Genomic DNA, 53,766 nt, shown 5'->3' on the forward strand with positions numbered 1-53,766 from the left:
TGCCTGCGTCGGTGTTTGCCGCGCTGCCGGTGCCGGGGCCGGCGGGGCCTGCCGTGCCACCTTCACTTCCGCCCTTGGTGGCGGTTTCGATGGCGTCGGGGCGGATCCGCGGGTTCGCGGCGCTGTTCATCACGGTGGCGAGTGCTTCGTACTGGGCATCGGTGGTGTTAATGACGAACTGGTGCAACCCCCGGCGCCGGCCCCGGTAGAACATGCCCTGCCGGGCCCGCAGTTCCTCCTCGGTCGGCTCGGCACCGTCCTGGTCGACCGCGGTTTCCCACGTCCTGGCGACCATCACCAGGGTGTCGGCATCGGCCTCTACGGCCTGCCGGACCAGCGACGCTTCCATCGCCTGCAACGCCTCCGGGGTACCGGCGTGCCGGGCCCGGTCCAGGGAATCAACGACCACGGCCGCTGCGTGGCCGCTGACCTCCCCGCCGGCCATGGCCTCCGCCAGGACCGGCAGCGCCGGGACACCGGGTTCCCCGTCAAAGCGCGCCGGCGCGGTTATCGCCTTGCCGACCCGCAGCCTGCGCCGCGCCTCGACAATACCGATCCCCAACCGTGAGCGCAGATACTCCGCGTTGTTGGCGAACTCCGTCTTGCGGCGGCGCTGCGCCGGCTTTGACCCGCACAGGTCCGGGTTCGCGGCGTCCACGCCGGTGTTGATCGCCGCCGCCGGATCCGCCCACTCCCCCGCCCCTGCGCCGGCCCCGGCCTTGGTGCCTGTGCAAGGGCCGGGCGCCGTGGAGTGTTCGCCGTTGCCGGCGATGTCCGCCCGCTCCACGGCCTGGGCGCCGACTCCGGGTCCGGGCGCCGTGGAGTGTTCCCCGTTGGCGGCGATGTCCGCCCGCTCCACGGCCTGGGCGCCGGCGGCCTGCAGGAACTCCACCAGCTTCGAAACGTCCTCGACCGCCGCTACCGTATTGGCAAGATCCCGGGTGCACAAAGATGCAGACTCCGCGGGAAAGCGGTCAGCGATATCCTGCAGCAGGGCAAACGCCTGGGTCAGGGATGTTCCCATCTCCCCGGTGCGATCCAACGGTGCAAGAGCCATACCACAATTTTATTCGTACACACATTCGACGGCCACCAAAAGGGCCCATTGTGTAGGAGTAGTGCCACGCCACTAAACCAGCTGATGAACAGAGGTTGATTCCCGGCAAAGAAATAACGGCCGCCTGGGAACGGGGTGCAGGCGGCCGCTGCAAAGTGGGGGTACTCCGCGGGGCGGAACCCGGTAAGGGTCGTACGTGGTCTCAGGTGTGACGATGAAGAAATGGTCTGCAATCTCTGAACCATCCCTTAGGCGGTGCCCGCTAGATCGTAGGCTGATCCGATAAAAAAGAAGCTCGGATCCATCTCCGCTCAGCCGGAGTAGGGTCACGCTCATCCCACTCCCGTTCCAGCCGCGGCCGCACCCGGAGCCGCACGTTACTGCCTCGACCGGCGCTCCAGGAGGAGTGCCGTCACCCCCGCCGCAACCGCTGCGACGATCGTGGCGATTAGAAGAAGGGGCAGCAGATCCGACCGCCCGGTCAGTGCCAGGGCCGCCATCGTCAGGACGAAGGCGGCCGCTGCCAGAAGAACCACAAGCCGCAGCCTCCTAAGCCGTACCCCCTTCCGACCCATGCTGGGCTTGGGCTGCGGGCTCTGCCGCCGCAATGACCGTTCCAGAACTGATGCGGTAACTGTAGCCGCAACGCCTACGACGGGGATGACGATGGTCAGAGGCCGAGTTAGTTCCGGCTGCGCGAGTGCCAGAGCAAGCATCGTAAGCATCAGTACGAGGGCGGGAGTGATAACGGCAACTCCTTGGTTTCATCACGAGTCCTCATAAGTTGTGTAGATCCCAATGCCCACACATATCCAGCCCTCCGACGGCTCCCACTACAGGTGCGAGGGTTCCCAGACGGCCATGTTCAAACCCAGGGCCGGTTCGCATTCGGCGCCCAATTCAAGGTTCTCCACGATGCTTGCGTTCGCTGTCGAATAAGAACATAGCCAAAAACATGAGCCCAAGCATGGTTACGAGGATGAGTGTCCAATTTGACTCAGTAATCATGAAGTAGATGCCAGCAACCAGCATCAGGACTAGCGGTATGCCCATCATGAGAGTCAGGAATCGCCCTCTTTCACGGTAAGTCCAGACCTGCCCTCTTTTCGGGAACATTGGCACTCCAATCTAACGAAGGGCGTTACCTATCCGAGCCAAATCTCCGAGAAAAGCAAGATAGTTCAGACCATTTTTATGCTCGTTTCGCCTACTGCGTTGTCCGTGACTAAATCTGCAAAAATACCTGTAGCAACGCTCAGCGCGCAACTAACTCCGAGGGTAATAACAGTCCCCGAACCCCCGTTCAGAGTGCCCAACCCGAGGGCAATGGAAGCGGTGACCCCCGCTCCCGTGGCGCAGTCCGCGGCACCTTCAGCGAAACTGTAGAGCCGAAGGGGGGTCAGAGAGGTTAACGGGGTCGTTGGTGGCGAAGGCGTAGCGGTTGGCGCTTGCGGGGTCGAGGGGAGTGTCGAGGGTGTCCTGCTGGGTGAAACGTCCTGTGTCAGGGTTGTAGTAGCAGGCACCGAACTTGACCCAGCCGATGGCGCAGTTCTGGATGGCTTGCTTGAAGAGGTAGGGGTTTGGGCAACGGCGATGGATGCCTGGAGCGTCACCTTCGTCGAACATTCATCACATATCCCCAAACTGCAGTCGCGAGCAATACAACAGCGCACAGAAGGATAGCTGTTCTAGGAACGGCTTGACTCGAATCCAAAACGAGCGCGGCGTATAGCGCCGCCAACAGTGCAAAGATCGCCATGGACATATATACAGCGATGTGCTGCCTCTTACGCATACCTTGCCTCGACTCGATTGGGCTGACTGCACTTCAACAAGAGTCCGCAGCTCCTGTGGCCGAAATACACCGGTGCCCGCAGAGACCACGGCCACAACCACTAGCGGAGCCGCAGCAGCCCCCACTCCAGTCCGTCCACGGTGAGCACCGGCGAGAGGACGGGCGGGATGTCCAGCGGAGGCACGCCGAACTCCTGCTCGACGACGATCGGATCCCACCCGCCGCCATATTCGATGCGTGTCCTCGACATGAACCTGTACCCCCCCTTGGTACTGGGGCGAGTGTAATGCAGGTCACAAATAGGAGATAGACCCGGTCCGAACGTATGTCGGACCGGGGCTATTTTCCTATGTTCTGTTAGGAGACAGAGTAAAAGTTCAGAAATTTTAGCGCTTCAGGTTAGTCAGTTCCTGCAGCACTTCATCTGAGGTGGTGATGATGCGGGCGTTGGCCTGGAAGCCGCGCTGCGCGACGATCAGGTTGGTGAATTCCTGCGACAGGTCCACGTTGGACATTTCCAGCGAGCCACCGGCCAGCGTGCCAAGGCCGCCAGTGCCGGCGGTACCCAGCTCGACCTGGCCGGAGTTGGCGGTTGCACGGTACGACGACGAACCCGCCTTTTCGAGGCCCCCCGGGTTGGTGAAGTTGGCCAGTGCAACTCGGCCGACGACAGCCTGGTCCCCGTTGCTGAAGGATCCCATGAGTGTGCCATCGGGGCTCATGGTGAAGGATTCAAGGGTGCCGGCGGCCCGACCGTTTTGGCTGTCGAAGCCAACGGTAGTCATGCCCGCGTAACCGCTGAGACCCGTCAGATTAACGTTGACGCCGTCAACCGCCATGGGACCGCTTGGCGTCAGGACGCCGTTCCCGTTGAGCGCAAGCGATGCACCGACAGTCCCGCTGCCGGTCTTGGAGACATCCCAGCCGTCTGCTGTGCGAGTGAAAGTCAGGGAGAGGCTGGCCTTGGTGCCGTCCGCCGTAAAGACCTCAACATCGCGGACAAGGGCATCTGATTCCTTCGCGTCAGACGGAAGGTTCCCTGCGAGCACTGCCTCGGAAGTGGCACGGGCCTTGGAGATGGCGTCAGGGGAAAGATCGATTGCGCCAATGGGTCCGCCAACGGGCATGTTTCCGTCGGCATCTGCCATCCAGCCCTGCAGGATGGCCCCGTCCGGGGAGACGAGGCGGCCCATGGAATCGAGTTCGAAGGCGCCGGCGCGGGTGTACAGCTGCTCGCCGCCCTTGGTGGTGATGAAGAAGCCGTCGCCGGAGATCATCATGTCGGTGGCCTTGCCCGTGGCCTGCGAGGAGCCCTGGGTGAAGTTGGTGGAGATGCCGGCCACCTGCACGCCGAGTCCCACCTGTGCCGGGTTGGTGCCGCCGGCCTGGGCCTGCGGGCCGCCTGCGCCCTGGGTCATCTGGGACAGGGTGTCCTGGAACTGGACGGAGGAGGCCTTGAAGCCGGTGGTGTTGACGTTGGCGATGTTGTTGCCGGTGACATCAAGCATGGTCTGGTGGGAGCGGAGTCCGGAGATTCCGGAGTAGAGCGAGCGGAGCATAATCAGCGCCTTTCGGATCGTGGAACGGACGGGTAATTCAGTGATTGGGAAATTTGGGTGGCGGCATTAGCCGGCTTAGGGGGCAGCATCTCAGGCGGCGGCACCCCCGGTGGTACCGGCGGCGCTGGCCGCGGCGTTGGCGCCCGGCGCATCGGTGCCGCTGGCATCCGAGCCGGAGGCACCGACGTCGTTAGTGGCTTCACCCGGACCCGACTCCCCCGCCGCGCCGGCGGCGGTGATCCCGGCGACCAGATCCAGCGGGATCTCCCGGCCGTCGACGATCACCTGAGGGACCGGCCCGGCATAGGACACAGAGGTGGCGGTGCCTGTGACCAGGGATCCGTCCGCGCCGTAGTAGCTGACCTCGCGGCCCACCAGCGCCGCGGCTACGCCGCGCATCTGCAGGGAGAAGTTCTCCTCGCTGGTGGTGGTCATGGTGGCGATGCTTTCCATCATGGCCAGCTGGGTGGACTGGGAGATCATTTGGTTGGTGTCCATCGGCGAGCTGGGGTCCTGGTTCTGCAACTGGGTGACCAGCAGGTGCATGAACATCTCGCCGTCCATGGACTGCTTCGGTGCTCGGACCGGCGGGGCGGTGTACGTCGGGGCGACTGAGCCGACGGGTGGGACGGAGTCGGTGGGCATGGTTCTCCTTGTCTCAGGCCAGCACGTCGAGGCTGGTCGATATCCCGTAGGGACGTCTCAGGGCGGATGGGTCGGTGGTGTCCGGGGCCGCATCGGCGGCGGTTCCGGTGGCTGCGCCGGGGCGGCCTTCCTGTCCCTGCGGGCCGCCGGAGGGCCGGCCGTCGGGACCGAACTGCATGCCGGGGCGCGCATCGTTCGGGCGGTTCTGGTTGGACAGGTCCAGGTTGGCGTTCAGGCCGGTGGCGGCAAGATCGCGCTTCAGGTCGGCCATGACGGCGCGCAAGGCGTCGCGGCCGGCGTCGTTCGGCGCGAAGAGCTCCACGCGGACGCCCTCCCCCGTCACGTGGGCGCGGACGGTGACCGGGCCCAGGTTGTCCGGCGTCACGCTGATTGTCATCACATGCTCGCCGGGCCTGGCCTGCGCGAGCGTAAAGAGCGGGCGGGCCACCTGCGCGGTGAACGGCAGCTGCTGGTGCGGCGGGACGGGAGCGGGCGCCGTGGCGGGAGCGGCAGCCGCCGGCTGGGACACCGGGACCGGCTGTGCGGCGACCGGCACCTGAATGCCCTGCTGCAGCTGTTCGGTCTCGCCGCGGACCGCGCTGGCCGCGGCTGCGGCGGCCGGTGCCGCTGCGGCTCCGCCTTGGGCCGGAGCGCCCGGCGCTGGTTGGGCGGGAAGCACGACGCCGGTGGGCGGCTGCGTGGGAACGGTTGCCTGGGTTGCGGGCTGGGTGGGAACCGCTGGTGCGAGTGGGCCCGCCGCCTGGTTCTGCGCTGCGTCGCCTGTCGCGGCCGCCGGCGCGACGCCGGCTCCGGTCGCGGGGGTGGCCACGGCGGCTGCCCCTGGTCCGGCGGCCGGTCCGAGTGCACCCGCGGCGGTTGCGGCAGCGTTCGCCAGTGCAGGTGCCGGACTTCCTGCGCCCTGTTCGGCCACGTTCCCGCCGTGAACAGCGCTCGCGGCGGACTGGGCATCAGCCAAGGTTGCGGCTGCTTCAGCGCGGGGAGCGGCCAGGCCAACCGGGCTATGGGCCCCCGCGGATGCTCCGGCGCCGCCTGCGGGACCGGTGACCGAGGCGGGCCAGCCGCCGGTAATGCCGGTGCCAATTGCAGTGCCCGTTCCGGCGGCCTGCTGGCTTCCGGTCGCGGCGCCATCTGGCACCGGGGACCGGCCTGCCTCGCCACCTTCTTCGGCGATCGCAGTTCCGGCGCTGGTCGCATCGCCGACGGTGATGCCGTGGCCGGCAGCGAGCGGCCAGGGTGACGGAGCGCCGCCGAGACCAGCAACTGCCGCTGCCGGATCAGTCCCTGCAGCGTCGCGGGAAGGACCGGCGGCGGACTCGGCCGCGCCGGTGCCCGGCAGCGATGCTGCACCCCGGGCGGTGTCGTTCCGGAAGGCTCCGGCTGCCCCGGCGGCGCCCGCGTGAGTCGTCGTGCCCCCGGCGGAGGGAGCGCCGTCGTGCTTGGAGCGCTTGGCGGAAGCCACGGAACCTTGCTGCAGCGCATCCTGCATGGCGGCATCGAAACCGGGAGAAGAGGAGCGCGGGGCGGACGGCCCGCCCGAACGGGCGGAGGCCGCCGGGGCGATGGGCAGGGAATTCACGGGCAGGCTCATGCGGTGCGTCCCTTCGCCATGGCCGCCTGGGCGGTGGCCAACAGATCGGTCAACTGTCCGGCACCGTTGGTGCCCTGGCCGCCGGGGAGCATCGAGGCCAGTCCGGTGTTGCCGGTCTGGCCGGAGAGCATGGCGGTGATCGCGCCGGACGTGCCGTTCTGCCCGGTGAGCATCGAGGTCAACCCGGTGGACGTGGAGAGCTGCGCGGCGGCGATCAGGTCGGTCAGCGCGGTCTGCTGGTCGGCGCTCAACCCGGCGGGGCTGGCAGCCGAGCCGGCGCCGGCAGCCTGGACAGAGGACTCCTCGGGCAGGATGCGGCGGATGGTGGTGAGGTTGGAGTCGTTCTCCCAGGCGTCGCGGACCTTAATGGTGTCGCCGGGCTGCGGGGCGTCGATGGCCTTGCCGTTGCCCAGGTAGATGGAGACGTGGCCGCCGTCGAACGAGAAGAGCAGGTCGCCGGGCTTGGCGTCGGCCATGGAAGCCACCGCAGTGCCTTCCTTCATCTGGTCCCAGGTGACGCGCGGCAGGTCGATGCCGATGTCGCGGAAGGCGTGCTGCACGAAGGACGAGCAGTCGAGGCCGACGGACGCGTCGTTGCCGCCCCAGACGTAGGGCAGGCCCACGTACTTTTCCGTGGCCTTGATCAGCTCGGCGGCGGTTCCGGTCGCGGCGGTCCCGGACGCGGCGCCGGTTGCGGGGGTCTGGGCTGCTGCCGTCAGCGCGTCGGCAAACGCGCTTGCCGTGGTGCCGCCCGTGCTGCTGCCTGCGGTCGCGCGGGACGCGGCGTCCGCGGCGGCGGGAGGCTGGGCGAGCTGGGTCAGCGTGGACTGGATCTGCTGGATCCGCCCGAGGGTATCGGTCATGCTCATCGTCCGTCGCCGCCCCGGGCGCCGGTGGACAGCTCGTCCAGCACCAGCTGCTCGCGCCGCAGCTCTTCGAACGCCTCGGCCGCAAGGTGCCGGGTCTCGAGCTTCTCCAGGCCCACGGACTGCTTGCGCACGGCGAGGAACTCCTGCTGCGCCTGCTGCGCCTCGTTCTGCCGGGCCCGGTCCAGGTTTTCCAGATCGGCCAGCATGCTGCGCGAGGCGGAGCGGGCGGCGGCCACGGCGTGCAGCGTGGCGGCATCGGAAACTTCGCTCATGATCTCGCCCAGCTCGTCGCGGGCAGCCACCACCCGGGCGCCGGACTCGCGGGCACGGTGATTCGCGGCGGCGAGGTTTCCGGCGGCCTGGTCCTGCTGTAGCTGGCGCAGCCGCAGCAGCCCGGCCAGGGGGAAGGATCGTGCCATCTCTACATACCTCCAAGGGTGCGAGCCAGGCGGTTCAGTTGCTCCCACGACTGCGCGGCAGGCGTCTGGTCGTCCATCCGCTGCTGCAGGAACAGGTTGATGTCGTCTTCGTGCTGCACGGCCGCGTCCACCAGCGGGTTGGAACCGGGCTGGTAAGCGCCCACGTCCAGCAGGTCCTGCGCGGCCTTGCGGGCCGCCAGCACCTTGCGTACTGCGCCCGCAGCGCGGGAGTTCTCCGGGCTGTTGACCTTGGATGCCACGCGGGAGATCGAGCCGAGCGGGTCCACGGACGGGTAATGCCCGGAGACGGCCAGCTTGCGGTCCAGCACCACGTGCCCGTCCAGGATGGAGCGGGCGGAGTCGGCGATCGGTTCGTTGTGGTCGTCGCCGTCCACCAGCACCGTGTACATCCCGGTCACCGAACCGGTTTCGGCGGTGCCGGCGCGTTCCAGCAGCCGGGCCAGCAGGGAGAAGGTCGACGGCGGATAGCCGCGGGTGGCCGGTGGCTCGCCGACGGAGAGGCCGATCTCGCGCTGGGCCATCGCCACGCGGGTCAGCGAGTCCATCATCAGCATCACGTCCGCCCCGCGGTCGCGGAACGATTCGGCAATCCGGGTGGCCGTAAACGCGGCGCGCAGCCGCATCAACGCCGGTTCGTCGGAGGTGGAGACCACCACGATGGACCGGGCCAACCCGGCCTCGCCGAGGTCGTCTTCGAGGAACTCGCGGACTTCACGCCCGCGCTCCCCGACCAGCGCGATCACGGAGACCTCGGCGTCGGTGCCGCGGGCGATCATGGACAGCAGCGAGGACTTGCCCACGCCGGAGCCGGCAAACAGGCCCATGCGCTGGCCCTTGCCCACGGTGGTGAGCGTGTCCAGCACGCGCACGCCCAGCTGCAGGGGCGTGTCGATCCGCGCGCGGTGCATGGCGGACGGGGTGTCGTTGTCCAGCGGGACCAGCGAGTCGAAAACCAACGGCCCCTTGCCGTCGATCGGCCGGCCCATCCCGTCCAGCACCCGGCCAAACAGCCCGTTGCCGGTGGGCACCAGCACCGGGGCTCCCTTGGCCTTGGCCGGGGTGCCGGTATTGATCCCGGTGAGCCGGCCCAGCGGCATGCAGCGGATGCTGTCCCGGCCGGTGGCCACGACCTCTGCCTCCACGCCCTGGCCGTCGCCGATGAGCACCAGGTCGCCGATGGCGCAATCAAGCCCAATGATCTCGACGCCGAGGCCCACTACCGAGGACACCATCCCGTAGCGCTGGGGCCGGGCTGCTGCCAGCGCGTCGGTGAACCGGTCGGCGCGGGGGCGCCAGGCGACGGCGGTCACTGCCGGGCCTCCAGCAGCGCAGCCTTGGCCCGGGCCAGCGCGGTGCTGATCCGCGCGTCCAGGAAGCCGTCGGCAAACTCGGTGACGGCGTCCCCCGGCGCGAGTGACGAATCGGGGCTGAAGCCCACGCCGGCCTGCTCGCGCATTTCCGGCGCCAGCATGGTCAGGTCGGTCGGGTTCATCCGGACGGTGTGCACGCGGGAGGCATCCACCCCGGCCATTGCCCGGGTGAGGGCCGAACGGGCGGAGGCTGCGCCGTCGGACAATTCATGGCCCAGGATGGCTTCCGCCAGTTCCATGGCCGCGGCGGCCAGGGTGTCCTGCGCGGCGGCCAGCACGGGTGCCGCGCGTTCTTCCAGGGCACGGGTGGCCGCACCCAGCGCGGCCACTGCCTGCTGCACGCGGGCGCGGGCGTCCGCTATCGCGGCGGCGTGGTCCTGCTCCATCGCCAGCTGGCGTTCGCGCATCAGTTCGGCGCCTTCGCGCATGCCGGCGGTGTAGCCGGCGGCGTGGCCCCGGACCCTGGCTTGTTCGAGCGCCTTTTCCTGCGAGTCGTCGCTGCGCAGTTCGGTGTAGCGCAGCTTGGCGAAGGCCCCGGTACCGGTGCTCAGCTCGGGGAAACTCATCCTGGAGAACGCGGCGTCAGTAGACATATTCGTCCTCCTCCGCAGCGCGCTGCACCGTGATGATGCCGCTGGCCTCGAGCTCGCGGATCGAGCGCACGATGTCCGCCCGTGCCTCTTCGATCTGCGACATGCGCAGCGGCCCGGTGGCTTTGATCTCGTCGTCGAGGATGTCGCGGTTGCGTTCGGAAACGTTCTTGCGGATCAGTTCGGTGACCGGTTCGCTGGCGCCCTTCATGGCCACCGCGAGCACCGCGATCTCGATGCCGCGCAGCACCTGCTGCACGTCGCGCGGTTCCAGCTTGGTGATGTCTTCGAAGGTGAGCATCCGGGAGCGGACTTCCTCCGCCAGCTCCGGATCGCGTTCCTCCAGGGCCTCCAGCAGCGCGCGTTCGGTGGCGACGTCCGCACGGTTGATGATGTCCACCAGCGGCCCGACGCCGCCCACCACCTCCACCTGTTGGCGGGGTACGACGGCGCCGGCCCTCACCTTGAGCGTGTCCGCCACAATCGAGACGGCTTCGGGGGTGGCGGTTCCCATGGTGGCGATGCACTGCGCCACCTCGGGCCGCACCGAATCCTCCAGCCCGGCGATCACCGTGGATGCCTGCTCCGGGCGCACATGCGCCAGCACCAGCGCGATGGTCTGCGGGATTTCGCCGTTCAACAGCGTGATCAGCTGGGTGGGATCGGCGTCATCCAGGAACTCGAAGGGTTTCCCGGCCATGGACGTGGCCAGCCGGTCGAGCACGCCCGCGGCCTTTTCCGCGCCGAAGGATGCGGCCAGCAGTCCGGCGGCGAACTCCTTGCCGCCGCGCGGCCGGCGCCGGCCCTTGACCGTCATGTCGTGGAATTCCTTGAACGCTTCCTCGGCAGCCTCGGGGTCCACCCGGCCCATGCTCACGAGCTCGGCGGTGATCAGCTCGGCCTCGGCCTCGCTGAAGCGCTTCATGACCTCGGCGGCCCGGGCCTGTTCCATCTGCATCAGCACCACCGCCACCTTCTGGGTGCCGGTCAACGTGGTCAGTAACTCGCTCATGCGTTCTGCTTGTCATCCATCAGGGAGCGCAGGAAGTCGGCGGTCTTGTCCGGTTCCTGGGCGGCCAGGGCGTCGATTTCCGCCCGCTTGCGGTTCATTTCCTTCTGCTCGTCGGACAGCTCCGGCGGGCCGGCGAGCTCCAACGCGGTGGTGTTCGGGCCGGTGACCACGGGGATCGGTTCCGGCACGATGATGGGCTTCGCGGGAAGCTGCAGGTCCTGGGGGGCCTCGATCTCGGGCTGGAAATCCTGCAGCTCGCCCAGGTCCACCGGCTCGCGGTTCTGCCGGCGGGACCAGCGGGCGTAGACCAGCAGGGCGATGATCACCAGCAGGATGATGCCGGCGGTGATGATGGCGGTGCGGATCAACTCGGCCTGGCGCGCGGCTTCCTCGGCGGCCTGTGCGGCGGCCAGCGCCTCGGCGGCCTCCTGCGCACCGGCGGTGTTGAACGGCACGAGTTCGACCGTGACCTCGTCCCCGCGGTCGGCGTTGATGCCGGCGGCGGTGGTCACCAGGCCCTCGATGTTGGCGACGTTCAAGGCGCCGGCGGCGTCTGCGTCCAAGGCCACGGACACAGTCTGGCGGTTGATCGCCCCGGCCGGGATCGCGCGGGTCTCGGTCACCTTGTTCAGCGCGTTGTTCTTGGTCTCCGACTCGGAGGTGAAGGTTCCGTCGCCGCCGGTGTTGCCCGGTACGGCGATGTTGTCCGGGCCCAGCACGCCGGCCGCTCCCCCGCCGGTTCCCTCGTACTCTTCCGTCTGCGCGGACTCGTTCAGGGCCGGTGCGCCGTCCGGCGTCGTAAACGTTTCTTCCACGCGCTCGGCGGACTCGTAGTTCATGTCCGCGGCAACCACCACGGAGGAATTTCCGGGCCCGACCACGCGGTCCAGCATGCTCTGCACCGAGGCGCGGACACGCTCTTCGTAGTCGGAGGCCTGCTTGTCCGCGGAACCCGTGGCGCCCACGCCCACGGCGGAGAGCACGGTGCCGGCGGCGTCGATGACGGCGACGTTCTCCGGCTTCATGCCGTCGATCGAGGCGGACGTGAGGTGGACGATAGCCTGCACGTGGTCGGCGGACAGGGTGGTCTTTTCCGTGTCCACGAACACGGAGGCGGTGGCCTCGCCCTTCTCGGCGACGAAGACCGTCTCCTCCGGGATGGCCAGCCGTACGGAAGCGGTCTTGACGCCGTCGAGTGCCTCGATGGTGGACGCCAGTTCGCCTTCCAAGGCCCGCTTGTAGGTGACGGACTGCTGGAACTCCGAGGAGGTCACGCCCATGTCGTCCAGCAGCGAGTAGCCGCCGGTGGACGAGCTCGGCAGGCCGGCCGAGGCGGCCTTGAGCCGCTGGTCGTAGACGTTCTCCTCCGGCACCAGGATGGTTCCGCCGCCGTTGGTCAATTCGTACGGCACGCCGTCGGTGCGCAGCTGCTCCACGATGGTGTTGGCGTCGGCCGCGGCCAGCCCGGAGAACAGCGGGGTGTAGGAGGGCTTGGACGCCCACGTCGTCAGGGCGGCAATGCCGAGCACGACGACGGCGATGCCGATGATCGCGATGGTGCGCTGGGCGACGGTGAACTCGCTGACGGTTTTGCCCAGCTTCGAGAACCAGGAGGAGACCTTGCCGGGCATCAGGCCTGCATCCTCATGATCTCGTTGAAGGCGTCAACGCCCTTGTTCCGGACGGCGGCCACGAGTTCCAACGTCACGGCGGCGCGGGTGGAGGCCAGGGTCGCGTTGTGGATGTCGTTCAGGTCGCCGGTGACGGCCTGGATGGCCAGCTCATTGGACGTGGACTGCAGCTGCTGCAGATTATCGACGGCACCGGTCAGCGAGGTGGCGAAGCCGACGCCGTTGGTGGCCTGCGGAGCTTCGGCGGCCGGCAGGTAGCCGGTGCCGGCGACGCCCTGAATCGGGGGGATGGATGACAGCGGCATCAGTTGCGTCCAATCTGGAGGGCGGCCTCGTAGGTCGTCTTCGCCCGGTCCACCACGGCCGCGTTGGCCTGGTAGCCGCGCTGGGCCAGGATCAGGTTGCCCATCTGCTGGGACAGGTCGATGTCCGGGTAGCGGACGTAACCGTCCTCGTCCGCCAGCGGGTGGTCGGGCTCATGGACCATGCGGCCCTCGGCCTCGCCGAATTCGGCCCCGGCCACGTAGACACCGGAGACGCCCTGGCCTTCCTGCGCGATCACATAGCGGGCCTGGAAGGCGGCGCCGTCGGTGCTGGTGGCGTTGTTCGCGTTGGCCAGGTTGTCGGAGACGGCGTCCAGCCACTTGCGATGGACGGTCAGGCCGGTGCCGGCGATTCCAATGGCGTCGAAAGTCATCAGTTGGTCCTCATCGCCGTGCGGACGCCGCTGAAGGGGCTCTCCGCTGCCCGGGCTGCGAACTGGTAGCGCAGCACTGTTTCAATGTTGGAGAGCGTCTCGGTATCCAGGTTGACGTTGCTGCCGTCCAACCGAGTAGGCTCCAGCGAGCGGTCCATTGTGGCGCTGGCGCTGCCGTTACCGCGGGCCACCGACGTCGCCAGCGCTTCCTCGAACTGGACGCGCTGTGCGTGGTAGCCGGGGGTATTGACGTTCGCGATGTTGTTGGCGATGGCACGCTGGCGCATGGCGAGGCCGTCCAGGGCGCTCTGCATGGCAGCCCCCGTCACAGATTCGAACACAGCAAAGACCCGTCTTACTACTGGCATGTGGGCGGCCGATCCATGGCCTGTTCTGTGAGCGATCCGTGCTCACTATCCAGTTATCGGCACGCAGCCGGGGGTCGTTAGTTAAATCTTTAGATTGGTTAACCGTTTACGTCGAGGTAGACGGAACGCCCTGATGTTCCGGGGGTGGGGACGGCGTCCAAGAGCGCCGATTCCTGCCGGTTTTGCCGCATGTCAGCGCGCAATTCACGAATGACCTCCTGCTGCGCGGCGGCCAGTTTCGTGGCCCGCTCCACCAGCTCGTCCGGAATCGGTCCCAGCCCCTGCGGGGCCTTCCACTGCGCGACGGCGGCGCGCCGGCCTTTCACGTCCTTGTCACCGGCCCTGTCCCCGGGCTTGGCGTCCGCGGGTCCCCTGCTCTGGCCTTCTGTCCCGGCGCCGGCCCCAGCGGCTGCGGCGAGGGCCACTTCCAATTCGTCCAGCACCGCAATCCAGCGCCGCAATCCCGCAGTGTCGCCCTCCGGCATGTCAGGCAATGCCAAGTTCGCCGCCGAGGCCGACGCCACGGGAAGGCTGTGCCGGGAGCTGCCCGGCCGCCTCATGCCAGGCCTCGCGCAGCGGCTGCAGCAGGTCGATGCATTCGCGGGTCCGTGCAGCATCGCGGTGGATGTTCGCATTCATCATCGCGGTCAGCGTGTAGGTGTAGAGCGCCTTCAGGCCCTCTCCCCCGTCCCACACGTCCGTCTTCAGCGAGGACATCAGCTCGGACACGATGGCCTGCGCATGGATCAGGTTCTCGGACGCCACCGACCAGTGCTGGTTCTGCTGTGCGGCCTCTGCCCGGTTCAAGTCCAGCAGCAGCCGGTCATAGAGCATGGTCAGCAACCGGGCTGGCGTGGCCGACATGATCGCGTCACGCTGGAACTGGTTGCGCTTGGCCTGGGCACCGAAGCCCGGCCCGTATGTCAATGTCATTTCTTCGTGCTCCCCCATGATGGCAGGGTGGCCAGCTGCGAGTTGAGCCAGTCCCCCTGCGACTGCAGGCTGTTCAGCGTTACTTCAAGTTGGGCCCAGGTACGTTCGAGTGTGGAGCGGCGCATCGCCAACCGGGTATCCCACTCGGCAACTTGGTCATTCATGCTGCGGACCAGGGATTCTTGCCCTTGGATGCGCTTGGTGATGGCGCCGTCGTACTTGTCCGATGCATCGGTGGCAGCGGTAGCCACGCGACCGGCGATCGTCTGGACCAGCTTCTCAGCCCACGCGGAGTCTTCCTTCATCGCCTTGCCGAACTTTTCGGCATCAAACTCAATCGAGCCGTCCTTGGTGACGCTGATGCCGATTTCCGACGGCGACCGCCCCTCGATTGGGCTGATTGCAGCGGTCATCATGCGCTGCTGAATGTCACGGACGCTGCTGTCCCCGGTGAAGATTCCACCCTTGGTCGTCGTTGACCCGGTGGACGTGGAGACGTTCACGGATGAGTTCTTGGAGATGAAGGCGAACAGATCCTTCAAGCCGTCAACCAGCGCCTTGGCTTTCGCAGTCACGGCTTCGTCGTCGCGCGTGATCGTGACGGTCGACTTGTCACCAGGAAGCGCGTCGGCACCGAGGGTGACGTTTACACCGGGCAGGAGGTCAGTGAACGTGTTCGAGGACGAAGAGATTTCCTGCATTCCGTTCCAAATCGACACCCGAGCATCTTGCGCGATTTGAACGTCCATCGTGGAAAACGCGGCGTCCCCGGCGAGCGTCAGAGTGAATTCGCCAGCGGCTCCGGTCTCCTTTGAAACCAACTGCAGCCGATACTGCGGGGTCGTCGGATCGCTTCCCACCGACACCTTGGTTGCGGTGACGCCTGCACCGGATTCATTCACCGCGGTAACGACCTGGTCGAGCGTCATTCCGCTAGTGTCAATTTGCGCTTTTACTTGACCGTCTTTGAGCGCGATAGTCAGAATATTGGCAGTCTCCGGCCAATCACTGAGCAACGATGAAACCGAAACCTGGGCCTTGGCTAACTGGACGACCTCTAAGTCCATGCCGCCCGCAGAGGCCCCCTCGGCAGCGGTCACTGAAACTTTGTCGGAACTGCTCGTGCCGGAGTACATGCTGAGTGCGTTCGCTTTGCTCGTCTCGGTGGCCGTTTTTCCGAGATCGGCTATGCGTGTGTTGAGTGCTTGAAGGGCACTCACCAGCGTCTGGGTGCTGGAAACCTTGTTTTTTAGGAGTGATTGCGGACGCGCTTCCAGCTGCATGAGCTGATTAATCATGGTTGCGGTATCCAAACCGCTGACCATGCCGCCAATAGAAAACGCCACGCCAGTTCCTCCTGAAAGAAGCCTGTTTACTAGAAGAAATGCTGACGCCCGGCAGCGAAGAGTGTGAGGTCCAATTCGTTCGCCTCGCTGCCGGGCCGCATTCAGCCGTTAGCTACCCGGATTTAGCCGAGGAGCTGCAGCACACCCTGGTTGATCTGGTTGGCCTGAGCCAGCATCGCGGTGCCGGCCTGGGACATGATCTGGTTCTTGGTGAACTTAGCCATCTCCGAAGCCATGTCGGTGTCGCGGATACGAGACTCGGATGCCGACAGGTTCTCTGCAGAGATGTTGATGCTCTTGATTGCCGTTTCGAAACGGTTCTGGGAAGCACCCAGGTTGGAACGCTCGGCAGAGATGGCCTTGATCGCGTTGTCGATGTTCGTGATGGTCGTCTGTGCCGCACCGTGGTCGGTCACGGAGAAGCCTGCGCCAGGGGCGAGACCATCCGCGGAAGCCAACGTATCGACGGAGGTGCCCACGTTGGCCAGGGTCACGTTGATGGCGTTGTTAGCGTTGCCATCAGCGCCGACCTGGAAGGTCTTGGTACCACCCTTGAGCAGATCGATTCCGTTGAAGTTGGTGGACTCCGTGATCCGGTAGAGCTCCTTGGACAGCTCGCCGGCTTCCTTCTCGATGGCGGTGCGGGCCTCAGCGTTGTTGGAGTCATTCGCACCCTGAACTGCCAGGTCGCGCATGCGCTGCAGGATGGAGTGGACCTCGGTGAGTGCACCTTCAGCGGTCTGGATGACGGAGATGCCGTCCTGGGCGTTGCGGGCTGCAACGTTCAGGCCGTTGACCTGCGAACGCAGGCCCTCGGAGATCGACAGGCCGGCTGCGTCATCGGCAGCGCGGTTGATGCGCAGGCCGGTGGACAGCTTCTCCAGGGACTTGGAAATGTCGTTCTGGGTGTTCGACAGGTTGCGGTACGAGTTCAGGGCCGCAACGTTGGTGTTAATGGCGAAAGCCATGATGAAACTCCTCCATGAGATGGTACAAATTCACCGGCCCGTCCATGGGCTGGCACTTGTAGCTATCGGAGGAATACGCGGATCCGTTAGGAGAAGTGCAAAGAATTTTTCGCGGTGCGGGCCGCATTGGCCGGCTGCTGCGATCAGGTCAAGAAACCGCGGCCCTTGGCTGCGTGGCGGCGAAGCGTGTAATCCCGCCGATGGTCTGATCGGCCAGCGCGGTCAGGTACGCCTTCCGGCGGGAAGGAGCAATCCGAGACTCGGGCACGTAGCCGGCACCGCCGTCGTCGGAATAGTGAGTATGCAGGCCATCCCGGAGGAGGCGGATAGCCTCGGAGCGCTGCTGGGAGACGGCCGAGTGGGTAGCGCCGAGTTCTTCGGCGATTTCCTTGACAGAGCGGTCCTCGAAGTAGATCTGCTCCACGATGTACCGCATCTTCTCGGGAAGATGGTGCACTGCGGCCTTCAGGAATGCGAGTCGCTCCTCGGTGAGGAGTGAGCCTTCGGGCGACGCCGTCTCAGAGACCAGGAATTCGGCCGTTGTGTCATCCAGGGTGGAGACAGTGCGCGAAGCGTCGTCCATGGCGGCCTCCGCGGTCTCGCGGTCAACCCCGAGGGCGGCAGCAAGCTCGTCAACGCTCGGGTAGCGGCCGAGTTCGGCAGTAAGGGTCTCGCGGACGGACAGCGTTTCCTTGATACGTTTGCGCACGGATCGGGGCGCCCAGTCGATGGCCCGCATTTCGTCGGCAAAGGCTCCGATGATGCGACGGCGGGCAAAGGCGCCGAAAGGAACGCCGAGATCCGGATTGAAGGCGTCGGCGGCGGTGATGAGCGCTACCGAGCCGGCAGAGGCGAGGTCGTCGCGAGAGAGGTGGGTTGCTTTGGCGCACACTTCGGAGACCAGATATCCGACGAGCGGGAGGTTCTCAACCACCAGTGCATTGCGGTCAGCACGATTCACTGACTTGTCCCCCTCCGTGCCAAAAGATACTGGACGAATCTTCCTTATGATTCGAGGGGTGCGGCCTCGAAAGAACGATTCATCTCTTGGTGAAACCTATCATCATTCGCTCCTAACGCAAGGGGTTGTGCGGCCGATAGATAGATATGTAGCCATGCCGTTACTTTTTGTTCATCCAGTGGCGGCTTTTGACGCGGACCCGCGGGGGTTGTGTCCGCAGAATCAACCAGGGGAGGTGCCTGACATGGGAGCCCATGAACTGTCCGCCATGCTGTGGCACGAACGTGAACTTCTTGAATTACTGGTCTTCAAACTCGAGGAGGAGCAGCTGCTCCTGACGGCGGGCAAGTCCCGCTGGCTGCAGCACGCGACCCGCGAGGTGGAACAGGTTCTGGAGCGGCTGCGCGACGCCGGCCTGGCCCGAACGGTGGAGGTGGCCGCACTGGCCCGGGAGTGGGGTACGCCGGAAGGCGCCACGCTGCGCGAGCTGACCGAACAGGCCCCGGTGGGGCCGTGGGGCGAGATCTTCAAGGGACACATGCAGGCACTGACACAGTTGACCCTGCAGATCCGTGAACTGCGCGACGTGAACGAGAAGTTCCTGCGTGCGGCTGCCCGGTCCACCCAGGAAACGCTCGCCAATTTCAATCCCGATGCCGGGACCTATGACTCTCATGGGACGGCAGGGCTTTCGGGCAACCGCTCCCAGCTGTTCGACACAACGATCTGAGGTTTTCGCAGTGAGCACCTTCAGCGGCCTGAACACCGCGTACACCGGTCTGGTGGCCGCCCGTCAAGGTTTGAACGTGGTGGGCCAGAACATCGCCAACGCCAATACCGAGGGCTACACCCGCCAGCGGGTCAGTACGTCGTCCATCGGCGCCCTCGACCGCACCGGGCTGCTGACCGGAGGCGTGCAGATCGGCCAAGGCGTTTCAGTAGATGCGATTGCGCGGCTGGGCGACATGCACCTGGATACGCGCGTCCGGTTCTCGGCCGGTGTCGCCGGGTATTCTGCAGTGCGCGCCAATACGATGTCCGGCCTGGAAGCGTCGTTGCGCGAGCCGGGCCAATACGGCATCTCGACGCAGCTTCAGGAGTTCTGGGCTTCTTGGCAGGCCTTGTCGAACCGGCCGGATGACGGCGCTGCCGGCGCGGTGGTGCTGGAAGAGGCGAACATCCTGGCCAACATGATCAAGCGCGGTTACCAGGAGGTTCGCGAGCAGTTCTCCCGCCTGCGCTCCGATGTGGACACGATGACCGCGGAGGTCAACGGCGCTGCGTCCCAGGTAGCCAACCTCAACGAGAAGATTCGTTTTGCTGTCGCCAACGGGGGCTCCGCCAACGAGCTGATGGACCACCGCAACCTGCTGACAGAACGGCTGGCTGCCCTGACCGGAGCCACGGTTCGCCATGGCAGCGACGGGCAGGTGGATGTGCTGATCGGCGGGAATGCGATTGTCGCCGGTTCCAGCGCCCAGAGAATCGCCGTTACAGCGGACTCGGATACGGATATTTCCGGCACAAAAGGTGTGCGTCTCGAGTGGGCGAGTCCGAGTCGGACCGGCATGCCGGTGGTTCTCGACGGCGGTGAAATCGCGGGCGCAATATCCATGTTGGGCAACGCTCAGGGAGATGGGCCGCTGCGGCAGGCCGCCGACAGCTACGACAATTTCGCCACCACGTTAAAGGACTCGGTGGACAGCGTCTACGCGAAGACTGTGCCCGGCGGGAATCCCGCACCGGAGTTTTTCAGTTTCGATCCCGAGCTGCCGGACAAGGCACTTGGTCTCATCGTTGCGGTCAAGACCGTAGGCGACCTCAAGGCGGGAGATCCAGCAAAGGGCGCTCTTGATGGTTCCGTCGCTGACGAGTTGGCCCAGCTCGGCATCGGCGCTGGCTCGCCTGACCGCGTTTGGGAGAACATCGTCACGACAATCGGTGTAGCCGCGAAGACGGAGCTGCAGCAGTCCAACCTCGCGGATATTGCGTCCCAGTCTGCCAAGACGTTGCAACTGTCCAACGCGTCGGTGGACATGGACGAAGAGAACGTCAACCTGCTGACATACCAGCACGCCTACCAAGGTGCGGCTCGAGTGATGACGGCGATTGATGAAATGCTCGATACGTTGATCAACCGCACCGGATTGGTCGGGAGGTAGCCATGATTTCACGAGTCACTAACCAAACGATGAGCAGCTTCGCCCAGCGCAACCTGCAGGACAACATGGCGCGTATCGCCAAGCTGCAGGAGTTGGCCGCTGGCGAGTCGCTGATTGCCCGCCCCTCGGACAACCCGACGGGCACCGCCGATTCCATGCGCACACGTGCCGATATGCGCGCCAACGCGCAATACAAGCACAACATCGACGACGCCAATGGCTGGCTCACCACCACCGACTCCGCGCTGGGCACGGTCACCGATTTGCTCAACAAGGCCCGCGATCTGACGATCCAGGCTTCCAATGGTTCCATCTCGCAAACTGCACGCGAGGCCGTCGCCTTGGAGCTTGGAAGCATCAAGGAAAGCCTTTTGGCTGCGACTCGGACGCAGTACCTGGGACGCAACGTGTTTGCGGGGAACTCCGACAAGCCGGACGTATATAGAGACCCCCTAACCGCGCCTTACACCGTGACGGAACCGAGCGCCACCGGCGTGGAGCGTCGCATCGGACCCGGGGCACACCAAACGGTACGCGTCGATGCCAGCGCTGCTGCGGTCTTCGGCGACGATTCCACGGGCACGGGCCCGTCGGTTTTCGCCCTGCTGGACTCTATGATCTCGAAGCTCAAGGGAACCGGCAGCGTCAGCGAAGACTTGAACGCCATCGACGCCCGGCTGAACACCGTGATCAACGCACGCGCCGAGGTCGGCACCCGCCACGCCCAGATCCTGAAAGCCCAGGAGACTAACTTGGACGAAGCTGTTTCGCTTGAAGCCCGCCGCTCCGGGATCGAGGATCCGGATATAGGAAAGGTAATCCTGGACCTGAAGATGCAGGAAGTGGCCTATCAGGCCGCGCTGCAGGTCACGGCGCGGGTACTGCAGCCGACGTTGATGGACTTCCTGCGATGAGCGCCGCACTGACCTTCGTCGCGCCTCCCCCTGGACTCGCACCGCTGGTCGACTTCACGCTGGACGAGATCACGGGAGCGGCGGGACTGTACTCCTTGCAGCCCGTGGCCGAACCGGGCAAGCGCCTGTTCGTCCTGGACGCCGCGACCTACCTGAACCAGTACACGCCGGTGATTTCCGACGACGATCGCGCGGCCCTGGACCTCAAGGTCTCCGAGGACGCCATGGTGCTGGTGGTGGCCAACCCCGGAGAAGCAGGCACCACCGTGAACCTGATGGCCCCGATCGTCGTCAACGTGCACACCGGCGTCAGCGCGCAGGTCATTTTGGAAGGCCAGGACTGGCCCCTGCGGGCCGAGCTGACGCCGCTGGCCGCCTAGCTTCCCCTCAGCCGCGTAACACTGCGGCGGGCTGAAGAAGTCAGACGTCTGAAACTATTGAGCTGACGGCAGCTACCGTGCAAGAGTTATGCCCACGGTCCAAGGGACCTGCTGGGGGATCCGGGATCACCGGTTGAATGGCTTCCGGCGGCTTATGGGGGAACCGCCGGAAGCAATCACCCTCACCCCTCGTCCGGGTCCGCGCGTTTGGCTCTGGTCTGCTCCGCCCGGCGCAGCAGTTCGCCGCCGTCGGGATAAAGCACTTCTTCCAGCACCAACGGATGCGGCGGAGCCAGTTTGCTCTTCGAATCCCGCACCTTCGCCAGCATCCGGTCGCGCAGCCACTCCGGTGCCTGCTCGCCGCCGCCGACCATCAACGATGCGCCGATCAGGGCACGCACCATGTTGTGGCAGAACGCGTCGGCTTGCACCGTGGCCACCACCACGCCGTCGGCGCCGCGGGCGAAGTCGAACTTCTGCAGTTCCCGGACAGTGGTGGCGCCTTCCCTGGGCTTGCAGAAGGCCAGGAAGTCGCCAATGCCCAGGAGCTTGGCGGCTGCCTGGTTCAGGAGATCGACGTCGACGGCGTGCTTGTGCCACAGCGTGGTGTTGCGTGACAGCGGATCCCAGAGCTCCGCCCGGTCGGCGATGCGGTAGCTGTAGCGGCGCCAGAGGGCGGAGAACCGGGCGTCGAATCCGTCGGGGGCGACGACGGCCCCCTTAACCTCGATTGCCCCGGCAAGGTCACGATAGGGTACCGGGGCGCCGACGCGGCCACCGAGCACCTTGGCCAGCACCCCGCGCAAACGCCGGACCAGGGCTTCGGCGGGATCGACCTCCCGGCCTCGGGCCAGTCCGTGCCACTCCCCCGGTTCCAGGTCGAAATGCACCACCTGCCCCCGGGCGTGCACGCCGGCGTCGGTACGGCCGGCAACCGTCAGCCGGATCGGCCGGCGGATCATGATCGCCAGCGCTTCCTCGACCGCGCCTTGCACGGTCAGCCGTCCGGGCTGCACGGCCCACCCGCTGAAGGGTCCGCCGTCGTACGCAAGATCCAGGCGGACACGCACGAGCCCGCCGTCCCGGTCGGGGACGGGGGAAGTAGTCGGTGGCATGGATTCCATGCTACCGGGGCCCTGTGTAAGTATCGGATGGCGCCGGCGCCCACGGCTGGTTGTGGGCCGGTCACCGGCCGGGCGCCAGTGGACTGTCGACGCTCGAGGGCATTCGGTCTATGTTGCTGGGACAGCGCCCGAACCGCGGGCGGGACCGCGAGGTTCGGAGGAGCGATGGCAGGCAGCCTTGGAACCGCAACATCGACGGATCACAACCGCCGGATCGCCCTGCCCGGCATCATCCTCGGAGTGGGGCTGGGCGGCTTCGTGGACGGGATCCTGCTGCACCAGATCCTGCAGTGGCACCACATGCTCACCAGTGCGGACACCGCGAACATCGACGTCGGTTCGTATCCGCCAAACACCGTCCACGGCCTGGAGATGAATACGCTGTGGGACGGGCTGTTCCATACGGTGACCTGGCTGGCCGTGCTGATCGGGCTGGGGCTGTTGTACTCGCGGGTGACGTCCTCGCGCGGACGGGTGTGGGCATCCCGTACCCTCTGGGGCTGGATGCTGCTCGGCTGGGGACTCTTCAATCTCGTAGAGGGGATCATCGACCACCACATCCTTGCCATCCACCATGTCATCAGCGGCGATTACCAGATGCTGGCCGACATTCTCTTTCTGTTGTTCGGGGCGTTGCTGGTGGTCGGCGGCTGGCTGCTGCAACGGTCCGGCCGGATGGTGGATCTGACGACGGCAAACGGCCCCGGCAGGTCAACCGGCCACGGCCTCCGCCGCCCGGAGGGGGACACGGGGAGGGACCCGGCATGACCGGCACCCACTCTGCCCACAACCACCAGCCAGCCGCGTTCGACGCCGTGCTGCCGCTGGCCCTGGTTGCGGTGCTGGCCTGCGGCTACGCGGTCCTGGCGTGGCTGCGGAGCCGGGAGGACCGTGGCTGGAGCCGCTGGCGAACCGTGTCCTTCCTCGCTGGCGCACTGCTGCTGGTGCTGGGCTTCGCGCCGCAGCTGATGCCGCTGGCGCCGGACGGGCTGCCGGCCCACATGGTCCAGCACCTGCTGATTGGCATGTATGCGCCGATCGGGCTGGTGCTTGGTGCACCGGTGACCCTGCTGCTGAGGTCGGTGCCGCCCCGTTGCGGCAAGGCGATCGGAAGGGTCCTGCGCTCACGGCCGCTCCATCTGGTGGCCAACCCGGCGACCGCGCTGATCCTCAGCCTCGGCGGGCTGGCCGGCCTGTACTTCACGCCGCTGTACAACCTCGCGGCGGACAACCCGGTGCTGCACCACGCCATTCACCTGCACTTCCTGGCCGCCGGCTGTCTCTTCGCCTGGGTGATCGCCGGGCCCGACCCGGCACCGGGCAGGCCCTCCGTGCCGGCGCGGCTGGTGGTGCTGGGCGTCGCCATCGCCGGCCATGCAGTCCTGTCCCAGCTGCTCTACGCGGGGCTGTTCGTCCAGGTCCCGGCGCCCCCGGGTGAGCTGAGGCTCGCCGGTGAACTGATGTACTACGGCGGGGACATCGCCGAGCTGCTGCTGGCCTTCGCGCTGGTGTCGACGTGGCGGCCCCGCCGCACTTCCGGTCCCGGCCGTTATCCCGGACCCGGCCGCGCCGGGCACAAAGCGCGCTCCCCCAAGCCGGGCACCGCCGTCGTCATATGAGCCTTCCCGGATGCGCAAAAAGCCCGCCATCTCCCGAAGGGAACAGCGGGCTTCAAGCAGTGAAGGCGAAGAACTACTTCTTCTCTTCGGCAGCTTCCTCGGCGGACTCCGCCGACGGAGCAGACTCTGCGGACTCGGGAGAGTCAGCGGAATCGCCGGACTGCGCCGACTCGGGCGATTCAGCGGACTCGGCCGAAGCCGTCTCTTCCTCGACCGGAGCCGGGGCAGCCTTGGCAGTGGCCTTCTCGGCCTCGTTCACGACGGCCTGCTTCGGGGACACCGGCTCCATCACCAGTTCGATGACGGCCATGGGGGCGTTGTCGCCCTTGCGGTTGCCGATCTTGGTGATGCGGGTGTAGCCGCCGTCGCGGTTGGTCATCACCGGCGCGATGTCGGTGAACAGCTCGTGCACGATGCCCTTGTTGCTGATCACGGCCAGCACGCGGCGGCGCGAGGCCAGGTCGCCGCGCTTGGCGAAGGTGATCAGGCGCTCGGCGAACGGGCGCAGGCGCTTGGCCTTGGTGACCGTGGTGGTGATCCGCTTGTGCTCGAAGAGCGCGGCGGACAGGTTGGCGAGCATCAGGCGCTCGTGGGCAGGACCGCCTCCGAGGCGCGGACCCTTAGCGGGGGTAGGCATTATGTTTTCTCCTCAATGGTGCCGCTGTGCGCTCCCGAGCGCCGTGGCGGCAGAATTCTTGCGTTTTAGAGTTCGTCCTCGAAGGTTTCGTCCTCGTCGATGGCTGCGGCGCGGGCAGCCAGATCGAACCCAGGGGGCGAATCCTTCAGCGACAGACCCAGTTCCACCAGCTTTGCCTTGACCTCGTCGATGGACTTGGCACCAAAGTTGCGGATGTCCATCAGGTCGGCCTCGGAGCGGGCAACGAGTTCACCCACGGTGTGGATGCCCTCACGCTTAAGGCAGTTGTACGAACGGACGGTCAGTTCCAGGTCCTCGATCGGCAGGGCCATGTCGGCAGCCAGGGCGGCGTCCGTGGGGCTCGGGCCAATCTCGATGCCTTCGGCGGCGGTGTTCAACTCGCGGGCCAGGCCGAACAGTTCAACCAGGGTGGTTCCGGCAGAGGCGACGGCGTCGCGCGGTGCAATGGAAGCCTTGGTTTCGACGTCGACAATCAGGCGGTCGAAGTCGGTGCGCTGCTCAACACGGGTTGCCTCAACTTTGAAGGTCACCTTCAGCACCGGCGAGTAGATGGAGTCGACCGGGATGCGGCCGATCTCCTGGTCGCCGGACTTGTTCTGGGCTGCCGACACGTAGCCACGGCCGCGTTCGATGGTCAGTTCGAGCTCGAACTTGCCCTTCTCGTTCAGCGTGGCGATGTGCAGGTCCGGGTTGTGGAATTCCACGCCGGCCGGCGGCGCGATGTCCGCGGCGGTGACAACACCGGGTCCCTGCTTGCGCAGGTAGGCAACCACGGGCTCGTCGTGCTCGGAGGAGACAGCCAGGTTCTTGATGTTCAGGATGATCTCGGTGACATCTTCCTTCACACCCGGCACGGTGGTGAACTCATGCAGCACGCCGTCGATGCGGATGCTGGTTACGGCAGCCCCCGGAATCGAGGACAGCAGCGTGCGGCGGAGGGAGTTTCCGAGGGTGTAGCCAAAGCCCGGCTCCAGCGGTTCGATGACGAACCGAGAGCGGTTATCGGCCACTACTTCTTCAGTAAGGGTGGGGCGCTGTGCAATGAGCACTTAGATTTCCTTTCAGCGAGCATCCGCTATATGACGCAGCACGAATTGGTGGAAAAGGGCGGCTGGTCAGCCTCCAGCGTGGAACTTTCGGCCGCCGACAGGCTCTCCCGCAAAAGTGGGAGGAATCTGTGCGGCGGCCAAAAGTATCCTTGGGCTGCTTAGACGCGGCGGCGCTTCGGCGGACGGCAACCGTTGTGCGCGCTGGGGGTGACGTCCTGGATGGAGCCAACCTCAAGGCCAGCGGCCTGCAGCGAACGGATTGCGGTCTCGCGTCCCGACCCCGGGCCCTTCACGAAGACGTCGACCTTCTTCAGGCCGTGCTCCTGGGCGCGCTTGGCGGCCGATTCGGCAGCCATCTGCGCGGCGAACGGGGTGGACTTGCGGGAGCCCTTGAAGCCAACCTCGCCGGCCGAGGCCCACGAGATGACGGCACCGGACGGGTCCGTGATGGACACGATGGTGTTGTTGAAGGTGCTCTTGATGTGCGCCTGGCCCAGCGCGATGTTCTTCTTGTCCTTGCGACGCGGCTTGCGTACCGCTCCACGAGTCTTGGGGGGCATTGCTTCTCCTACAAAGTTGGTTGGTAGCTATCTGACCGGCTGGGAATCAGCGGGTCTTCTTCTTACCGGCGACGGTGCGCTTCGGGCCCTTGCGGGTACGAGCGTTGGTCTTGGTGCGCTGTCCGCGGACGGGCAGGCCACGGCGGTGGCGGATGCCTTCGTAGCTGCCGATCTCAACCTTGCGGCGGATGTCGGCTGCAACTTCGCGGCGGAGGTCGCCTTCTACCTTGTAGTTGCCCTCGATGAAGTCACGCAGCTGCACGAGCTCAGCGTCGGTGAGGTCCTTGACGCGGGTTTCCGGGCTGATGCCGGTCTCCGCGATAACCTGCTCTGCACGGGTCTTACCCACGCCGTAGATGTAAGTCAGGGCGATAATTACCCGCTTTTCGCGGGGAATATCTACGCCAGCGAGACGAGCCATAGTGGCGGTTCTCCTTGTTGTATCCGGAGGTCTGAAGCAGCGCGTCCCCGTTGTTCGGGTCCCCGGCCTCCGTGCCGGGGGTATGCAGGTTGCCCTGCTGCGCTGCCTATATTGAGTTACTACGCGTGGGCGTGCTGCCCCTGCTGAAGCAGGAGTCTTAGCCCTGGCGCTGCTTGTGGCGCGGGTTCTCGCAGATCACAATGACGTTGCCCTTGCGACGAATCACCTGGCACTTGTCACAAATCCGCTTGACGCTCGGCTGGACCTTCATGGTTTTCCTTTGCGTTGTTAGCTGATGCTGCCTTGTAACTACTTACGGTTTTCCGCAGTTGCCTGCGGCATAAGTCTTTACTTGTAGCGGTAGACGATACGGCCCCGTGAGAGGTCGTACGGGCTGAGTTCCACCACAACGCGGTCCTCGGGGAGGATCCTGATGTAGTGCTGACGCATCTTTCCCGAGATATGAGCCAGCACAACGTGCCCGTTGGTCAGCTCAACGCGGAACATCGCATTGGGCAGAGCCTCCTGCACAGTGCCTTCAATCTCAATGACACCGTCTTTCTTAGCCATATCCTCCGCTAACGTCAGTAACCATCGCCGAAGCGGTGGCTAGTTTTTGGGTTTTGCTTGCCGCTACACCCCCACTGAGCCGTACGTTCCGGCAGGCTTTCGCGGGCGCCATGCACCCGAAGATGGGCATGAAAGTAGAGACAACCAACAGACAACTGTACTCCGGAAGCCGGATAAAGTTAAATCCGGGTAACGCCTGGGGCCCCCGCGCGCGGCAGCCCTCAGTCCGGGTGCGGATACTTTTCCAGTACGACGCCGGCCGCCTCCACCCGTTCGGCGCTCACCACGGCGTCCCAAATGGCCGCGGTGACCGCTTCCGCGGCCAGAGTGTGCAGTTCCGCCCGGGGGTCGATGGGCCCGTCCTGCACCAGCTGCTGCGCCCCGGTAGCCAGGGCGAAGACCACGTCCCCGTCCATCAGGGTGTGCGACGGGCTCAACGCACGGGCCAGTCCGGCGTGCGCCGCCGAGGCCGTCCGCTTGGCCTGTGCCGGATCCAACACGGCATTGGTTGCGACGACGCACAGGGTTGTGTTCAGCGGGGACGCCGGCCGGTGCTCGGTCAGTCCCGGTTCCCCGGCCCGCCGGCCCAGGCCGCCGGTTGCTGCCGGCACCGCGCCAAGGCCATCGGACCTCATGTCACGGCCCGCCGCATTGCCGCCATGCCCTGGGAACGCCCCCGTGAACGGCGCGCCGGCGGCATTGGCCACCGCGAGCACGCCGACCACGATGCCGTCGTTGGCACCGCCCATCCGCAGCGAGGCAGTCCCCACTCCCCCTTTGTACTGCTGGAAGCCCATGGCCGCGCCGGTGCCGGCGCCCACGTTGCCCCGCCGCACCTCGCCAAAGTCCTGCATCGCGCCGGCGGAGGCGGCGGCGTCGTAGCCCATCTGTTCATCCGGGCGCGCGGCGATGTCCCCGCCCCGGCCCAGATCGTAGATGGCCGCGGCCGGAACAATCGGCACCACGGCATTCTGCGTGCGGAAGCCTAGCCCCTGTTCCTCCAGCCAGCGCTGCGCACCGTGCGCGGCCACCAAACCGAAGGCGCTCCCGCCGGCGAGCACCACGGCATCCACGGTGGGCACCAGGGTGGTGGGATCCAGCGCATCGGTCTCGTGCGTGGCCGGCCCGCCCCCGCGGACGTCCACGGCACCGACTGTCCCCGGCGGCGGCAGCACCACGGTGACGCCGGTCAGCCAGCCGTCGCCGGTCTTCTGGACCTGTCCCACGCGGATGCCGGGCACGTCGGTAATGGAAGTAGCCATGGCCTCATCCTCGCTGGCCGCCGGCGGCCCGGGCAAGGGAAGTCGGGATCTTTAGCCGGTGCCGAAGGCCAGCAGGCTCTGCTGTCCGACGTCGAGGCACGCCCCGAGGAGCAGGACCACCACATAGACGCTGACCGGCACCAGCAACGCCCACTCGCGCGCCGACCCAGCATTTCCCAGCAGCGGCAAGGCGAAGTATCCGTTCCGCCGCCAGATGGCGTTGAGCAGCGGCACCCGCCGCCACACCTTCGGGGGCTTAATCCGCAGGGGCCACAGCAGGTTCACTCCCCCGGTGGTCAGCATGTCGCCGAGCACATGCATGATGACGCCGATGCCCATGGCCAGCGGGAACCAGTTGTGCTGTTCCGGGGCGTACAGGGCGATGAAGGCCGCGACTGAGAGGCCCACGGCCCACGGAATTTTCTGTAGCCCGTCGGGCAGGAACTTCAGGGCCTTGGCGGCGAAGGCCACCAGCAACACGCACAGCAGCCCCGCGCCCGGGTAGACCGTGCCGAACCGCTCGGTCTCGGCGGTCCAGAGCCCGGCCACCCACGCGATCCCGACGAACGCCGCCAAGCCGATCAGCGAGTGGGTGCCCCTGCGGTGTCCGCCGGCCACGGCGCCAATGCCCGCGCAGACCACGTTGGAGAGTGGCGGCAGCGAGCGGGCGACGGTGGCGTGGCGGTGGTCGGCATCCGGGACGAGTGCGGCACCGGCGGTCACCATGGCCCCGGTGATCAGGCCCAGCGGCCCCACGTCCAGCAGCCCCCAGCCGAGGGTGAGGCTCTGCCCGCCCCAGCCCAGCGGCGTCGTCAGGGCATCCAGCGGCACGTGGACCTGGCTGGTGACGGCGATCCAGGCGGCGGCGCCGGAGAGGGCGTGGTGGGCTCCCATCATGGTGGGCAAGGTCCTTTCGGGGAGTGCGGTGTCCGTGCGCCGGCCTTCGGCTGGCCGCGGCGGGATCGGCGGTGCGGGCTCCGGATTAACCTCGAAAGGCCGGGCCGGCTGGAATTAACCTCGAAAGGCCGGGCCGGCTGGACATGGTTCCAGCGGACCGGCCTTTCGGTGACGTCGGGCCAAGAAAGTGGCGGCGGGCGTTTAGTCCAGTGGCACCGGGGTGACCCCCAGCGGAGCCAGCCTGGCCGCGCCCCCGTCTTCGGCAGTCAAGACCCAGATGCCGCCGTCGTGCACTGCCACGGTGTGCTCCCACTGGCAGGACCGCGAGCCGTCCGTGGTCACCACGGTCCAGTCGTCGTCCAGCACTTTGGTCTCGATGTCCCCGCGCACCAGCATGGGTTCAATGGCCAGGCAGAGACCGGGGCGGATCTTCGGGCCGCGGTGGTTCGTCCGGTAGTTCAGCACGTCCGGGGCCTGGTGCATGGCGGTGCCGATGCCGTGGCCCACGTAGTCCTCCAGGATGCCCAACGGCTTGCCCGGCACGGAGGATACGTAGTCGTCGATGGCGTTGCCGATGTCGCCCACGCGGTGGCCGGTGGCGAGGGCGGCAATGCCGTGCCACATGGCTTCCTCGGTGACGTCGGACAGCCGCTGGTCTTCCGGATCGGCGGTGCCCACGATGACGCCGCGGGCGGAGTCACCGTGCCAGCCGTCAACGCTGCAGCCCCCGTCGATCGAGATGATGTCCCCGTCCCGGAGCACCTTGCCGCCCGGGATTCCATGGACCACTTCCTCGTTGACGGACACGCAGACCGTTGCGGGGAAGCCGTGGTAGCCCTTGAAGTTGCTCTTGGCGCCCGCCTCGTCCAGCACCGCCTCGAAGGCCGCGTCCACATCCGCCGTCGTGGCGCCCGGGACGGCGGCGGCGACCGCAGCGTCCAGGGCGCGGCTGACCACCAGGCCGGCGGTCCGCATTTTCCGGATCTGGTCCTTGGTCTTGTATTCGATGCTGGGCTGGCCGAAGGCCATGGGCTGCCTCTAACTTTCTGGCGGGTGTCAGGCCGTGACGGACTTGAGCGCGGATACGATGCGCTCGGTGACCTCGTCGATGTCGCCGATGCCGTCAACGGTCGCGACGATCCCGCGGTCCGCGTAACGGCTCACGACGGCCTCCGTCTGCTCGTGGTACAGGGACAGCCGGCGCCGGATCACCGTTTCGTTGTCATCGCTGCGGCCTTCCTGAGCGGCGCGGCCCAGCAGGCGCTTGACCAGCTCCTCGTCGTCGGCGGTCAGCTGCAGCACGATGTCCAGCTTCGAACCGGCCTCGGCCAGGATGCTGTCCAGCTCGTCGACCTGCCCGCTGGTGCGGGGGTAGCCGTCCAGCAGGAAGCCGTCGGCTGCGTCGGGCTGCTTCAACCGGTCGCGCACCATGCTGTTGGTGACGCTGTCCGGCACGAACTCGCCCTTGTCGATGTACTTCTTGGCCTCGATGCCAAGCGGAGTCTCTTCCTTCACGTTGGCGCGGAAGATGTCTCCGGTGGAGATCGCGACAATGCCCAGCCGGTCGGAAATGCGGGAGGCCTGGGTGCCTTTGCCCGATCCGGGCGGGCCAATAATGAGCATTTGGGTCATCGCAGAAGTCCTTCGTAGTGCCGTTGCTGTAGTTGTGCGTTGATTTGTTTGACGGTCTCCAGGCCCACACCGACCATGATGAGGATGGAGACGCCGCCAAACGGGAAGTTTTGGTTGGCGTTGATCAGCACCAGGGCGATCAGCGGGATGAGCGAGACGATGCCCAGATAGAGCGCGCCGGGCAGCGTGATCCTGGCCAGCACGTACTGCAGGTACTCCGCCGTCGGGCGGCCGGCCCGGATGCCCGGGATGAAGCCGCCGTACTTCTTCATGTTCTCGGCCACTTCCTCAGGGTTGAAAGTGATGGCCACGTAGAAGTAGGTGAAGAAGACGATCAGGGCGAAGTAGACCGCCATGTAGAACGGCGAGTCCCCGCTGACCAAGTACGTGTTGATCCAGTTGACCCACTCCGGCGGCGCGGTGGTGCCGTCGGCCGGGGTGTTGAACTGGGCGATCAGCGACGGCAGGTACAGCATCGACGACGCGAAGATCACCGGGATGACACCGGCCATGTTCACCTTGATCGGGATGTAGGTGCTGGTGCCGCCGACGGTGCGGCGTCCCACCATGCGCTTGGCGTACTGCACCGGGATGCGGCGCTGCGACTGTTCCACGAAGACCACCGCGGCGACGGTCAGCAGGCCGACGATCAGCACGCCCAGGAAGACGTTCACGCCCTGGGTGTTCCAGATCTCGCCCAGCGAGCTCGGGAAGCCGGCGGCGATGGAGATGAAGATCAGCAGGGACATGCCGTTGCCGACGCCCTTCTCGGTGATCAGCTCGCCCATCCACATGATCAGGCCGGTGCCTGCGGTCAGGGTCAGGATGATCAGCGAGACCGTGACCAGGTTGTCCTCGGGGATGATCGGAACGGGACAGTCCCCCAGGAGGGCGCCGGTCCGCGCCAGCGACACCAGTGTCGTGGCGTTGAGCAGGCCCAGCGCGATGGTCAGGTAGCGGGTGTACTGCGTGAGCTTGGACTGGCCCTGCGGGCCTTCCTGGTGCAGCTCCTGGAACCGGGGGATGACGACGCGCAGCAGCTGCACGATGATGCTGGCGGTGATGTACGGCATGATGCCGAGGGCGAAGATGGACACCTGCAGCAGCGCACCGCCGCTGAAGAGGTTGACGAACTGGTACAGCCCGCCGCTGGTGTTGCCCAGCGCCAGGCACTGCTGCACGTTGCCGTAGTCCACACCGGGGGCGGGGATGAAGACGCCCATGCGGTAGACCGTCATAATGCCGAGCGTGAACAGCAACTTGCGCCGCAGGTCCGGCGTCCGGAATGCCCGGCCAATTGCGCTAAGCAAGCGTCCTCCCAAGAAGTTTCTGATGCCGCTGCGCGGCAAGTCACAAGATCCGAGTCTATCGGCTCGGCCCGTTCGCATTAAACGGGTTAAGAATACGGGGTGTGCCTTTAAAGCGGCTGAACTCGTGGCGGCCGGCGTAAACCGGCCACCACGAGTTCAGTCAGAGGCTGCTAAAAGACGCCACCTGTCACGGGCTGCTAGAGCGCCGTCACGGTGCCGCCGGCGGCGGCGATCTTTTCAGCGGCACTGGCGGAGAAGGCGTCAACCTTCACATCGACCTTGACGGTGATGTCGCCGGTGCCCAGGACCTTCACGGGCTGGTTCTTGCGAACCGCGCCCTTGGCCACCAGGGCCTCCACGGTCACGTCGCCGCCCTCGGGGAACAGCTCGCTGAGCTTGTCCAGGTTTACAACCTGGAACTCCACCTTGAACGGGTTCTTGAAGCCGCGCAGCTTCGGCAGGCGCATGTGCAGCGGCAGCTGGCCGCCGGCAAAGCCAGCCTTAACCTGGTAGCGGGCCTTCGTGCCCTTGGTACCGCGACCGGCGGTCTTGCCCTTGGAGCCTTCACCACGACCGACACGGGTCTTGGCGGTCTTGGCACCGGGGGCAGGACGCAGGTGGTGGACCTTCAGAGTTTTGTTCTCTTCTGCCATCTTTACTTCGCCTCCTCAACCTTCACCAGGTGAGAAACAGTGTTGACCATGCCGACGGTCACTGCATCGGCGCTGCGGACAACGGTGTGTCCGATGCGCTTCAGGCCCAGTGAACGCAGCGTGTCGCGCTGGTTCTGCTTGCCGCCAATGACGGACTTGATCTGCGTGATTTCCAACTGCGCATCCGACGGAGTCAGATTCTTGGGTGTGGTCATTACGCACCTGCCTTCTGCATGTTGCGCAGCAGGATAGCCGGAGCAACCTCGTCCAGGGGCAGGCCACGGCGGGCGGCCACGGAGCGGGGCTCCTCCAGGCGACGCAGCGCATCGACCGTAGCGTGCACAATGTTGATCGCGTTGGCGGAGCCAAGCGACTTGGAGAGCACGTCGTGGATACCGGCGCACTCGAGTACGGCGCGGACCGGACCACCGGCGATCACACCGGTACCGGCAGCAGCCGGACGCAGCATGACAACGCCTGCAGCGGCTTCGCCCTGCACCTGGTGCGGGACGGTTCCGGCGATGATCGGCACGCGGAAGAAGGACTTCTTGGCCTCTTCCACGCCCTTGGCGATCGCTGCCGGAACTTCCTTGGCCTTGCCGTAGCCCACGCCGACCATGCCGTTGCCGTCGCCGACAACTACCAGAGCCGTGAAGCTAAAGCGGCGGCCGCCCTTGACGACCTTGGACACGCGGTTGATGGTGACGACGCGCTCGAGGAACTTGTCCTTCTCGGCATCGCGTGCGTTGTCGCGGCCACGGCCGCGGCCGCCACGGTCGTTGCCACCACGGTCGCTGCCACCGCGTTCGCCACGACGGCCGCCGCGGCGGTCCTCCTGGCCGGAAGCAGCGGTGGTTTCAGCGGATCCCGCGGCAGCGGTCTCAGTTGCTTCAGTCACCTGAGTTTCCTTTTCGTTGTTCTCAGCGGTCACAGTGCCAGCCCACCTTCACGTGCGCCGTCGGCAACCGCTGCGATACGGCCGTGGTACCGGTTGCCGCCGCGGTCGAAGACCACGGCCTCAACACCGGCAGCCTTGGCACGCTCGGCAACGAGCTCACCGACGCGCTTTGCCTTGGCGGACTTGTCGCCCTCCAGGGCCCGCAGGTCGGCTTCCATGGTGGAAGCGGAAGCCACGGTGATGCCCTTGCTGTCATCGACAACCTGGACAAAGATGTGGCGTGCGGAGCGGTTGACCACCAGGCGCGGACGGACCGCGGTACCGGTGATGCGCTTGCGGACGCGCAGGTGGCGGCGGCCGCGTGCTGCGGACTTGGACTTCGAGGTCCGCTTCTTATTAATGCTGATCGCCATGGTTTACTTACCAGCCTTTCCGACCTTGCGGCGGATTTGCTCGCCGGCGTAGCGAACGCCCTTGCCCTTGTAGGGGTCGGGCTTGCGCAGCTTGCGGATGTTGGCAGCAACTTCGCCGACCTGCTGCTTGTTGATACCGGAGACGGAGAGCTTGGTGGCGCCCTCCACGGCGAAGGTGATTCCCTCGGGTGCGTTGACGATCACCGGGTGGCTGAAGCCCAGGGCGAACTCGAGGTCCGAGCCCTTGGCCTGCACACGGTAACCGGTGCCGACGATCTCGAGGTCCTTCTTGTAGCCTTCGGTGACGCCGACGATCATGTTGTTGATCAGCGTGCGGGTCAGGCCGTGCAGGGACCGGGATTCGCGCTCGTCGTTCGGGCGGGAGACGGTGATGGTGTTCTCTTCCAGGGAAGCCGTGATGGGCGAAGCCAGAGTGTGGCTCAGCTCGCCCTTGGCGCCCTTGACGGAGACGACGTTGCCGTCGACCTTGACCTCAACGCCTGCGGGAACGGTGATGGGGAGACGTCCAATACGTGACATTTAATCTCTTCCTTTCCGTTACCAGACGTAAGCGAGGACTTCGCCGCCCACGCCCTTCTTGCCGGCCTGACGATCAGTCATCAGTCCGGAAGAGGTGGACAGGATTGCGATGCCCAGGCCACCGAGTACGTGCGGCAGGTTGGTGGACTTCGCGTAAACGCGCAGACCGGGCTTGGAGATGCGGCGGATGCCGGCGATGGAACGCTCGCGGTTAGGACCGAACTTGAGTTCCAGGGTCAGCTTCTTGCCAACCTCGGCCTCTTCTTCCTTCCAGCCGGCGATGTAGCCTTCGGCCTTCAGGATGTCGGCGACGCGAGCCTTGAGCTTGCTGTACGGCATCGACACTGAGTCGTGGTATGCCGAGTTGGCGTTGCGCAGACGCGTGAGCATGTCTGCGACAGGATCTGTCATAGTCATTGTGGGCTCTTGCCCTTCCTCGTAACGGTTTCCTCGCTCCGGTCAGCGCTGGGCGCCGGGGCGGGACCTTTCACGTAGCTAATTAATCTTCGGTCTTGAACGGGAAGCCCAGCGCCTTCAGCAGCGCGCGGCCCTCGTCATCGGTCTTTGCAGTGGTCACTACGGTGATATCCATACCGCGCACGCGGTCGATCCTGTCCTGATCGATCTCGTGGAACATGGACTGTTCGGTCAGACCGAAGGTGTAGTTGCCGTTGCCGTCAAACTGCTTGCCGTTGAGGCCGCGGAAGTCGCGGATACGGGGCAGGGCCAGGGTGACCAGGCGGTCCACGAATTCCCACATGCGGTCGCCGCGCAGCGTCGCGTGGGCGCCGATCGGCATGCCCTCGCGCAGCTTGAACTGGGCGATGGACTTGCGGGCCTTGGTGACCTGCGGCTTCTGACCGGTGATCTGGGTCAGGTCGCGCACGGCGCCGTCGATGAGCTTGGAGTCCTTGGCGGCATCTCCGACACCCATGTTGACAACGACCTTGACCAGGCGGGGAACCTGGTTCACGTTCTCGTACTTGAACTCATCCCGCAGAGCCTGCTTGATCTCGCCGGCGTAGCGAGTCTTCAGACGGGGGACGATCTTGGTGACAGTCTCAGTCATTAGAGGTCCTTCCCGGAGGCCTTGGACACGCGGATACGCACAGTGCGCTCACGGCCATCACGCTCGACGGTTTCGGTGCGGTAGCCAACGCGGGTCGGCTTCTTGGTCTCGGGATCGACGATCGCCACGTTCGAGATGTGGATCGGGGCCTCAACGGTCTCGATGCCACCGGTCTTCGTGCCGCGTTCCGACTGCCCGGCCTTGGTGTGCTTGGTGACGCGGTTGACGCCTTCGACCAGCACACGGTTGGACTCCGTGAACACCTTCAGGACCTTGCCCTGCTTGCCGCGGTCGCCGCCGCGCTCAGCCTTGGCACCGGTGATGACCTGAACGAGGTCACCCTTCTTGATCTTGTACTTAGCCATGGACTACAGCACCTCCGGAGCCAACGAGATGATCTTCATGAACTTCTTGTCGCGAAGCTCACGGCCGACCGGGCCGAAGATACGGGTACCGCGGGGGTCGCCGTCGTTCTTGAGGATCACGGCTGCGTTCTCATCGAACTTGATGTAGGAACCATCCGCACGGCGGCGTTCCTTCTTGGTGCGAACGATGACAGCCTTGACGATGTCACCCTTCTTGACGTTGCCGCCCGGAATTGCATCCTTGACGGTGGCAACAATGGTGTCGCCAATGCCTGCGTAGCGACGGCCGGATCCACCGAGAACGCGGATGGTCAAGATTTCCTTGGCACCCGTGTTGTCGGCGACCTTCAGTCGCGACTCCTGCTGAATCACTTATTACTCCTGTCGTCGCGCCGGTTCTCATTGCTGAGCCTTGCGGAACGGATATGGGTAGCCCGCACCGTAACTCCCCCTGGCCACACGCGTGTGCGGTCCGAAGGCGGTTGCGGGAATTTGCCTATTCTGTCCATGCGGAAGGATGGATGGTCTTTCCAAACGGCACAGGCAAGATTACTAGTTTATGACCAAGACACCCCGGACGTGAAATCACGGCCAGGGGCTTGTACTTTTCAAAGGGTCTGCGGCCGAAACCACAGTCCTTCCAAACCCTTCCGGCTGCTCCGGCGGACCGGGATCCAGTTCGTGCCGGAAGGGAAACTTAAGGGTGCGGGGCCCGCCCGCTCGGCAGGCGGGCCCCGCACGCAGGACGTAAGTCCTACTTGGCCTTTTCGATGATCTCGACCAGGCGCCACCGCTTGGTGGCGGACAGCGGACGGGTCTCGGCGATCAGAACCAGGTCGCCGATGCCGGCGGCGTTCTGCTCGTCGTGGGCCTTGCGCTTCTCGGTCCGGCGGATCACCTTGCCGTACAGCGCGTGCTTCACGCGGTCCTCAACCTCGACCACGATGGTCTTTTCCATCTTGTCCGAGACGACGTAGCCGCGGGCGGTCTTACGGTAACCGCGAGCCTGAGTGGCTTCTTCCACAGTTGCATCCTTGTTCGTGTTTTCGCTCACTTGGCCTCATCCTCCGAAGCGGGGGTTTCGGTCTCGGCGGTTTCGGCTTCGGCGGCCTTTTCGGACTTCTTAGCCTTCTTGGCCTTCTTTTCCTCGACCGGAGCTTCCGCAGAAGCCTCGACCTCGGGACGAATGCCCAGCTCGCGCTCACGCAGCACGGTGTAGATGCGCGCGATGTCCCGCTTCACTGCCTTCAGGCGGCCGTGGTTTTCCAGCTGACCGGTGGCGGACTGGAAACGGAGGTTGAACAGCTCCTCCTTGGCCTTGCGCAGCTCCTCTGCGAGACGGTCCTTATCGAAAGTCTCGAGCTGATCGGTTGCCAGTTCCTTTGAACCAACTGCCATTTCTATTCACCACCTTCGCGACGCACAATGCGTGCCTTCAACGGCAGCTTGTGGATCGCCAGGCGCAGGGCCTCGCGAGCTACCTCTTCATTGACACCGGACAGTTCGAACAGAACCCGTCCCGGCTTGACGTTTGCGACCCACCATTCCGGCGAACCCTTACCGGAACCCATGCGGGTTTCGGCCGGCTTCTTGGTCAGCGGGCGGTCCGGATAAATGTTGATCCAGACCTTGCCGCCACGCTTGATGTGGCGGGTCATCGCAATACGGGCCGCTTCGATCTGGCGGTTGGTGACGTATGCCGGCGTCAGAGCCTGGATACCCCACTCGCCGAAGCTGACCTCGGTGCCGCCGGAAGCAGCGCCGGAACGACCCGGGTGGTGCTGCTTACGGAACTTAACTCGACGTGGGATAAGCATTTAAGCTTCTCCTCCTTCTGCTGCCGGCGCTGCTGCCTCAGCGGCAGGTGCCTCGGCCTTGGCTGCGCCCTCGCCTGCGGCGGGAGCGGCAGCACGGTCATTACGACGACGGCGCTCGCCACCGGCGGGGCGGCCCGGACGGTCGCCACGACCACGCGAGGACGGAGCAGCAGCCTGCTGGGCCGCCAGTTCCTTCGCGGTCACGTCGCCCTTGTAGATCCAGACCTTGACGCCGATGCGGCCGAACGTGGTCTTGGCCTCGAAGAAGCCGTAGTCGATGTTCGCCCGCAGGGTGTGCAGGGGCACACGGCCTTCGCGGTAGAACTCCGAACGGCTCATTTCGGCGCCGCCGAGGCGACCGGAGCACTGGACACGGATGCCCTTGGCGCCGGCGCGGGTGGCGGACTGCATGGCCTTCTTCATGGCGCGGCGGAAGGCCACGCGGGAGGTCAGCTGCTCGGCGATGCCCTGGGCAACCAGCTGCGCTTCGATCTCCGGGTTCTTGACCTCGAGGATGTTCAGCTGCACCTGCTTGCCGGTGAGCTTCTCCAGCTCGCCGCGGATGCGGTCTGCTTCGGCGCCGCGGCGGCCGATAACGATGCCGGGGCGGGCGGTGTGGATGTCCACACGCACGCGGTCACGGGTACGCTCGATCTCAACCTTCGCGATGCCCGCGCGGTCCATGCCCGTGGACATCAGCTGGCGGATCTTCACGTCCTCGCGGACAAAGTCCTTGTAGCGCTGGCCGGCCTTGTTGCTGTCAGCGAACCAGTGGGAGACATGGTCGGTGGTGATACCGAGTCGGAATCCGTGCGGGTTTACTTTCTGTCCCACTTACTGGTCCTCCTCTTTCTCCGGGGTAGCGACAACAAGCGTGATGTGGCTGGTCCGTTTCTTGATGCGGTAGGCACGCCCCTGGGCGCGCGGCTGGAACCGCTTCATGGTGGGGCCTTCATCTACGAATGCTTCGCTGATGTACAGGTCGCTCTCGTCAAAGGCGACGCCGTCACGGTCCGCGATAACGCGGGCGTTGGCGACTGCCGACGCGAGTACCTTGCTGACCGGCTCCGAAGCTGCCTGCGGGGCAAACTTCAGAATTGCCAGAGCCTCATTCGCCTGCTTGCCACGAACAAGGTTGACGACGCGCCGGGCCTTCATAGGCGTCACGCGAATATGGCGCGCAATAGCCTTGGCTTCCATTGCTTTCCTTCTCTCGTCTTCTGCCGTAAGAGCAGCGCCTAGCGGCGCTTGCCCTTGCGGTCGTCCTTCACATGGCCGCGGAAGGTCCGCGTCGGGGCGAATTCGCCGAGCTTGTGCCCGACCATCGACTCAGTGACAAACACCGGAATGTGCTTGCGTCCGTCGTGTACGGCGATCGTGTGTCCGAGCATGTCGGGCACGATCATCGAACGGCGGGACCACGTCTTGATGACGTTCTTGGTGCCCTTTTCGTTCTCTGCAGCTACCTTCACGAAGAGGTGCTGATCGACGAAGGGGCCTTTCTTCAGGCTGCGTGGCATGTTCCCAGGCTCCTATCGCTTGTTCTTGCCAGTACGACGGCGACGCACAATCAGGCGGTCGCTTTCCTTGTTCGGGCGGCGGGTGCGGCCCTCGGGCTTGCCGTTCGGGTTGACCGGGTGGCGGCCACCGGAGGTCTTGCCCTCGCCACCACCGTGCGGGTGGTCGATCGGGTTCATGGCCACACCGCGGACGGTCGGGCGGACGCCCTTCCAGCGCATGCGGCCGGCCTTGCCCCAGCTGATGTTGGACTGCTCGGCGTTGCCCACCTCGCCGATGGTTGCGCGGCAGCGCACATCGACGTTGCGGATTTCGCCGGACGGCAGGCGGAGCTGGCCGTACTTGCCTTCCTTGGCCACCAACTGGACGGAGGCACCGGCGGAGCGGGCCATCTTGGCACCGCCGCCCGGACGCAGCTCCACAGCGTGGATGACCGTACCGACGGGGATGTTGCGCAGCGGCAGGTTGTTGCCCGGCTTGATGTCGGCGCTGGCGCCGGCCTCGACCGTGTCTCCCTGCTTCAGCTTGGCCGGAGCCAGGATGTAGCGCTTGGTGCCATCAACGTAGTGCAGCAGGGCGATCCGCGCGGTGCGGTTCGGGTCGTACTCGATGTGAGCGACCTTGGCGGGCACGCCGTCCTTGTCATGACGACGGAAGTCGATCAGACGGTACTGGCGCTTGTGTCCGCCGCCCTTGTGACGGGTAGTGATCTTGCCGGAGTTGTTACGTCCACCTGACTTGGTCAGCGGGCGCAGCAACGACTTTTCCGGCGTCGATCGCGTGATTTCAGCGAAGTCGGCCACGCTCGAGCCGCGACGGCCCGGTGTAGTCGGCTTGTATTTACGGATTCCCATAGTTCAATTCCTCGTTAAAGTGGTCTCCGCTTAAGAAAGCGGACCGCCGAAGATGTCGATTGTGCCTTCCTTCAGGGTGACAATTGCGCGCTTGGTGTCCTTGCGCTGTCCCCATCCGAACTTGGTCCGCTTGCGCTTACCGGCACGGTTGATGGTGTTGATCGAGTCGACCTTGACGGAGAAAATCTTCTCCACGGCCAGCTTGATCTCGGTCTTGTTCGAGCGGGGGTCGACCAGGAAGGTGTACTTACCTTCGTCGATCAGGCCGTAGCTCTTCTCCGAAACGACGGGAGCAAGGATCACGTCGCGGGGATCTTTTGTGGTGGTCGCGCTCACTTGGCGTCCTCCTTGGCAGTTGCTTTAGCTGCGATGAACGCCTCGTAGGCGGCCTGGGTGAAGACCACGTCGTCGGAAACCAGCACGTCGTAGGTGTTCAGCTGATCCACGTAAATGGTGTGAACAGCCTCGATGTTGCGCAGGCTCAGGGCCGCCACATCGTTGGCGCGCTCGATGACTACGAGCAGGTTCTTGCGATCGGTGATGGCGCGCAGGGCATCGGTAGCGGCCTTGGTGGACGGCTTGTCGCCGGCAACCAGTGCCTCCACGACGTGGATGCGGCCGTTGCGTGCCCGGTCGGAGAGGGCGCCGCGCAGGGCAGCGGCCTTCATCTTCTTGGGGGTGCGCTGGCTGTAGTCGCGCGGGGTCGGGCCGTGCACGACGCCGCCGCCGGTCATGTGCGGGGCGCGGATCGAACCCTGGCGGGCGCGGCCGGTGCCCTTCTGCTTGAACGGCTTGCGGCCGGCACCGGAAACCTCGGCGCGGGTCTTGGTCTTGTGGGTTCCCTGCCGGGCAGCAGCGAGCTGTGCGACGACGACCTGGTGCAGCAGCGGCACGTTGGTCTGGACGTCGAAGATCTCTGCAGGCAGGTCAACCTTGATCGTGTTAGCCATTGAACTAGGCTCCCTTCACAGCGGAACGGACGAGAACGACCGAGCCGCGGGCACCGGGAACGGCACCCTTGATCAAGAGCAGCGAGTTCTCAGTGTCCACAGCGTGAACGGTCAGGTTCAGCGTGGTCTGGCGGACGGCACCCATGCGGCCGGACATGCGCATGCCCTTGAAAACGCGGCCCGGAGTGGACGCGCCACCGATGGAACCGGGCTTGCGGTGGTTCTTGTGCGCGCCGTGCGAGGCACCCACACCGGCGAAGCCGTGACGCTTCATGACACCGGCGAAGCCCTTGCCCTTGGTGGTTCCGACGACGTCGACCTTCTGGCCGGTCTCGAACAGCTCCACGGAGAGTTCCTGGCCCAGCTCGTAGGAGCCGGCATCGGCGGTGCGCAGCTCAACCACGTGGCGGCGCGGGGTAACCCCGGCCTTCTCGAAGTGGCCGGCCAGCGGCTTGGTCACCTTGCGCGGGTCGATCTGGCCGTAGCCGATCTGGACGGCGGTGTAGCCGTCGACGTCCGCAGAGCGCAGCTGGGTGATGACGTTGGAGTCGGCCTTGACGACGGTGACCGGGATGAGCCGGTTGTTCTCGTCCCAGACCTGGGTCATGCCGAGCTTGGTGCCCAGCAGTCCCTTTACTTGGCGTGTAGTGGTAGACAAATTACTCACTCCCCTACAGCTTGATTTCGATGTTCACGTCCGCCGGCAGGTCGAGCCGCATCAGCGAATCGACGGCCTTGGGCGTGGGATCGATAATGTCGATCAGCCGCTTGTGGGTGCGCATTTCAAAGTGCTCCCGGCTGTCCTTGTACTTGTGCGGCGACCGGATAACGCAGTACACGTTCTTCTCGGTGGGCAGCGGCACGGGGCCCACTACCGTTGCGCCTGCACGCGTGACCGTCTCGACGATCTTCCGTGCTGAAACATCAATGACCTCATGGTCATATGACTTCAGACGGATGCGGATTTTCTGTCCCGCCATGGCGTCTCCGCTCTCTTTCTCAGTGCTGCTCTGTTGACTTTCTCCTGATGCGCCCCGATGGCTGGATCGCTCCTGGCCTGGCGCTCCTCCGGCAGACTGAATCCGGATGAATCCGGGTTCCTCACCCTGCTGAGGCTCCGACCCCCGCGGTCGGGCGTGTCGCGAACATTCTGCGCACTCCGCCCGCTCAAAAAGGAGGGTGGGTTATATTTGGGCTTTGAAATCTGTGGAGCCTGACCCTGCCCCGGGCATTATCCCGGGCGGGACCCAGCTTCGCACGAAGACATGCAAAAGCGCTTGAACAACTCATCTAGTGTGGCAGACTTTGGCCCTGATTGCGAATCGGCCCCCGGCCCCGTGCCTTCGGACGCAAGGATCAGCCAGGGAGCCGCGGCCCTGCCGCGGGCGCTGCACCCCGCCGACGGGCGGAAGGTTCCCGCCGCCGTCGTCGGCAGCTGCACCCCTCCGTCGGCAGCTGCTCCCCGCTGTCGGGCTTCATCCGGACGCGCGGCGGCTGCGCCGCTATGGCGCGGACCTGCCGGCAGTGCGATGCTGGTGCCAGCCCGCTCCAGCGGGCCCCGCAATGCGGGAGGACCATGTTTTACGGAGGACGACAGCGAATGGCAATGGACAGCGGGCGCCTGGCGGCATTGATCCCGTCCGACTTTAGCCTGGGCGTGGCGACGGCGGCGTTCCAGATCGAGGGCGCCGTGGCCGAAGACGGGCGCGGACCGTCCGGCTGGGACGCGTTCTCGCATGAGCCCGGGCGGATTGCCGGCGGCGCGACGGCGGATGCTGCCTGCGACCACTACCACCGGATGCCCGAGGACGTCGGGCTGATGGCGGAGCTCGGCGTGGACTCATACCGGTTCTCGCTGTCCTGGCCGCGGATCCAGCCCGGCGGACAGGGACCGGTCAACCAGCAGGGCATCGATTTCTACGACCGCCTGCTGGATGAACTGCTGGCGCGGGGCATCTCACCGATGTGCACGCTCTACCACTGGGACACCCCGCTGCCGCTGGAGCACGCGGGTGGCTGGCTGAACCGGGACACGGCCTACCGGCTGGCCGACTTCGCGGCCATCGCCGCGGACAAGTTCGGCGACCGGGTGGACCGCTGGGTGACGATCAACGAGCCGACCACCGTCACCCTCAACGGCTACGGCCTCGGGGTCCATGCACCCGGCCAGGCCGGGCTGTTCGATGCCCTGCCCGCCGCGCACCATCTCATCCTCGCGCACGGGCTCAGCCTCTCGGCCCTGCGGGCCGGCGGGATCGCGGGCGAGGCCGGCATTACCAACGTCTACTCCCCCGTGGTCGGCGCCAAGGAAGGCCTGGCCCACGATGTGCTGGTGGAACTGTTCGATGTGCTGCACAACGGCATGTTTTCGGACCCCGTCCTGCTGGGCCGCTACCCGACTATCAACCCGGTGCTCAAACCCGCGCTCCAGTACCTGCGCGAAATTCCGGACGAAGACCTGGCGGTAATGAGCCAGCCGCTGGATTTCTACGGGCTGAACTACTACTTCCCCACCAGGATCGGCATCGGACCGGGACCGCTGACCGGTCCGGAGGCAATCCCCGAGGGCCTGCCCGAGTTGCTCTGGGAGCAGGGCGGCGACCTGCCGTTCCATCTGGCCGCGTGGCCGGGTTATGAGCGGACAGAATTCGGCTGGCCGGTGGCACCCGACTACCTGCAGGTTGCCTTGGCCCAAATGGCGGAGCGCTACCCCAACCTGCCGCCGGTCTACATCACCGAGGGCGGCGCCAGCTTCAAGGATGTGGTGGTCCGCGATGCGCTGACCAAGGAGCCGTCCGTTGCCGACGTGCGGCGGATCGACTACTTGGCCACGCACCTGGAGGCCGCGCTCACCGCGACGGCACCGGACGGGCCCGCGGCCGGCATCGACCTGCGCGGCTACTACGTCTGGACGCTGATGGACAACTTCGAATGGGCGGCAGGGTACAGCCAGCGCTTCGGCCTGGTGTACGTGGACTTCGCCACCCAGCAGCGGATCCGCAAGGCCTCCTTCCACTGGCTGAAGGATGTGGCAGCGCGGCGTCGTCGTGCCGGCGCAGGCACGGCGTCCGGGCAATCGGCGACGGCGGTGGCCGCACCGAGTCAGGCCTGACGTCCCGCCGGTGCCTTCGATGCCGCAGGCGTCTTGGGCTACCGCCCGCCGTTGGCGCGCCGGATCCGGCGGGCACGGTCGAGTTCATGGCGGTAGTACCGCCTGCCCCAGGACACCGCTCCGACCACCGCGGCGACCAGGCCCAGGACGATCCACACGATCAGCCATTCCATGGTTCCGATCCTACTGGTTGCCGGTCAAAATTCGTGGTCGTCCCCCAATCCCCGGGACCGCGGCCACGACTATTCTGGGAGTGTCCACCGCAGACGCTCCCAGAAAGCCGGACAACCATGCTCAGCACCCACACCATGACGACGGTCCTGCCCGTGAAGGACATGGACCGGGCGCGCGCGTTCTACCAAAATTCCCTCGGCTTGCAGCCCGCCGGCCCGCTCGGAGAGGACTCGTTCCTGTTCTCCAGCGACGGCTCCACCGCGGTAGAACTCATCGTCCGACCGGAAGCCGACACGTCGGACCACACCTCGATCAGCTTCGAGGTTGCCGACTTGGAGACCGAGATGTCCGAACTGGCCAGCCGCGGCGTCGACTTCGCGGACTACGACCTGCCGGGCCTCAAAACCGTCAACCACATCGCGGTCACCGGCCACCAGCGCTGCGCCTGGTTCCCGGACTCGGAGGGCAACATCCTCTGCCTGCACCAAAACATCTGAACCCGGCCGGAACATGGCGGCCGGCGCTTCCCGGCCCGCCGCACCGGAGGTACACCACCGCCGCTGAGGGGACCATCGGCTTCGCCCTCGGCCCGGAAAGTTAAAAGAGAGAAGAGAACCCCCGCCGTCCTGGGACGGCGGGGGTTCTCTTGCCTCCGACCGGAAATCTCCGGTCAGCAGATCACAGAGTTACTTGGTGATCTTGGTGACGCGGCCCGAACCAACGGTGCGGCCGCCTTCACGGATAGCGAAGCCGAGGCCCTCTTCCATGGCGATCGGCTGGATGAGCTCAACGGTCATCTCAGTGTTGTCGCCCGGCATGACCATTTCGGTGCCTTCCGGCAGGGTGATAACGCCGGTCACGTCGGTGGTGCGGAAGTAGAACTGCGGACGGTAGTTCGAGTAGAACGGGTTGTGGCGGCCGCCTTCATCCTTGGACAGGATGTAGACGTTGGCCTCGAAGTCGGTGTGCGGGGTGATCGAACCCGGCTTCACAATAACCTGGCCGCGCTCCACGTCTTCGCGCTTGATACCGCGCAGCAGCAGGCCACAGTTCTCGCCTGCCCATGCTTCGTCGAGCTGCTTGTGGAACATCTCGATACCGGTAACGGTGGTCTTCTGCACCGGACGGATGCCGACGATCTCGACCTCGGAGTTGATGGCGAGGGTACCGCGCTCGGCGCGGCCGGTCACCACGGTGCCGCGGCCGGTGATGGTGAAGACGTCTTCAACCGGCATCAGGAACGGCTTGTCCTTGTCGCGGACCGGGTCCGGGATGTACTCGTCAACGGCGTCCATCAGGTCCTCGACAGACTTGACCCACTGGGCGTCGCCTTCCAGGGCCTTCAGGCCGGAAGTGCGGATGACCGGTGCGTTGTCGCCGTCGAACTCCTGCGAGCTGAGCAGCTCACGGACTTCCATTTCGACCAGGTCGAGCAGTTCCTCGTCCTCAACCATGTCCGACTTGTTCAGGGCCACCAGCAGCGTCGGAACGCCAACCTGGCGGGCCAGCAGAACGTGCTCGCGGGTCTGGGCCATCGGGCCGTCAGTCGCGGCAACCACCAGGATTGCGCCGTCCATCTGGGCGGCACCGGTGATCATGTTCTTGATGTAGTCAGCGTGGCCGGGGGCGTCCACGTGTGCGTAGTGGCGCTTCTCGGTCTGGTACTCGACGTGCGAGATGTTGATGGTGATACCGCGCTGGCGCTCTTCCGGGGCAGAGTCGATAGCTGCGAAGTCACGCTGCTCGTTGAGATCGGGGTACTTGTCAGCAAGCACCTTGGAAATGGCAGCGGTCAACGTGGTCTTACCGTGGTCAACGTGACCGATGGTGCCAATGTTGACGTGCGGCTTAGTCCGCTCGAACTTTGCCTTCGCCACGGGTTCCTCCTAGAACGTGTTGAGAAGATTTGCTCTTCGGACGCGATTGTCACGGCCGAAACTTGAACAAGTCTACTTCGGGCTTTTGTGTTTGGTGAAATTACTGGTTCCGTCAGGTACCGGCAAAAACTTGCGCGGTTCCGTCAGTGGGTTGTGCGGGCGGCCGGCTGCGTGAGCCGACCGGCCGCCCGCACGGGGTGCCGGGTCCCTACGGATAAGGACCCGCCACCATTGGTTTTACTCGCCGCGCGTCTTCTGGATGATCTCGTCGGCGACAGCCTTCGGGACCTCAGAGTAGCTTTCGAACTGCATCGAGTACACCGCGCGGCCCTGCGTCTTGGAACGCAGGTCGCCGATGTAGCCGAACATCTCGGAAAGCGGAACGTTAGCGCGCACAACCTTCACGCCGCTAGCGTCCTCCATGGACTGGATCTGTCCACGGCGGGAGTTCAGGTCGCCGATCACGTCGCCCATGTATTCCTCAGGGGTACGTACTTCGACGGCCATCAGCGGCTCGAGCAGGACCGGGTTGGCGCGGCGTGCGCCTTCCTTGAAGACCTGGGAACCAGCGATCTTGAAGGCCATTTCCGAAGAGTCGACGTCGTGGTATGCGCCGTCGAGCAGGATGGCCTTGACGCCGACCAGCGGGTAGCCGGCCAGGATGCCGAGCTGCATGGCATCCTGGATGCCAGCGTCGACCGAGGGGATGTATTCGCGCGGAATACGGCCGCCGGTGACCTTGTTCTCGAACTCGTAGAAGGTGCCGTCGGTGGTGTCCAGCGGCTCGAAGGAAACCTGGACCTTCGCGAACTGGCCGGATCCACCCGTCTGCTTCTTGTGGGTGAAGTCGACCTTCTCGACAGCCTTCTTGATGGTTTCACGGTAGGCAACCTGGGGCTTGCCCACGTTGGCCTCGACCTTGAACTCGCGGCGCATGCGGTCCACCAGGATGTCCAGGTGCAGCTCGCCCATGCCGCCGATTTCGGTCTGGCCGGTCTCTTCGTTCAGCGAAACGGTGAACGTCGGGTCCTCGGCGGAGAGCTTCTGGATAGCCGTGGAAAGCTTCTCCTGGTCGCCCTTGGTCTTCGGCTCGATGGCCACGAAGATCACCGGCTCCGGGAAGGACATCGACTCGAGGACGATCGGGGCGTCGACGGCGCACAGGGTGTCGCCGGTGGTGGTGTCCTTCAGGCCGATCACCGCGTAGATGTGGCCTGCGTGCACCTCATCCACCGGGTTCTCCTTGTTGGCGTGCATCTGGAACAGCTTGCCGATGCGCTCCTTCTTGCCCTTGGTGGAGTTCAGCAGCTGGGTTCCGGAGGTGGCCTTGCCCGAGTACACCCGGATGAAGGTCAGCTGGCCGAAGAACGGGTGCGCCGCAACCTTGAACGCCAGGGCCGAGAACGGCTCGTCCTCGTTCGGCTTGCGGGTCAGCTCGATTTCCTCGTTCTTGGGGTCGTGCCCGATCATCGACGGAACGTCGACCGGGGACGGCAGGTAATCGATGACGGCGTCCAGCATCGGCTGCACCCCGCGGTTCTTGAAGGCAGAACCACAGAAGACCGGGTAGATCTCCGAGTTGACGACCATCTTGCGGATGCCGGCCTTCAGCTCGTCGATGGAGATCTCTTCGCCTTCGAGGTACTTCTCCATGAGTTCCTCGGAAGCCTCGGCAACGGCTTCCACCAGCTGCGCGCGGTATTCCTCGGCCTTGGCCTGCAGATCCTCGGGGATCTCCCGGGTCTCGTAGGCAGCACCCATGGAAACGTCGCCCTTGGCGTCACCCTCCCAGACCATGGCCTTCATGGTCAGCAGGTCGACGACGCCGATGAAGTCGTTCTCGGAACCGATCGGCAGCTGCATGACCAGCGGCTTGGCGCCGAGGCGCTTGATGATGGTGTCCACCGTGAAGTAGAAGTCGGCGCCCAGCTTGTCCATCTTGTTGACGAAGCAGATGCGGGGAACCTCGTACTTGTCGGCCTGGCGCCACACAGTCTCGGACTGCGGCTCCACGCCTTCCTTGCCGTCGAAGACAGCGACAGCACCGTCGAGGACGCGCAGCGAACGCTCAACCTCCACCGTGAAGTCCACGTGGCCCGGGGTGTCGATGATGTTGATCTGGTTCTGGTTCCAGAAGCAGGTCACCGCGGCGGAGGTGATGGTGATGCCGCGTTCCTTTTCCTGTTCCATCCAGTCGGTCGTCGACGCACCGTCGTGAGTTTCGCCGAGCTTGTGGTTCACACCCGTGTAGAACAGGATGCGTTCCGTAGTGGTGGTCTTGCCGGCATCGATGTGGGCCATGATGCCGATATTGCGGACCTTCGTAAGGTCGGTTAGCACGTCCAGTGCCACAATGTCTCCCTTTGTAGGTGAGGGGTACGACGACGGCGGTTAGCGCCGTCGTCGTACCTGCTCTTTACCAGCGGTAGTGGGCGAAGGCCTTGTTGGACTCGGCCATCTTGTGGGTGTCTTCGCGACGCTTCACAGCGGCACCGAGACCGTTCGACGCATCCAGAATCTCGTTCATGAGACGCTCGGTCATCGTCTTCTCGCGGCGGGCCTTCGAGTAGCCGACCAGCCAGCGCAGGGCCAGGGCCGTGGCACGGCCCGGCTTGACCTCAACCGGAACCTGGTAGGTGGCGCCGCCGACGCGGCGGGAGCGGACCTCCAGGGTCGGGCGGACGTTGTCCATGGCTTTCTTCAGGGCGGCAACGGGGTCGCCGCCGGACTTGGCCTTCACACCGTCGAGGGCGCCGTAAACGATGCGCTCTGCGGTGGACTTCTTGCCGTCAACAAGAACCTTGTTGATCAGCTGGGTCACCAACGGGGAACCGTGGACGGGATCTACAACTAGCGGCCGCTTGGGGGCCGGACCCTTGCGAGGCATATTACTTCTTCTCCATCTTCGCGCCGTAGCGGCTGCGAGCCTGCTTGCGGTTCTTGACACCCTGGGTGTCGAGGGCGCCGCGGACGATCTTGTAGCGGACACCGGGCAGGTCCTTCACACGGCCGCCGCGCACCAGCACGATGGAGTGTTCCTGCAGGTTGTGGCCTACACCGGGGATGTAGGCAGTCACTTCGATGCCGCCGGCGAGCTTGACGCGGGCTACCTTGCGGAGCGCAGAGTTCGGCTTCTTCGGGGTGGTGGTGTAAACGCGGGTGCAAACGCCGCGCTTCATCGGGCTGCCCTTGAGGGCAGGCGCCTTGGTCTTATTGACCTTGGGTGAGCGGCCCTTGCGGACCAGCTGGTTAATCGTAGGCACTTTCGTGTTCTCCGTTTTTCTCGGGCTTTGCCCCGCCTCACTTGCAGGGCCAGGCACTGTCGGTCGTCTTCGCACCCGCTGCCGAATTGAAGCGACCGTAGGCGTGCAAAAGTGTGGCATTCTCCGCGCAAGAACCCCGCGGACCGGAAACAGGCCCCATCCCGGTTTTATACGGAACGGCCTTCATCCACTGCCACACAAAAACAATCGAAGAAAAGTCTATCAGAGAATGCGGGCCGCGGACGACGGGGTGGCCCGGCGGCTGCCCGGCCGCTGCACAGCGGCCTGTCCGCGGCGTCATGACCGTTCCATGGCCAGCAGCAGGGCGGCTTCCAGCGGCTTGGCCAGCGTCTTCATGTAGGTGCCCGAGACATGATTGAGGTCCCGGTACACCAAGACGTTGCCGATCACCGCGGGGCAGGTCTCACGGTCACAGAAGTGTGCCGACATGTCGATGACCTGCGTCCGCGGCGCCAGCCTGGCGGCATCTTCGGTGAGGTCCTTCCCGTCGAGCCCGTCGCTCCGGGGCTGGCCGCATTCGGCCGGGTCCTCGTAGTTCACCGCCACGCAGTCCCGGGCGATGGCGCCCTCACGCGGGCGGGGCGTGTCCTTCAACGCGTACACGTCGACGCCGGCGTCGGCTAGCTCGTTCCAGTACTCGGCGAAGCCCGCCGCGCCGGGCCGCTGTCCCGTGCCGGAGTCGACGAAGGAAGACTCCGCATAGTACGAGGTGAGGACCGCGTCCACGTCGCCGCGGGACGTCAGCCGTTCCATGGTCTGTTCGTTGGGCCCCTGGCAGACGGATTCCCCCTTGGCTTCCAGCTTGCGCTGCTCCGCGCTAAACGGGCAGGAATTATGGATATACGTGAGCAGGCGCCACCCCCGTTCCCGGGCAACAGGCTCCAGGGCCTTGAACCAGTGGCCCGCGTGCGAGTCACCCACCAGCGCCAGGGTGAAGTCACCCTCCGGGTCCCCGAAGGTGCATTCCTTGGTCTCGGTCGCCATCGACTTGACGGCGCAATCGCCGAGGCCGGACTGGTCGGCTCCGGCCCGGGCGGGATCCGGGACCACCAACGGTGTCTCGGTGGCGAAGGCGCGGTGGCCCTCCTCCGACATCGAGGCAACCCCGAAGCCCGGCGGCGGGGCCGCCAGCAGCGCGGACGTCGCCTCAGCGCGTTGGGCCAGGATCCGATCCTGCTGGTTGGCCGGCACGAAGGCCAGCGTGCCGACCAGCGCGGTGGCCGCGGCACCGGCGGCGAGCGGCCGCCAGGCGCTGGCGCTGAACCAGCCAAAGCGGCGCACCGGTGTTTCCACGAAGTAATAGCTCAGGGCGGCCAGGCCAAAGGAACAGGCCAGCAGCAGCGGGCTCGTGGCCGGCCCGGGTTCTTCATCGGCCAGGGTCGTGAAAAACACGATCAGGGGCCAGTGCCAGAGGTAGAGCGAGTAGGAGACGTTCCCCGTCCATTGGACAGGCCGCCAGTCCACCAGGCGGTGCAGGGACAGCGGGCCGCTGGTCCGTCCGGCAGCGATGACGGCGAGGGTGCCCAGCACCGGCAGCAGCGCCGCCGCCCCGGGGAACGGCGTGCTGCCGTTGAAGAGGAACGCCGAGGCCACGATGGCGGTCAGTCCGGCTGCCGCCAGGATGCTGCGCAAGTAGGGCCAGCGCCGCGGGTCCTGGTGCAGGGCGGCCAGCAGCCCGCCCAGCCCAAGCTCCCATATCCGGGTGGGGGTGATGAAGTAGGCGGCCGGGCTGCCGCCGGCGGTAGCCCAGATGCCGTACGCCAGCGACGCTGCGACGACGACGGCGAAGATCGCGGCGGCCGTCCGTGCCACCTCTTCCCCCGGGCGACGCGCCGTTACCGGGCGGCCCTGCCGCCTGCGGCGCACCGCGAAGACGGCCAGCAAGACCAGCAGCGGCCACAGCAGATAGAACTGTTCCTCGACGGCCAGGGACCAGAAGTGCTGAAGCGGTGTCGGCGTCTCGGTCGCCGCCAGGTAGTCGACCGATCCGGCGGCCAGGACCCAGTTTTGGACATAAAGGGTGGAGGCCAGCGCCTGGCCCCCGATGCGCTCCCACTGGCTCATGGGCAGCAGCGCCAGCGTTGCCGCCAGTACGACGGCGATGGTCAGCAGCGCCGCGGGCAGGATGCGCCGGATGCGGGCCGCCCAGAATGATCGCAGGGACAGCGTGCCGGTGGCCGCCGCCTCGCGGAGCATGTGGCCGGTGATCAGGAAGCCGGAGATGACGAAGAAGACGTCCACTCCGACGAATCCGCCGGGCAGCCAGCGCGGCTCCAGGTGGTAGGCCACCACCAACAGCACCGCAAGGGCGCGCAGGGCTTGGATTTCGGGCAGGAATTTCCGCCGCTGTGTCTCAGGATCCATCGCAGGACATTCATCCATGCCAAGGCCAACGACAGTTGGCGGCGGGGTGAACGTCCGGGGGCAGGACCGGGACGGCTACCTCAGGCGCTTCGGCGCCGCCAGAAGATGAGGGCGGAGCCTAGCAGCAACAGGCCCATTCCACCCGCGGCCAGCCAGACGGTGCCGGCGGCACCGGTTTCTGCCAGTGCACTGGCCGGGACGGTCACCGGCGGCACGTCCGACTGTGCTGCCGGCAGGGGCAGCGCGGCCGGAGCCACGATCGGGCTGGCCGGGCTGACGACTGTTTCCTTGGCCGGTTGACCCGATGCGGGCTCGTCGACAACCGGCCACTCGCCGAAGTCGCCGGGCCATTCTCCGATGCCTTCGAACATCTCGTACATCCACAGGATGAGTTCCTCCCCCGCAGCGGGATCGGAGGCGCTCATTTCGCGGATCATGGCGGCCAGGCCGTCCAGGTCGCCCGCCATCAGGTAGTCCAGCATGAGGTCCACCAGGTACTGCATGCCCTCGGACTCGAGCACGAGGTCGATGTTCTCCTCCATCCAGCGCATGACGGTCTCTTCGTCCGCGGCGGCGATGTCATCCGGGATGTTGAAGTCGCTGTGGGTCAGGGTGCGTCCGCCCACCACTATGGGCTCGACCAGAACGGGTTTCGTCGTTGGAGGAGCGACGGGTGCGGGCGCAACCTCCGTGGCCGGCTCCGCTGCCGGGGCAGCCGGCTCGGCGGCGGGAGTATCGGCGGCGGGAGTATCGGGCATGGTTTCCGAGGCCGATGTCCGAGCTGATTCCTCGGCCGAGGCATCTTCCGCGGAGGCCGCCGCTTCGTCACCTGCGCCGGCATCGATCGGGCCCGCGGCCCCCGCGGCCCCGGCGGTGCCGTCGGCGCCGTCCGACGGTGCGCCGTCGTTATCCGCTGCGGGGGCCTCGACCAGCATGGTAACCACGGCGTCAGCCAGGGCCTCTTCCGGCTCCGTCTGAACCGGCTCGGCAACGGCAGTTTCTTCAACCGGCGCGCTCGCGGCAGCTTCGGACACAACCGTCCCGACGGCAACCGCGTCCGGGCCGGGCGCCGCGGGCGCGATGTCACCGGGGATCGGGGCCTGCTGGCCGGCCGGATCCTGGGTGCCAGCGTGGGCGGGAACGCTGCCCAGGGCGAGAGCGGCGGCAACGGTGCCGGTGAGCAGCGCAGCGCGCAGTCGTGATGTCACGTGAATGTCCTGTCCCCAACTCGGCTGTCTTGGCAGGGCGGATATCGCGCCGATCCGATTGCTTAGGCGCCCTGCGTCGGCCGGCGTCTACCGGCCCTGGCAGAAATATAAATGATCCAGGACACATTCTGCTAACCGACACGTCGTGTACGGGTTCCGCCGGGAACCGCCATGGTCCCGCCCCGTCCGACCCAAGCCCGTCTTATCCCGGTCCCGGGCTGAGTGTTGCCTCGCCCTCCAGCAGCCCGAGGGAACTGATCCA

The 53,766-nt window shown here is 65.6% G+C and carries 69 protein-coding genes (2 of these 69 running past the window's edge); 8 read left to right on the plus strand and 61 right to left on the minus strand.

From position 1 onward, the window contains the following. From AC5RVD_RS10000 to AC5RVD_RS10100, 21 genes are all read right to left on the minus strand, one after another. Positions 1-1,057 carry the 5' portion of an HNH endonuclease signature motif containing protein gene (locus AC5RVD_RS10000; RefSeq protein ID WP_494126846.1) on the minus strand. 764 nt of this gene lie to the left of the window's left edge, so only the first 1,057 of its 1,821 coding nucleotides appear in the window; the start codon lies at positions 1,055-1,057; the stop codon falls past the left edge of the window. A gap of 377 nt (positions 1,058-1,434) precedes the next feature. Then, a complete protein-coding gene (locus tag AC5RVD_RS10005; RefSeq protein ID WP_494126847.1) occupies positions 1,435-1,593 on the minus strand; it encodes a hypothetical protein in 159 nt (52 codons plus the stop codon). 835 nt (positions 1,594-2,428) lie between these two features. Then, positions 2,429-2,683: an RHS repeat-associated core domain-containing protein gene (locus tag AC5RVD_RS10010; protein ID WP_494126848.1), complete on the minus strand. Its 255-nt coding sequence runs from the start codon at positions 2,681-2,683 to the stop codon at positions 2,429-2,431. Positions 2,684-2,952: 269 nt separating this feature from the next. Continuing rightward, entirely contained in the window at positions 2,953-3,102 is a 150-nt protein-coding gene (locus AC5RVD_RS10015; protein WP_494113484.1) for a hypothetical protein, read from the minus strand. A 136-nt stretch (positions 3,103-3,238) separates the two neighbouring features. Next, on the minus strand, positions 3,239-4,411 hold the full coding sequence (locus AC5RVD_RS10020; protein ID WP_494126849.1) for a flagellar hook protein FlgE: 1,173 nt from the start codon (positions 4,409-4,411) through the stop codon (positions 3,239-3,241). 90 nt (positions 4,412-4,501) lie between these two features. After that, positions 4,502-5,056, minus strand: a complete 555-nt coding sequence (locus AC5RVD_RS10025) for a flagellar hook assembly protein FlgD (RefSeq protein ID WP_494126850.1) — start codon at positions 5,054-5,056, stop codon at positions 4,502-4,504. A gap of 13 nt (positions 5,057-5,069) precedes the next feature. Next, positions 5,070-6,665, minus strand: coding sequence for a flagellar hook-length control protein FliK (locus tag AC5RVD_RS10030; protein ID WP_494126851.1), 1,596 nt, complete (start codon positions 6,663-6,665; stop codon positions 5,070-5,072). Then, the gene (locus AC5RVD_RS10035; protein ID WP_494126852.1) at positions 6,662-7,528 is read right to left on the minus strand and encodes a C40 family peptidase; all 867 of its coding nucleotides are present in this window, start codon (positions 7,526-7,528) and stop codon (positions 6,662-6,664) included. The genes AC5RVD_RS10030 and AC5RVD_RS10035 overlap by 4 nt, the downstream gene beginning before the upstream one ends. Before the next feature lie 2 nt (positions 7,529-7,530). After that, the gene (locus AC5RVD_RS10040) at positions 7,531-7,953 is read right to left on the minus strand and encodes a flagellar FliJ family protein (RefSeq protein WP_493989319.1); all 423 of its coding nucleotides are present in this window, start codon (positions 7,951-7,953) and stop codon (positions 7,531-7,533) included. A gap of 2 nt (positions 7,954-7,955) precedes the next feature. Next, positions 7,956-9,284: a FliI/YscN family ATPase gene (locus AC5RVD_RS10045; RefSeq protein ID WP_494123032.1), complete on the minus strand. Its 1,329-nt coding sequence runs from the start codon at positions 9,282-9,284 to the stop codon at positions 7,956-7,958. Continuing rightward, positions 9,281-9,937 carry a FliH/SctL family protein gene (locus tag AC5RVD_RS10050; RefSeq protein WP_494126853.1) on the minus strand — a complete coding sequence of 219 codons (657 nt, stop codon included), beginning with the start codon at positions 9,935-9,937 and terminating at the stop codon, positions 9,281-9,283. Before AC5RVD_RS10050 ends, AC5RVD_RS10045 begins: the two co-directional genes overlap by 4 nt. Next, the gene (gene fliG / locus AC5RVD_RS10055; protein WP_494126854.1) at positions 9,927-10,946 is read right to left on the minus strand and encodes a flagellar motor switch protein FliG; all 1,020 of its coding nucleotides are present in this window, start codon (positions 10,944-10,946) and stop codon (positions 9,927-9,929) included. The genes AC5RVD_RS10050 and fliG overlap by 11 nt, the downstream gene beginning before the upstream one ends. After that, positions 10,943-12,577 (minus strand): flagellar basal-body MS-ring/collar protein FliF, encoded by a 1,635-nt coding sequence (fliF, locus tag AC5RVD_RS10060; RefSeq protein WP_494126855.1) that lies wholly within the window; start codon positions 12,575-12,577, stop codon positions 10,943-10,945. Before fliF ends, fliG begins: the two co-directional genes overlap by 4 nt. Then, complete coding sequence (gene fliE, locus AC5RVD_RS10065; RefSeq protein WP_494126856.1) at positions 12,577-12,882, minus strand: flagellar hook-basal body complex protein FliE; 306 nt, start codon at positions 12,880-12,882, stop codon at positions 12,577-12,579. Before fliE ends, fliF begins: the two co-directional genes overlap by 1 nt. After that, positions 12,882-13,274: a flagellar basal body rod protein FlgC gene (locus AC5RVD_RS10070; RefSeq protein WP_493979188.1), complete on the minus strand. Its 393-nt coding sequence runs from the start codon at positions 13,272-13,274 to the stop codon at positions 12,882-12,884. Before AC5RVD_RS10070 ends, fliE begins: the two co-directional genes overlap by 1 nt. Further along, positions 13,274-13,615 (minus strand): flagellar basal body rod protein FlgB, encoded by a 342-nt coding sequence (gene flgB / locus AC5RVD_RS10075; RefSeq protein WP_493989326.1) that lies wholly within the window; start codon positions 13,613-13,615, stop codon positions 13,274-13,276. Before flgB ends, AC5RVD_RS10070 begins: the two co-directional genes overlap by 1 nt. Positions 13,616-13,740: 125 nt before the next feature. Beyond that, complete coding sequence (locus AC5RVD_RS10080; protein WP_494113053.1) at positions 13,741-14,103, minus strand: hypothetical protein; 363 nt, start codon at positions 14,101-14,103, stop codon at positions 13,741-13,743. Positions 14,104-14,128: 25 nt separating this feature from the next. Further along, positions 14,129-14,575 carry a flagellar export chaperone FliS gene (gene fliS, locus AC5RVD_RS10085; RefSeq protein ID WP_494113052.1) on the minus strand — a complete coding sequence of 149 codons (447 nt, stop codon included), beginning with the start codon at positions 14,573-14,575 and terminating at the stop codon, positions 14,129-14,131. After that, positions 14,572-15,921, minus strand: coding sequence for a flagellar filament capping protein FliD (fliD, locus tag AC5RVD_RS10090; protein WP_494126857.1), 1,350 nt, complete (start codon positions 15,919-15,921; stop codon positions 14,572-14,574). Before fliD ends, fliS begins: the two co-directional genes overlap by 4 nt. Positions 15,922-16,043: 122 nt before the next feature. Then, positions 16,044-16,889 (minus strand): flagellin N-terminal helical domain-containing protein, encoded by an 846-nt coding sequence (locus AC5RVD_RS10095; protein WP_494113050.1) that lies wholly within the window; start codon positions 16,887-16,889, stop codon positions 16,044-16,046. A gap of 148 nt (positions 16,890-17,037) precedes the next feature. Beyond that, the gene (locus AC5RVD_RS10100; protein ID WP_494126858.1) at positions 17,038-17,850 is read right to left on the minus strand and encodes a sigma-70 family RNA polymerase sigma factor; all 813 of its coding nucleotides are present in this window, start codon (positions 17,848-17,850) and stop codon (positions 17,038-17,040) included. 244 nt (positions 17,851-18,094) lie between these two features. Between AC5RVD_RS10100 and AC5RVD_RS10105 the strand changes: the two genes are divergently transcribed. The 4 genes from AC5RVD_RS10105 to AC5RVD_RS10120 are packed head-to-tail and all read left to right on the plus strand — an operon-like array spanning position 18,095 to position 21,306. Beyond that, positions 18,095-18,580 (plus strand): flagellar protein FlgN, encoded by a 486-nt coding sequence (locus AC5RVD_RS10105; RefSeq protein ID WP_494126859.1) that lies wholly within the window; start codon positions 18,095-18,097, stop codon positions 18,578-18,580. A gap of 10 nt (positions 18,581-18,590) precedes the next feature. After that, on the plus strand, positions 18,591-20,012 hold the full coding sequence (gene flgK, locus AC5RVD_RS10110) for a flagellar hook-associated protein FlgK (RefSeq protein WP_494126860.1): 1,422 nt from the start codon (positions 18,591-18,593) through the stop codon (positions 20,010-20,012). Positions 20,013-20,041: 29 nt separating this feature from the next. Next, entirely contained in the window at positions 20,042-20,926 is an 885-nt protein-coding gene (locus AC5RVD_RS10115) for a flagellin N-terminal helical domain-containing protein (RefSeq protein ID WP_494113047.1), read from the plus strand. Beyond that, the gene (locus tag AC5RVD_RS10120; protein ID WP_494113046.1) at positions 20,923-21,306 is read left to right on the plus strand and encodes a flagellar assembly protein FliW; all 384 of its coding nucleotides are present in this window, start codon (positions 20,923-20,925) and stop codon (positions 21,304-21,306) included. The genes AC5RVD_RS10115 and AC5RVD_RS10120 overlap by 4 nt, the downstream gene beginning before the upstream one ends. A gap of 182 nt (positions 21,307-21,488) precedes the next feature. Here the strand turns inward: AC5RVD_RS10120 and AC5RVD_RS10125 are convergent, their stop codons facing one another. Next, positions 21,489-22,421: a tRNA pseudouridine synthase A gene (locus AC5RVD_RS10125; protein ID WP_494126861.1), complete on the minus strand. Its 933-nt coding sequence runs from the start codon at positions 22,419-22,421 to the stop codon at positions 21,489-21,491. 174 nt (positions 22,422-22,595) lie between these two features. On the opposite strand from AC5RVD_RS10125, the gene AC5RVD_RS10130 reads away from it, so the two are divergent. Both AC5RVD_RS10130 and AC5RVD_RS10135 read left to right on the plus strand, forming a co-directional pair. Beyond that, complete coding sequence (locus tag AC5RVD_RS10130; RefSeq protein ID WP_494126862.1) at positions 22,596-23,198, plus strand: DUF2243 domain-containing protein; 603 nt, start codon at positions 22,596-22,598, stop codon at positions 23,196-23,198. Further along, positions 23,195-24,049 (plus strand): cytochrome c oxidase assembly protein, encoded by an 855-nt coding sequence (locus AC5RVD_RS10135; protein ID WP_494126863.1) that lies wholly within the window; start codon positions 23,195-23,197, stop codon positions 24,047-24,049. The genes AC5RVD_RS10130 and AC5RVD_RS10135 overlap by 4 nt, the downstream gene beginning before the upstream one ends. 73 nt (positions 24,050-24,122) lie before the next feature. Here the strand turns inward: AC5RVD_RS10135 and rplQ are convergent, their stop codons facing one another. The 31 genes from rplQ to rpsJ all read right to left on the minus strand — a co-directional run bounded on the left by rplQ (position 24,123) and on the right by rpsJ (position 42,465). Further along, positions 24,123-24,686: a 50S ribosomal protein L17 gene (gene rplQ, locus AC5RVD_RS10140; RefSeq protein ID WP_494000469.1), complete on the minus strand. Its 564-nt coding sequence runs from the start codon at positions 24,684-24,686 to the stop codon at positions 24,123-24,125. 65 nt (positions 24,687-24,751) lie between these two features. Further along, positions 24,752-25,756, minus strand: a complete 1,005-nt coding sequence (locus AC5RVD_RS10145) for a DNA-directed RNA polymerase subunit alpha (protein WP_493979200.1) — start codon at positions 25,754-25,756, stop codon at positions 24,752-24,754. 158 nt (positions 25,757-25,914) lie between these two features. After that, entirely contained in the window at positions 25,915-26,316 is a 402-nt protein-coding gene (gene rpsK, locus AC5RVD_RS10150; protein WP_429594060.1) for a 30S ribosomal protein S11, read from the minus strand. Positions 26,317-26,362: 46 nt separating this feature from the next. Next, on the minus strand, positions 26,363-26,737 hold the full coding sequence (gene rpsM, locus AC5RVD_RS10155; RefSeq protein ID WP_493979201.1) for a 30S ribosomal protein S13: 375 nt from the start codon (positions 26,735-26,737) through the stop codon (positions 26,363-26,365). Between the two features lie 157 nt (positions 26,738-26,894). Next, positions 26,895-27,008 carry a 50S ribosomal protein L36 gene (gene rpmJ, locus AC5RVD_RS10160; protein ID WP_005267758.1) on the minus strand — a complete coding sequence of 38 codons (114 nt, stop codon included), beginning with the start codon at positions 27,006-27,008 and terminating at the stop codon, positions 26,895-26,897. Positions 27,009-27,085: 77 nt separating this feature from the next. Then, positions 27,086-27,307 (minus strand): translation initiation factor IF-1, encoded by a 222-nt coding sequence (gene infA / locus AC5RVD_RS10165; protein ID WP_005267757.1) that lies wholly within the window; start codon positions 27,305-27,307, stop codon positions 27,086-27,088. Positions 27,308-27,528: 221 nt separating this feature from the next. Next, positions 27,529-28,569: a P1 family peptidase gene (locus AC5RVD_RS10170; RefSeq protein ID WP_494126864.1), complete on the minus strand. Its 1,041-nt coding sequence runs from the start codon at positions 28,567-28,569 to the stop codon at positions 27,529-27,531. Between the two features lie 51 nt (positions 28,570-28,620). Then, positions 28,621-29,466, minus strand: coding sequence for a metal-dependent hydrolase (locus AC5RVD_RS10175; RefSeq protein WP_494126865.1), 846 nt, complete (start codon positions 29,464-29,466; stop codon positions 28,621-28,623). A gap of 201 nt (positions 29,467-29,667) precedes the next feature. Then, positions 29,668-30,495: a type I methionyl aminopeptidase gene (gene map, locus AC5RVD_RS10180; RefSeq protein ID WP_494123059.1), complete on the minus strand. Its 828-nt coding sequence runs from the start codon at positions 30,493-30,495 to the stop codon at positions 29,668-29,670. 27 nt (positions 30,496-30,522) lie between these two features. Then, a complete protein-coding gene (locus tag AC5RVD_RS10185; RefSeq protein WP_494113039.1) occupies positions 30,523-31,098 on the minus strand; it encodes an adenylate kinase in 576 nt (191 codons plus the stop codon). Next, positions 31,095-32,408 (minus strand): preprotein translocase subunit SecY, encoded by a 1,314-nt coding sequence (secY, locus tag AC5RVD_RS10190; RefSeq protein ID WP_493989345.1) that lies wholly within the window; start codon positions 32,406-32,408, stop codon positions 31,095-31,097. Before secY ends, AC5RVD_RS10185 begins: the two co-directional genes overlap by 4 nt. Positions 32,409-32,605: 197 nt before the next feature. Beyond that, positions 32,606-33,061, minus strand: coding sequence for a 50S ribosomal protein L15 (gene rplO / locus AC5RVD_RS10195; protein WP_494113038.1), 456 nt, complete (start codon positions 33,059-33,061; stop codon positions 32,606-32,608). A 2-nt stretch (positions 33,062-33,063) separates the two neighbouring features. Next, complete coding sequence (gene rpmD / locus AC5RVD_RS10200) at positions 33,064-33,276, minus strand: 50S ribosomal protein L30 (protein ID WP_127511076.1); 213 nt, start codon at positions 33,274-33,276, stop codon at positions 33,064-33,066. Next, positions 33,276-33,992, minus strand: a complete 717-nt coding sequence (rpsE, locus tag AC5RVD_RS10205) for a 30S ribosomal protein S5 (RefSeq protein WP_493989347.1) — start codon at positions 33,990-33,992, stop codon at positions 33,276-33,278. Before rpsE ends, rpmD begins: the two co-directional genes overlap by 1 nt. Then, the gene (gene rplR, locus AC5RVD_RS10210) at positions 33,989-34,372 is read right to left on the minus strand and encodes a 50S ribosomal protein L18 (RefSeq protein ID WP_493941549.1); all 384 of its coding nucleotides are present in this window, start codon (positions 34,370-34,372) and stop codon (positions 33,989-33,991) included. The genes rpsE and rplR overlap by 4 nt, the downstream gene beginning before the upstream one ends. Positions 34,373-34,375: 3 nt before the next feature. Next, positions 34,376-34,912 (minus strand): 50S ribosomal protein L6, encoded by a 537-nt coding sequence (gene rplF, locus AC5RVD_RS10215; RefSeq protein WP_493979210.1) that lies wholly within the window; start codon positions 34,910-34,912, stop codon positions 34,376-34,378. A gap of 18 nt (positions 34,913-34,930) precedes the next feature. Then, positions 34,931-35,329 carry a 30S ribosomal protein S8 gene (gene rpsH, locus AC5RVD_RS10220; RefSeq protein ID WP_136784914.1) on the minus strand — a complete coding sequence of 133 codons (399 nt, stop codon included), beginning with the start codon at positions 35,327-35,329 and terminating at the stop codon, positions 34,931-34,933. A gap of 82 nt (positions 35,330-35,411) precedes the next feature. After that, positions 35,412-35,981 carry a 50S ribosomal protein L5 gene (gene rplE / locus AC5RVD_RS10225; protein ID WP_494113037.1) on the minus strand — a complete coding sequence of 190 codons (570 nt, stop codon included), beginning with the start codon at positions 35,979-35,981 and terminating at the stop codon, positions 35,412-35,414. Next, positions 35,981-36,346: a 50S ribosomal protein L24 gene (gene rplX / locus AC5RVD_RS10230; protein ID WP_493979212.1), complete on the minus strand. Its 366-nt coding sequence runs from the start codon at positions 36,344-36,346 to the stop codon at positions 35,981-35,983. Before rplX ends, rplE begins: the two co-directional genes overlap by 1 nt. Before the next feature lie 3 nt (positions 36,347-36,349). Beyond that, a complete protein-coding gene (rplN, locus tag AC5RVD_RS10235) occupies positions 36,350-36,718 on the minus strand; it encodes a 50S ribosomal protein L14 (protein ID WP_127511069.1) in 369 nt (122 codons plus the stop codon). A gap of 382 nt (positions 36,719-37,100) precedes the next feature. Continuing rightward, positions 37,101-37,400, minus strand: a complete 300-nt coding sequence (gene rpsQ / locus AC5RVD_RS10240; RefSeq protein WP_493989349.1) for a 30S ribosomal protein S17 — start codon at positions 37,398-37,400, stop codon at positions 37,101-37,103. Then, entirely contained in the window at positions 37,397-37,744 is a 348-nt protein-coding gene (gene rpmC, locus AC5RVD_RS10245; RefSeq protein WP_493989350.1) for a 50S ribosomal protein L29, read from the minus strand. Before rpmC ends, rpsQ begins: the two co-directional genes overlap by 4 nt. Before the next feature lie 2 nt (positions 37,745-37,746). Next, complete coding sequence (gene rplP, locus AC5RVD_RS10250; RefSeq protein ID WP_493979215.1) at positions 37,747-38,163, minus strand: 50S ribosomal protein L16; 417 nt, start codon at positions 38,161-38,163, stop codon at positions 37,747-37,749. Further along, positions 38,164-38,997 carry a 30S ribosomal protein S3 gene (rpsC, locus tag AC5RVD_RS10255; RefSeq protein WP_494000477.1) on the minus strand — a complete coding sequence of 278 codons (834 nt, stop codon included), beginning with the start codon at positions 38,995-38,997 and terminating at the stop codon, positions 38,164-38,166. Beyond that, positions 38,998-39,363 carry a 50S ribosomal protein L22 gene (gene rplV, locus AC5RVD_RS10260; protein WP_136784918.1) on the minus strand — a complete coding sequence of 122 codons (366 nt, stop codon included), beginning with the start codon at positions 39,361-39,363 and terminating at the stop codon, positions 38,998-39,000. It lies immediately after the preceding gene. A 38-nt stretch (positions 39,364-39,401) separates the two neighbouring features. Beyond that, complete coding sequence (gene rpsS / locus AC5RVD_RS10265) at positions 39,402-39,683, minus strand: 30S ribosomal protein S19 (protein ID WP_074701289.1); 282 nt, start codon at positions 39,681-39,683, stop codon at positions 39,402-39,404. A 12-nt stretch (positions 39,684-39,695) separates the two neighbouring features. Further along, positions 39,696-40,535, minus strand: coding sequence for a 50S ribosomal protein L2 (gene rplB, locus AC5RVD_RS10270; protein ID WP_493979217.1), 840 nt, complete (start codon positions 40,533-40,535; stop codon positions 39,696-39,698). Between the two features lie 30 nt (positions 40,536-40,565). Continuing rightward, positions 40,566-40,871, minus strand: coding sequence for a 50S ribosomal protein L23 (gene rplW / locus AC5RVD_RS10275; RefSeq protein WP_493941555.1), 306 nt, complete (start codon positions 40,869-40,871; stop codon positions 40,566-40,568). After that, positions 40,868-41,485: a 50S ribosomal protein L4 gene (gene rplD, locus AC5RVD_RS10280; protein ID WP_493979218.1), complete on the minus strand. Its 618-nt coding sequence runs from the start codon at positions 41,483-41,485 to the stop codon at positions 40,868-40,870. The genes rplW and rplD overlap by 4 nt, the downstream gene beginning before the upstream one ends. A 4-nt stretch (positions 41,486-41,489) precedes the next feature. Continuing rightward, positions 41,490-42,143, minus strand: coding sequence for a 50S ribosomal protein L3 (gene rplC / locus AC5RVD_RS10285; RefSeq protein WP_493979219.1), 654 nt, complete (start codon positions 42,141-42,143; stop codon positions 41,490-41,492). 13 nt (positions 42,144-42,156) lie between these two features. Then, positions 42,157-42,465, minus strand: coding sequence for a 30S ribosomal protein S10 (gene rpsJ / locus AC5RVD_RS10290; RefSeq protein WP_003803825.1), 309 nt, complete (start codon positions 42,463-42,465; stop codon positions 42,157-42,159). A 620-nt stretch (positions 42,466-43,085) separates the two neighbouring features. On the opposite strand from rpsJ, the gene AC5RVD_RS10295 reads away from it, so the two are divergent. Further along, positions 43,086-44,597: a glycoside hydrolase family 1 protein gene (locus tag AC5RVD_RS10295; protein WP_494113036.1), complete on the plus strand. Its 1,512-nt coding sequence runs from the start codon at positions 43,086-43,088 to the stop codon at positions 44,595-44,597. A 38-nt stretch (positions 44,598-44,635) separates the two neighbouring features. On the opposite strand, the gene AC5RVD_RS10300 is transcribed toward AC5RVD_RS10295, so the two are convergent. Next, the gene (locus tag AC5RVD_RS10300; protein ID WP_494113035.1) at positions 44,636-44,770 is read right to left on the minus strand and encodes a hypothetical protein; all 135 of its coding nucleotides are present in this window, start codon (positions 44,768-44,770) and stop codon (positions 44,636-44,638) included. 117 nt (positions 44,771-44,887) lie between these two features. Here AC5RVD_RS10300 and AC5RVD_RS10305 point away from each other — a divergent pair, with 117 nt between their 5' ends. Next, complete coding sequence (locus AC5RVD_RS10305) at positions 44,888-45,268, plus strand: VOC family protein (protein ID WP_494113034.1); 381 nt, start codon at positions 44,888-44,890, stop codon at positions 45,266-45,268. 189 nt (positions 45,269-45,457) lie between these two features. On the opposite strand, the gene tuf is transcribed toward AC5RVD_RS10305, so the two are convergent. The 7 genes from tuf to AC5RVD_RS10340 form a co-directional block, all read right to left on the minus strand. Beyond that, positions 45,458-46,648: an elongation factor Tu gene (gene tuf / locus AC5RVD_RS10310; protein ID WP_493940539.1), complete on the minus strand. Its 1,191-nt coding sequence runs from the start codon at positions 46,646-46,648 to the stop codon at positions 45,458-45,460. 237 nt (positions 46,649-46,885) lie between these two features. Then, positions 46,886-49,000: an elongation factor G gene (fusA, locus tag AC5RVD_RS10315; RefSeq protein WP_494113033.1), complete on the minus strand. Its 2,115-nt coding sequence runs from the start codon at positions 48,998-49,000 to the stop codon at positions 46,886-46,888. Positions 49,001-49,064: 64 nt separating this feature from the next. Next, on the minus strand, positions 49,065-49,535 hold the full coding sequence (gene rpsG, locus AC5RVD_RS10320) for a 30S ribosomal protein S7 (RefSeq protein ID WP_127511056.1): 471 nt from the start codon (positions 49,533-49,535) through the stop codon (positions 49,065-49,067). A gap of 1 nt (position 49,536) precedes the next feature. Beyond that, a complete protein-coding gene (gene rpsL / locus AC5RVD_RS10325; RefSeq protein ID WP_127511055.1) occupies positions 49,537-49,911 on the minus strand; it encodes a 30S ribosomal protein S12 in 375 nt (124 codons plus the stop codon). A 297-nt stretch (positions 49,912-50,208) separates the two neighbouring features. Further along, positions 50,209-52,296: an acyltransferase family protein gene (locus tag AC5RVD_RS10330; protein WP_494126866.1), complete on the minus strand. Its 2,088-nt coding sequence runs from the start codon at positions 52,294-52,296 to the stop codon at positions 50,209-50,211. An 80-nt stretch (positions 52,297-52,376) separates the two neighbouring features. Then, positions 52,377-53,504: an LPXTG cell wall anchor domain-containing protein gene (locus AC5RVD_RS10335; protein WP_494126867.1), complete on the minus strand. Its 1,128-nt coding sequence runs from the start codon at positions 53,502-53,504 to the stop codon at positions 52,377-52,379. 202 nt (positions 53,505-53,706) lie between these two features. Beyond that, positions 53,707-53,766, minus strand: the 3' portion of a protein-coding gene (locus AC5RVD_RS10340; RefSeq protein WP_494113030.1) for a hypothetical protein. The gene runs 111 nt beyond the window's last position; only the last 60 of its 171 coding nucleotides appear in the window; the start codon falls outside the window, past its right edge; it ends in the stop codon at positions 53,707-53,709.

Source organism: Arthrobacter sp. THG-b23 (assembly GCF_059091265.1).

Excerpts from the sequence above, each read along its gene's own strand:
- AC5RVD_RS10070 (WP_493979188.1), bottom strand. The coding sequence starts at position 13,274 with ATGACTTTCGACGCCATTGGAATCGCCGGCACCGGCCTGACCGTCCAT.
- AC5RVD_RS10120 (WP_494113046.1), top strand. The coding sequence starts at position 20,923 with ATGAGCGCCGCACTGACCTTCGTCGCGCCTCCCCCTGGACTCGCACCG.
- rplE (WP_494113037.1), bottom strand. The coding sequence starts at position 35,981 with ATGACTGAGACTGTCACCAAGATCGTCCCCCGTCTGAAGACTCGCTAC.
- rplF (WP_493979210.1), bottom strand. The coding sequence starts at position 34,912 with ATGTCACGTATTGGACGTCTCCCCATCACCGTTCCCGCAGGCGTTGAG.
- AC5RVD_RS10330 (WP_494126866.1), bottom strand. The coding sequence starts at position 52,296 with ATGGATCCTGAGACACAGCGGCGGAAATTCCTGCCCGAAATCCAAGCC.
- AC5RVD_RS10305 (WP_494113034.1), top strand. The coding sequence starts at position 44,888 with ATGCTCAGCACCCACACCATGACGACGGTCCTGCCCGTGAAGGACATG.
- AC5RVD_RS10175 (WP_494126865.1), bottom strand. The coding sequence starts at position 29,466 with ATGATGGGAGCCCACCACGCCCTCTCCGGCGCCGCCGCCTGGATCGCC.
- AC5RVD_RS10170 (WP_494126864.1), bottom strand. The coding sequence starts at position 28,569 with ATGGCTACTTCCATTACCGACGTGCCCGGCATCCGCGTGGGACAGGTC.
- rpsH (WP_136784914.1), bottom strand. The coding sequence starts at position 35,329 with ATGACTATGACAGATCCTGTCGCAGACATGCTCACGCGTCTGCGCAAC.
- AC5RVD_RS10015 (WP_494113484.1), bottom strand. The coding sequence starts at position 3,102 with ATGTCGAGGACACGCATCGAATATGGCGGCGGGTGGGATCCGATCGTC.
- rpsJ (WP_003803825.1), bottom strand. The coding sequence starts at position 42,465 with ATGGCGGGACAGAAAATCCGCATCCGTCTGAAGTCATATGACCATGAG.
- rpsM (WP_493979201.1), bottom strand. The coding sequence starts at position 26,737 with ATGGCTCGTCTCGCTGGCGTAGATATTCCCCGCGAAAAGCGGGTAATT.
- AC5RVD_RS10185 (WP_494113039.1), bottom strand. The coding sequence starts at position 31,098 with ATGACCCAAATGCTCATTATTGGCCCGCCCGGATCGGGCAAAGGCACC.
- rpsK (WP_429594060.1), bottom strand. The coding sequence starts at position 26,316 with ATGCCCCCCAAGACTCGTGGAGCGGTACGCAAGCCGCGTCGCAAGGAC.
- AC5RVD_RS10130 (WP_494126862.1), top strand. The coding sequence starts at position 22,596 with ATGGCAGGCAGCCTTGGAACCGCAACATCGACGGATCACAACCGCCGG.
- AC5RVD_RS10135 (WP_494126863.1), top strand. The coding sequence starts at position 23,195 with ATGACCGGCACCCACTCTGCCCACAACCACCAGCCAGCCGCGTTCGAC.
- rplX (WP_493979212.1), bottom strand. The coding sequence starts at position 36,346 with ATGGCTAAGTACAAGATCAAGAAGGGTGACCTCGTTCAGGTCATCACC.
- AC5RVD_RS10300 (WP_494113035.1), bottom strand. The coding sequence starts at position 44,770 with ATGGAATGGCTGATCGTGTGGATCGTCCTGGGCCTGGTCGCCGCGGTG.
- AC5RVD_RS10025 (WP_494126850.1), bottom strand. The coding sequence starts at position 5,056 with ATGCCCACCGACTCCGTCCCACCCGTCGGCTCAGTCGCCCCGACGTAC.
- AC5RVD_RS10095 (WP_494113050.1), bottom strand. The coding sequence starts at position 16,889 with ATGGCTTTCGCCATTAACACCAACGTTGCGGCCCTGAACTCGTACCGC.
- AC5RVD_RS10295 (WP_494113036.1), top strand. The coding sequence starts at position 43,086 with ATGGCAATGGACAGCGGGCGCCTGGCGGCATTGATCCCGTCCGACTTT.
- fliS (WP_494113052.1), bottom strand. The coding sequence starts at position 14,575 with ATGACATTGACATACGGGCCGGGCTTCGGTGCCCAGGCCAAGCGCAAC.
- rplR (WP_493941549.1), bottom strand. The coding sequence starts at position 34,372 with ATGGCGATCAGCATTAATAAGAAGCGGACCTCGAAGTCCAAGTCCGCA.
- rplB (WP_493979217.1), bottom strand. The coding sequence starts at position 40,535 with ATGGGAATCCGTAAATACAAGCCGACTACACCGGGCCGTCGCGGCTCG.
- AC5RVD_RS10040 (WP_493989319.1), bottom strand. The coding sequence starts at position 7,953 with ATGGCACGATCCTTCCCCCTGGCCGGGCTGCTGCGGCTGCGCCAGCTA.
- AC5RVD_RS10010 (WP_494126848.1), bottom strand. The coding sequence starts at position 2,683 with ATGTTCGACGAAGGTGACGCTCCAGGCATCCATCGCCGTTGCCCAAAC.
- rplQ (WP_494000469.1), bottom strand. The coding sequence starts at position 24,686 with ATGCCTACCCCCGCTAAGGGTCCGCGCCTCGGAGGCGGTCCTGCCCAC.
- rplP (WP_493979215.1), bottom strand. The coding sequence starts at position 38,163 with ATGCTTATCCCACGTCGAGTTAAGTTCCGTAAGCAGCACCACCCGGGT.
- rpsG (WP_127511056.1), bottom strand. The coding sequence starts at position 49,535 with ATGCCTCGCAAGGGTCCGGCCCCCAAGCGGCCGCTAGTTGTAGATCCC.
- AC5RVD_RS10115 (WP_494113047.1), top strand. The coding sequence starts at position 20,042 with ATGAGCAGCTTCGCCCAGCGCAACCTGCAGGACAACATGGCGCGTATC.
- rplO (WP_494113038.1), bottom strand. The coding sequence starts at position 33,061 with ATGGCAGAAGAGAACAAAACTCTGAAGGTCCACCACCTGCGTCCTGCC.
- rplV (WP_136784918.1), bottom strand. The coding sequence starts at position 39,363 with ATGGAAGCCAAGGCTATTGCGCGCCATATTCGCGTGACGCCTATGAAG.
- rpmD (WP_127511076.1), bottom strand. The coding sequence starts at position 33,276 with ATGACCACACCCAAGAATCTGACTCCGTCGGATGCGCAGTTGGAAATC.
- rpsS (WP_074701289.1), bottom strand. The coding sequence starts at position 39,683 with ATGCCACGCAGCCTGAAGAAAGGCCCCTTCGTCGATCAGCACCTCTTC.
- fliE (WP_494126856.1), bottom strand. The coding sequence starts at position 12,882 with ATGCCGCTGTCATCCATCCCCCCGATTCAGGGCGTCGCCGGCACCGGC.
- AC5RVD_RS10125 (WP_494126861.1), bottom strand. The coding sequence starts at position 22,421 with ATGCCACCGACTACTTCCCCCGTCCCCGACCGGGACGGCGGGCTCGTG.
- fliG (WP_494126854.1), bottom strand. The coding sequence starts at position 10,946 with ATGAGCGAGTTACTGACCACGTTGACCGGCACCCAGAAGGTGGCGGTG.
- infA (WP_005267757.1), bottom strand. The coding sequence starts at position 27,307 with ATGGCTAAGAAAGACGGTGTCATTGAGATTGAAGGCACTGTGCAGGAG.
- rplD (WP_493979218.1), bottom strand. The coding sequence starts at position 41,485 with ATGGCTAACACGATCAAGGTTGACCTGCCTGCAGAGATCTTCGACGTC.
- AC5RVD_RS10020 (WP_494126849.1), bottom strand. The coding sequence starts at position 4,411 with ATGCTCCGCTCGCTCTACTCCGGAATCTCCGGACTCCGCTCCCACCAG.
- AC5RVD_RS10105 (WP_494126859.1), top strand. The coding sequence starts at position 18,095 with ATGGGAGCCCATGAACTGTCCGCCATGCTGTGGCACGAACGTGAACTT.
- AC5RVD_RS10030 (WP_494126851.1), bottom strand. The coding sequence starts at position 6,665 with ATGAGCCTGCCCGTGAATTCCCTGCCCATCGCCCCGGCGGCCTCCGCC.
- AC5RVD_RS10035 (WP_494126852.1), bottom strand. The coding sequence starts at position 7,528 with ATGACCGATACCCTCGGGCGGATCCAGCAGATCCAGTCCACGCTGACC.
- fliF (WP_494126855.1), bottom strand. The coding sequence starts at position 12,577 with ATGCCCGGCAAGGTCTCCTCCTGGTTCTCGAAGCTGGGCAAAACCGTC.
- rpmC (WP_493989350.1), bottom strand. The coding sequence starts at position 37,744 with ATGGCAGTTGGTTCAAAGGAACTGGCAACCGATCAGCTCGAGACTTTC.
- AC5RVD_RS10050 (WP_494126853.1), bottom strand. The coding sequence starts at position 9,937 with ATGTCTACTGACGCCGCGTTCTCCAGGATGAGTTTCCCCGAGCTGAGC.
- map (WP_494123059.1), bottom strand. The coding sequence starts at position 30,495 with ATGGCCTTCGGCCAGCCCAGCATCGAATACAAGACCAAGGACCAGATC.
- rpmJ (WP_005267758.1), bottom strand. The coding sequence starts at position 27,008 with ATGAAGGTCCAGCCGAGCGTCAAGCGGATTTGTGACAAGTGCCAGGTG.